This window comes from Pseudomonas sp. B1(2018), from assembly GCF_003097365.1.
Taxonomy (GTDB): domain Bacteria; phylum Pseudomonadota; class Gammaproteobacteria; order Pseudomonadales; family Pseudomonadaceae; genus Aquipseudomonas; species Aquipseudomonas laurylsulfatiphila.
The window spans coordinates 1-56,626 of record NZ_PYUK01000020.1; the positions used below are offsets into that span (position 1 = coordinate 1).

The 56,626-nt window shown below is 62.4% G+C and carries 52 protein-coding genes (1 of these 52 cut by a window edge); 27 read left to right on the forward strand and 25 right to left on the reverse strand.

Annotation, left to right across the window (positions count from 1 at the left end):
• Positions 1 to 738: 738 nt before the first annotated feature.
• Positions 739 to 1,461: a tellurite resistance TerB family protein gene (locus tag C9422_RS25440; RefSeq protein ID WP_116582564.1), complete on the reverse strand. Its 723-nt coding sequence runs from the start codon at positions 1,459 to 1,461 to the stop codon at positions 739 to 741.
• A gap of 258 nt (positions 1,462 to 1,719) precedes the next feature.
• Here C9422_RS25440 and pcsA point away from each other — a divergent pair, with 258 nt between their 5' ends.
• Both pcsA and C9422_RS25450 read left to right on the forward strand, forming a co-directional pair.
• The gene (pcsA, locus tag C9422_RS25445; RefSeq protein ID WP_116582565.1) at positions 1,720 to 2,442 is read left to right on the forward strand and encodes a phosphatidylcholine synthase; all 723 of its coding nucleotides are present in this window, start codon (positions 1,720 to 1,722) and stop codon (positions 2,440 to 2,442) included.
• Positions 2,443 to 2,444: 2 nt separating this feature from the next.
• Positions 2,445 to 2,831 (forward strand): DUF488 domain-containing protein, encoded by a 387-nt coding sequence (locus tag C9422_RS25450; RefSeq protein WP_116582566.1) that lies wholly within the window; start codon positions 2,445 to 2,447, stop codon positions 2,829 to 2,831.
• Positions 2,832 to 2,955: 124 nt separating this feature from the next.
• Here C9422_RS25450 and C9422_RS25455 read toward each other — a convergent pair whose 3' ends face one another.
• The gene (locus C9422_RS25455; RefSeq protein ID WP_116582567.1) at positions 2,956 to 3,768 is read right to left on the reverse strand and encodes a class I SAM-dependent methyltransferase; all 813 of its coding nucleotides are present in this window, start codon (positions 3,766 to 3,768) and stop codon (positions 2,956 to 2,958) included.
• 44 nt (positions 3,769 to 3,812) lie between these two features.
• On the reverse strand, positions 3,813 to 4,082 hold the full coding sequence (locus C9422_RS25460; RefSeq protein ID WP_007978346.1) for a DUF4242 domain-containing protein: 270 nt from the start codon (positions 4,080 to 4,082) through the stop codon (positions 3,813 to 3,815).
• Between the two features lie 177 nt (positions 4,083 to 4,259).
• On the opposite strand from C9422_RS25460, the gene C9422_RS25465 reads away from it, so the two are divergent.
• The gene (locus tag C9422_RS25465; protein WP_116582568.1) at positions 4,260 to 5,252 is read left to right on the forward strand and encodes an AraC family transcriptional regulator; all 993 of its coding nucleotides are present in this window, start codon (positions 4,260 to 4,262) and stop codon (positions 5,250 to 5,252) included.
• 9 nt (positions 5,253 to 5,261) lie between these two features.
• On the opposite strand, the gene C9422_RS25470 is transcribed toward C9422_RS25465, so the two are convergent.
• From C9422_RS25470 to C9422_RS25480, 3 genes are all read right to left on the reverse strand, one after another.
• On the reverse strand, positions 5,262 to 6,479 hold the full coding sequence (locus C9422_RS25470) for a cytochrome c biogenesis protein DipZ (RefSeq protein WP_116582569.1): 1,218 nt from the start codon (positions 6,477 to 6,479) through the stop codon (positions 5,262 to 5,264).
• A 160-nt stretch (positions 6,480 to 6,639) separates the two neighbouring features.
• Positions 6,640 to 6,894, reverse strand: a complete 255-nt coding sequence (locus tag C9422_RS25475; protein ID WP_116582570.1) for a hypothetical protein — start codon at positions 6,892 to 6,894, stop codon at positions 6,640 to 6,642.
• Positions 6,895 to 6,942: 48 nt separating this feature from the next.
• Positions 6,943 to 7,206 (reverse strand): DUF2790 domain-containing protein, encoded by a 264-nt coding sequence (locus tag C9422_RS25480; RefSeq protein ID WP_007978355.1) that lies wholly within the window; start codon positions 7,204 to 7,206, stop codon positions 6,943 to 6,945.
• A 298-nt stretch (positions 7,207 to 7,504) separates the two neighbouring features.
• Here C9422_RS25480 and C9422_RS25485 point away from each other — a divergent pair, with 298 nt between their 5' ends.
• Together C9422_RS25485 and C9422_RS25490 are read left to right on the forward strand one after the other, a co-directional pair.
• Positions 7,505 to 8,245 (forward strand): response regulator, encoded by a 741-nt coding sequence (locus C9422_RS25485; protein ID WP_007978356.1) that lies wholly within the window; start codon positions 7,505 to 7,507, stop codon positions 8,243 to 8,245.
• On the forward strand, positions 8,242 to 9,552 hold the full coding sequence (locus tag C9422_RS25490; RefSeq protein ID WP_116582571.1) for an ATP-binding protein: 1,311 nt from the start codon (positions 8,242 to 8,244) through the stop codon (positions 9,550 to 9,552). Before C9422_RS25485 ends, C9422_RS25490 begins: the two co-directional genes overlap by 4 nt.
• 351 nt (positions 9,553 to 9,903) lie before the next feature.
• Here the strand turns inward: C9422_RS25490 and C9422_RS25495 are convergent, their stop codons facing one another.
• Both C9422_RS25495 and C9422_RS25500 read right to left on the reverse strand, forming a co-directional pair.
• On the reverse strand, positions 9,904 to 10,662 hold the full coding sequence (locus C9422_RS25495) for a DUF2063 domain-containing protein (RefSeq protein WP_116582572.1): 759 nt from the start codon (positions 10,660 to 10,662) through the stop codon (positions 9,904 to 9,906).
• Positions 10,655 to 11,497, reverse strand: coding sequence for a DUF692 domain-containing protein (locus C9422_RS25500; protein WP_116582573.1), 843 nt, complete (start codon positions 11,495 to 11,497; stop codon positions 10,655 to 10,657). The genes C9422_RS25495 and C9422_RS25500 overlap by 8 nt, the downstream gene beginning before the upstream one ends.
• A 473-nt stretch (positions 11,498 to 11,970) precedes the next feature.
• Between C9422_RS25500 and C9422_RS25510 the strand changes: the two genes are divergently transcribed.
• Together C9422_RS25510 and C9422_RS25520 are read left to right on the forward strand one after the other, a co-directional pair.
• Entirely contained in the window at positions 11,971 to 13,017 is a 1,047-nt protein-coding gene (locus tag C9422_RS25510) for a class I SAM-dependent methyltransferase (RefSeq protein ID WP_116582574.1), read from the forward strand.
• 134 nt (positions 13,018 to 13,151) lie between these two features.
• Positions 13,152 to 14,006, forward strand: coding sequence for an NAD-dependent protein deacetylase (locus C9422_RS25520; RefSeq protein WP_116582575.1), 855 nt, complete (start codon positions 13,152 to 13,154; stop codon positions 14,004 to 14,006).
• 76 nt (positions 14,007 to 14,082) lie between these two features.
• Here the strand turns inward: C9422_RS25520 and C9422_RS25525 are convergent, their stop codons facing one another.
• On the reverse strand, positions 14,083 to 14,982 hold the full coding sequence (locus tag C9422_RS25525; RefSeq protein WP_116582651.1) for a LysR family transcriptional regulator: 900 nt from the start codon (positions 14,980 to 14,982) through the stop codon (positions 14,083 to 14,085).
• Positions 14,983 to 15,211: 229 nt separating this feature from the next.
• Between C9422_RS25525 and C9422_RS25530 the strand changes: the two genes are divergently transcribed.
• The 6 genes from C9422_RS25530 (at position 15,212) to C9422_RS25555 (ending at position 20,768) form a co-directional block, all read left to right on the forward strand.
• Complete coding sequence (locus tag C9422_RS25530; RefSeq protein WP_007975747.1) at positions 15,212 to 15,910, forward strand: CoA transferase subunit A; 699 nt, start codon at positions 15,212 to 15,214, stop codon at positions 15,908 to 15,910.
• Positions 15,911 to 15,946: 36 nt separating this feature from the next.
• Complete coding sequence (locus C9422_RS25535) at positions 15,947 to 16,612, forward strand: CoA transferase subunit B (protein ID WP_007975748.1); 666 nt, start codon at positions 15,947 to 15,949, stop codon at positions 16,610 to 16,612.
• 11 nt (positions 16,613 to 16,623) lie between these two features.
• Positions 16,624 to 17,805 carry an acetyl-CoA C-acetyltransferase gene (locus tag C9422_RS25540; protein WP_116582576.1) on the forward strand — a complete coding sequence of 394 codons (1,182 nt, stop codon included), beginning with the start codon at positions 16,624 to 16,626 and terminating at the stop codon, positions 17,803 to 17,805.
• Positions 17,806 to 18,223: 418 nt separating this feature from the next.
• Positions 18,224 to 19,018: a hypothetical protein gene (locus C9422_RS25545; RefSeq protein WP_102700553.1), complete on the forward strand. Its 795-nt coding sequence runs from the start codon at positions 18,224 to 18,226 to the stop codon at positions 19,016 to 19,018.
• A 58-nt stretch (positions 19,019 to 19,076) separates the two neighbouring features.
• Entirely contained in the window at positions 19,077 to 19,994 is a 918-nt protein-coding gene (locus C9422_RS25550) for a DMT family transporter (RefSeq protein WP_116582577.1), read from the forward strand.
• A 207-nt stretch (positions 19,995 to 20,201) separates the two neighbouring features.
• On the forward strand, positions 20,202 to 20,768 hold the full coding sequence (locus C9422_RS25555; RefSeq protein WP_116582578.1) for a hypothetical protein: 567 nt from the start codon (positions 20,202 to 20,204) through the stop codon (positions 20,766 to 20,768).
• Positions 20,769 to 20,771: 3 nt separating this feature from the next.
• On the opposite strand, the gene C9422_RS25560 is transcribed toward C9422_RS25555, so the two are convergent.
• The 3 genes from C9422_RS25560 to C9422_RS25570 all read right to left on the reverse strand — a co-directional run bounded on the left by C9422_RS25560 (position 20,772) and on the right by C9422_RS25570 (position 23,740).
• Entirely contained in the window at positions 20,772 to 21,488 is a 717-nt protein-coding gene (locus C9422_RS25560; RefSeq protein ID WP_116582579.1) for an alpha/beta hydrolase, read from the reverse strand.
• Between the two features lie 191 nt (positions 21,489 to 21,679).
• Complete coding sequence (locus tag C9422_RS25565; RefSeq protein ID WP_116582580.1) at positions 21,680 to 22,792, reverse strand: succinylglutamate desuccinylase/aspartoacylase family protein; 1,113 nt, start codon at positions 22,790 to 22,792, stop codon at positions 21,680 to 21,682.
• Between the two features lie 168 nt (positions 22,793 to 22,960).
• On the reverse strand, positions 22,961 to 23,740 hold the full coding sequence (locus C9422_RS25570) for an ABC transporter substrate-binding protein (RefSeq protein ID WP_007975754.1): 780 nt from the start codon (positions 23,738 to 23,740) through the stop codon (positions 22,961 to 22,963).
• Between the two features lie 330 nt (positions 23,741 to 24,070).
• Between C9422_RS25570 and C9422_RS25575 the strand changes: the two genes are divergently transcribed.
• Positions 24,071 to 24,799, forward strand: a complete 729-nt coding sequence (locus tag C9422_RS25575; protein ID WP_256590033.1) for a type 1 glutamine amidotransferase — start codon at positions 24,071 to 24,073, stop codon at positions 24,797 to 24,799.
• 1 nt (position 24,800) lies between these two features.
• Here C9422_RS25575 and C9422_RS25580 read toward each other — a convergent pair whose 3' ends face one another.
• Positions 24,801 to 25,235, reverse strand: coding sequence for a rhodanese-like domain-containing protein (locus C9422_RS25580; RefSeq protein WP_116582581.1), 435 nt, complete (start codon positions 25,233 to 25,235; stop codon positions 24,801 to 24,803).
• A 101-nt stretch (positions 25,236 to 25,336) separates the two neighbouring features.
• Between C9422_RS25580 and ftrA the strand changes: the two genes are divergently transcribed.
• Positions 25,337 to 26,311, forward strand: a complete 975-nt coding sequence (gene ftrA, locus C9422_RS25585; RefSeq protein ID WP_116582582.1) for a transcriptional regulator FtrA — start codon at positions 25,337 to 25,339, stop codon at positions 26,309 to 26,311.
• A 130-nt stretch (positions 26,312 to 26,441) separates the two neighbouring features.
• Here ftrA and cobF read toward each other — a convergent pair whose 3' ends face one another.
• Positions 26,442 to 27,197 carry a precorrin-6A synthase (deacetylating) gene (gene cobF / locus C9422_RS25590; protein WP_116582583.1) on the reverse strand — a complete coding sequence of 252 codons (756 nt, stop codon included), beginning with the start codon at positions 27,195 to 27,197 and terminating at the stop codon, positions 26,442 to 26,444.
• A complete protein-coding gene (locus C9422_RS25595) occupies positions 27,194 to 27,769 on the reverse strand; it encodes a histidine phosphatase family protein (RefSeq protein ID WP_116582584.1) in 576 nt (191 codons plus the stop codon). Before C9422_RS25595 ends, cobF begins: the two co-directional genes overlap by 4 nt.
• 738 nt (positions 27,770 to 28,507) lie before the next feature.
• Here C9422_RS25595 and C9422_RS25605 point away from each other — a divergent pair.
• The 3 genes from C9422_RS25605 to C9422_RS25615 all read left to right on the forward strand — a co-directional run bounded on the left by C9422_RS25605 (position 28,508) and on the right by C9422_RS25615 (position 31,626).
• Positions 28,508 to 29,524: an arginine N-succinyltransferase gene (locus C9422_RS25605; protein ID WP_116582585.1), complete on the forward strand. Its 1,017-nt coding sequence runs from the start codon at positions 28,508 to 28,510 to the stop codon at positions 29,522 to 29,524.
• A 55-nt stretch (positions 29,525 to 29,579) separates the two neighbouring features.
• Entirely contained in the window at positions 29,580 to 30,614 is a 1,035-nt protein-coding gene (gene astA / locus C9422_RS25610) for an arginine N-succinyltransferase (protein ID WP_116582586.1), read from the forward strand.
• A 142-nt stretch (positions 30,615 to 30,756) separates the two neighbouring features.
• Complete coding sequence (locus tag C9422_RS25615) at positions 30,757 to 31,626, forward strand: oxaloacetate decarboxylase (RefSeq protein WP_007975765.1); 870 nt, start codon at positions 30,757 to 30,759, stop codon at positions 31,624 to 31,626.
• Positions 31,627 to 31,835: 209 nt separating this feature from the next.
• Here the strand turns inward: C9422_RS25615 and C9422_RS25620 are convergent, their stop codons facing one another.
• Entirely contained in the window at positions 31,836 to 32,909 is a 1,074-nt protein-coding gene (locus C9422_RS25620) for a diguanylate cyclase (RefSeq protein ID WP_007975766.1), read from the reverse strand.
• 198 nt (positions 32,910 to 33,107) lie between these two features.
• Here C9422_RS25620 and C9422_RS25625 point away from each other — a divergent pair, with 198 nt between their 5' ends.
• The 3 genes from C9422_RS25625 (at position 33,108) to C9422_RS25635 (ending at position 37,070) form a co-directional block, all read left to right on the forward strand.
• On the forward strand, positions 33,108 to 34,562 hold the full coding sequence (locus tag C9422_RS25625; protein ID WP_116582587.1) for an NAD(P)/FAD-dependent oxidoreductase: 1,455 nt from the start codon (positions 33,108 to 33,110) through the stop codon (positions 34,560 to 34,562).
• A gap of 22 nt (positions 34,563 to 34,584) precedes the next feature.
• Positions 34,585 to 35,541 carry an alpha/beta fold hydrolase gene (locus tag C9422_RS25630; RefSeq protein ID WP_116582588.1) on the forward strand — a complete coding sequence of 319 codons (957 nt, stop codon included), beginning with the start codon at positions 34,585 to 34,587 and terminating at the stop codon, positions 35,539 to 35,541.
• 110 nt (positions 35,542 to 35,651) lie between these two features.
• A complete protein-coding gene (locus C9422_RS25635) occupies positions 35,652 to 37,070 on the forward strand; it encodes a VOC family protein (protein WP_116582589.1) in 1,419 nt (472 codons plus the stop codon).
• Between the two features lie 542 nt (positions 37,071 to 37,612).
• Here C9422_RS25635 and C9422_RS25640 read toward each other — a convergent pair.
• The 4 genes from C9422_RS25640 to C9422_RS25655 all read right to left on the reverse strand — a co-directional run bounded on the left by C9422_RS25640 (position 37,613) and on the right by C9422_RS25655 (position 42,522).
• Positions 37,613 to 38,191, reverse strand: coding sequence for a hypothetical protein (locus C9422_RS25640; RefSeq protein WP_116582590.1), 579 nt, complete (start codon positions 38,189 to 38,191; stop codon positions 37,613 to 37,615).
• 117 nt (positions 38,192 to 38,308) lie between these two features.
• The gene (locus C9422_RS25645; protein ID WP_116582591.1) at positions 38,309 to 39,391 is read right to left on the reverse strand and encodes a lipocalin-like domain-containing protein; all 1,083 of its coding nucleotides are present in this window, start codon (positions 39,389 to 39,391) and stop codon (positions 38,309 to 38,311) included.
• Positions 39,381 to 41,852 (reverse strand): FtsX-like permease family protein, encoded by a 2,472-nt coding sequence (locus C9422_RS25650; protein ID WP_116582652.1) that lies wholly within the window; start codon positions 41,850 to 41,852, stop codon positions 39,381 to 39,383. The genes C9422_RS25645 and C9422_RS25650 overlap by 11 nt, the downstream gene beginning before the upstream one ends.
• 1 nt (position 41,853) lies before the next feature.
• Positions 41,854 to 42,522: an ABC transporter ATP-binding protein gene (locus C9422_RS25655; RefSeq protein ID WP_116582592.1), complete on the reverse strand. Its 669-nt coding sequence runs from the start codon at positions 42,520 to 42,522 to the stop codon at positions 41,854 to 41,856.
• A 137-nt stretch (positions 42,523 to 42,659) separates the two neighbouring features.
• Between C9422_RS25655 and C9422_RS25660 the strand changes: the two genes are divergently transcribed.
• A complete protein-coding gene (locus tag C9422_RS25660) occupies positions 42,660 to 44,633 on the forward strand; it encodes an alkyl/aryl-sulfatase (RefSeq protein WP_116582593.1) in 1,974 nt (657 codons plus the stop codon).
• Between the two features lie 658 nt (positions 44,634 to 45,291).
• On the opposite strand, the gene C9422_RS25670 is transcribed toward C9422_RS25660, so the two are convergent.
• From C9422_RS25670 to C9422_RS25700, 5 genes are all read right to left on the reverse strand, one after another.
• Positions 45,292 to 46,677, reverse strand: coding sequence for a DUF1254 domain-containing protein (locus C9422_RS25670; RefSeq protein WP_116582594.1), 1,386 nt, complete (start codon positions 46,675 to 46,677; stop codon positions 45,292 to 45,294).
• A complete protein-coding gene (locus C9422_RS25675; protein WP_116582595.1) occupies positions 46,674 to 48,023 on the reverse strand; it encodes a DUF1254 domain-containing protein in 1,350 nt (449 codons plus the stop codon). Before C9422_RS25675 ends, C9422_RS25670 begins: the two co-directional genes overlap by 4 nt.
• Positions 48,024 to 48,183: 160 nt before the next feature.
• Entirely contained in the window at positions 48,184 to 49,521 is a 1,338-nt protein-coding gene (locus tag C9422_RS25685; protein ID WP_116582596.1) for a DUF1329 domain-containing protein, read from the reverse strand.
• Between the two features lie 11 nt (positions 49,522 to 49,532).
• Positions 49,533 to 51,359, reverse strand: coding sequence for a DUF1302 domain-containing protein (locus C9422_RS25690; protein ID WP_116582597.1), 1,827 nt, complete (start codon positions 51,357 to 51,359; stop codon positions 49,533 to 49,535).
• 468 nt (positions 51,360 to 51,827) lie between these two features.
• Entirely contained in the window at positions 51,828 to 52,121 is a 294-nt protein-coding gene (locus C9422_RS25700) for a DUF1330 domain-containing protein (RefSeq protein WP_116582599.1), read from the reverse strand.
• Positions 52,122 to 52,191: 70 nt separating this feature from the next.
• Here C9422_RS25700 and ribBA point away from each other — a divergent pair, with 70 nt between their 5' ends.
• From ribBA to C9422_RS25725, 5 genes are all read left to right on the forward strand, one after another.
• On the forward strand, positions 52,192 to 53,301 hold the full coding sequence (gene ribBA / locus C9422_RS25705) for a bifunctional 3,4-dihydroxy-2-butanone-4-phosphate synthase/GTP cyclohydrolase II (protein WP_116582600.1): 1,110 nt from the start codon (positions 52,192 to 52,194) through the stop codon (positions 53,299 to 53,301).
• A 321-nt stretch (positions 53,302 to 53,622) separates the two neighbouring features.
• A complete protein-coding gene (locus tag C9422_RS25710) occupies positions 53,623 to 54,648 on the forward strand; it encodes an ABC transporter substrate-binding protein (protein ID WP_116582601.1) in 1,026 nt (341 codons plus the stop codon).
• On the forward strand, positions 54,645 to 55,589 hold the full coding sequence (locus tag C9422_RS25715; protein WP_165824814.1) for an ABC transporter permease: 945 nt from the start codon (positions 54,645 to 54,647) through the stop codon (positions 55,587 to 55,589). Before C9422_RS25710 ends, C9422_RS25715 begins: the two co-directional genes overlap by 4 nt.
• 6 nt (positions 55,590 to 55,595) lie before the next feature.
• Complete coding sequence (locus C9422_RS25720; protein WP_007976227.1) at positions 55,596 to 56,405, forward strand: ABC transporter permease; 810 nt, start codon at positions 55,596 to 55,598, stop codon at positions 56,403 to 56,405.
• 16 nt (positions 56,406 to 56,421) lie between these two features.
• Positions 56,422 to 56,626: the beginning of an ABC transporter ATP-binding protein gene (locus C9422_RS25725; protein WP_104448743.1), read on the forward strand. The gene runs 950 nt beyond the window's last position; only the first 205 of its 1,155 coding nucleotides appear in the window; it begins with the start codon at positions 56,422 to 56,424; its stop codon lies off the right edge, out of view.

Genomic DNA, 56,626 nt, shown 5'->3' on the forward strand with positions numbered 1-56,626 from the left:
GCGCACACAGCCTCTGCGTTCGGCGCGGATCAACCTGTGGGAGCGAGCTTGCTCGCGATGGCGGTGGGTCAGGCGCCAAGGATGTTGACTGTGATGACCGCTTCGCGAGCAGGCTCGCTCCCACAGGGATTTTCAGCACTTGCAGAATCTGCGCTCGGCGCGGATCAACCTGTGGGAGCGAGCTTGCTCGCGATGGCGGTGGGTCAGGCGCCAAGGATGTTGGCTGTGCCGGCCTCATCGCGAGCAGGCTCGCTCCCACAGTGATTTTCAGCGCACGCAGAATCTGCGTTCGGCGCGGATCAACCTGTGGGAGCGAGCTTGCTCGCGATGGCGGTGGGTCAGGCGCCAAGGATGTTGACTGTGATGACCGCTTCGCGAGCAGGCTCGCTCCCGCAGTGATTTTCAGCGCACGCAGAATCTGCGTTCGGCGCGGATCAACCTGTGGGAGCGAGCTTGCTCGCGATGGCGGTGGGTCAGGCGCCAAGGATGTTGACTGTGATGACCGCTTCGCGAGCAGGCTCGCTCCCACAGTGATTTTCAGCGCACGCAGAATCTGCGTTCGGCGGGGATCAACCTGTGGGAGCGAGCTTGCTCGCGATGGCGGTGGGTCAGGCGCCAAGGATGTTGACTGTGACGACCGGCTTCGCGAGCAGGCTCGCTCCCACAGTGATTTTCAGCGCACGCAGAATCTGCGTTCGGCGCGGATCAACCTGTGGGAGCGAGCTTGCTCGCGAAGCTTTAGGCAGTCCCTTTGGCCTGCTGCTCCAGACGCAATTGCAACTCTGGCTCGATCTGCAATGCCGCGGCCAGTTCATCCAGATAGTTGCGCTCGGCGTCCTGCTGGTCGTCCACCAGCATCACGCTGGCCAGGTACATCTCCGAGGCCATGCCGGGGTCGGTAGCCGACTGCGCCACTTCATTGGGGTCCAGCGGCTTGGCGACCTCATCGTCCAGCCATTGCTGCAATTGCGGATCGTCGGTGTGACGGCCGATTTCAGTGCTGATCATCTGCTTTTCGGAATCATCGATCCGGCCATCGGCCTTGGCCGCGGCAATCAATGCCCGCAGGATCGCATGGCTGTGTTCCTCGGCTTCCGGGCCGGCCAGCAAGTCCACTGTGCGCGGCGCTTCCTGGGGGGCCGACGCCTGGCTGCGTTGCCAGGCCTGGTACGCCTGGAACGCCATCATGCCCAGGGACGCCAGCGCCGCATAATTAGTGCCGCCCCCGGAGCGGCTTTGCGGTGCGTCGCCCATCGGCGAACCACCGCCCAGCAAACCACCGAGCAAACCGCCCAACCCTGCCCCACCGCCACCCGCACCGGCGCCACCGCCCAGCAACCCGCCGAGCAATCCGCCCAGGTCGCCGAGCCCGCCCTGGGCCGAGGCGCCACCGCCCCCCTGTTGCGCCATCGAGCCCTGGCCGGCGCGCAGTAACTGTTCGAGCAGATCGCTGGTGTTCATGACGCTTGTCCTCTTGGGAAGGGTTCTGTCCAGACAGGCAACGATAGACCTCGCAGACGAATGTGCCAGCGCCGTTGGGCTGACGCGCCCGCGTCACGGCGGATTGTCCGGGGTATTTTTTTTCAGCGCGGCTAAGATTCATAGGTGGTGAACCTTATCCGCGGATACCCGGTCGATACCTGCAACCCGACCCGGTTTGCCAGCGCCCCCTTACGCGGGGCGTCAACTGGCTTGCTTCATTCACTGGAGAACGCCCCTGTGATTTCAACCCTGTACATCGCCAGACTCAAAGCATGGGGCGCCCATGGTTTTACGGCCACCGGCGTGGTCACCGCTTTCCTCGCCACCCTGTCCCTTCTGGATAACCAGCCGACCCATTGCCTGCTGTGGCTGGGTGTCGCCCTGATCGTCGACGGACTGGACGGCGCACTGGCGCGCAAGGTCAACGTGCAGTCGGTGTTGCCGAGCTTCGATGGCTCGATCCTCGACCTGGTGATCGATTACCTGACGTATGTGTTTATCCCGGCGCTGTTCATCTATCGCTACATCCCGCTGCCGGACTACACCCTGCTGCTGAGCGTGTCGCTGATTCTGGTGTCGTCGCTGTTCTGCTTCTGCAACGTCAACATGAAGAGCAAGGACAACTACTTCCAGGGCTTCCCCGCCGCCTGGAACGTGGTTGCCCTGTGCCTGTACATCATCGCCCCGTCGCCGTGGATCACCTTCATGACCATCATTGGCCTGGCCCTGCTGACCGTGACCCGGATGAAATTCCTGCACCCGTTCCGCGTGCGCCGGTTCATGCCGATCAACATTGCGGTGACGGCCATCTGGTTGCTGTGCAGCTTGTCGCTGGTGCTCAACCATCCGCTGATCAACCCGATGGTGATGGGGCTGTGGCTGCTGATGTCGGCGTATTTCCTCGGTATCTGCTTCTGGCGCACGGCGCTGGAGTGGTTCGACGAATCGCGGCTCAAGTAGCCATGCCGGTCCATATCGTTCAACTGGGTTCGCCGCGTCGCCCCGACGAAGGCTTGCGCCTGGGCACGGTACGCCGCCCTCCCCGTGGCGTACCGAAAGCCGAATTCGCCAGCCGGGACTTTTATGATGTCTGGCAGCCCTTGCTGGCACCCAGCGCGGAACTGGTGACCGAAGCCAAGGCTGCACAGGATGCCAAGGCCTGGGAGGTGTTCAGGCGCAAGTTCAAGGTCGAGATGAACCAGCCCGCTGCCAGCCAGATGCTGGACTTGCTGGCTGCGCTGTCCCACCGGACGTCCCTGGCCGTGGGGTGTTATTGCGAAGATGAGGCGCATTGTCATCGGTCGGTGTTGCGCGAGTTGCTGGAGACGCGGGGGGCTGTAGTGATTTAGTTGCCATGGCGGCTCCACCTCTCTGTGTGTTGGGGTTCAACATCAAAAGATCGCAGCCTTCGGCAGCTCCTACAGGGGGACGGCATTCACAATGTAGGAGCTGCCGAAGGCTGCGATCTTTTGATCACCGCCGCGTGATCACCACCTCCAGGTACTCACTCGGCACCACCAGCGACTTGTCGCCCGCCCTGTTCATCCGGTTGATCAGCTCGGTCAGGTCCGCTTCCAGGGCCTTGGCGCCGTCCGCAGGCAGCGCGGCGAAGGCTTTGTGCATCGGCCCGTACCACTGGCGGAAGGTGTCGATGAAATGCGCCGCCGAGCGATAGCGGAAATTGAACGTGCGGCGCGTCACCTGCAGCAGAAATTCCCGCTCCTCGAAATGCTCGTGCAGCCAGGCTTCGGTGCCCCAGCGCGAGGGCGGATTCGCTCCCGGCGCAGGTGGCAGGTGCTGGCCCAGGGTCTTGAACATCTGGCCGACGAAGCCTTCCGGTGTCCAGTTGGCCAGGCCGATCCGCCCACCCGGGCGGCAGACTCGCGCCAGCTCCGCGGCGGCCTTGGGCTGGTCCGGTGTGAACATCACCCCGAAAGTGGAAAGCACGGCGTCGAAGCTGCCGTCGGCAAAGGGCAAGGCTTCGGCATCGGCGACCTGGAAGGCGACATTCAGGCGTTCTGCCCGGGCCCGTTCTGCACCACGCTCCAGCAAGGCGGCGACATAGTCGGTGGACGTCACCTGGCAGCCACGGCGCGCAGCCGCGAGGGTCGCGTTGCCGTTGCCGGCGGCGACGTCGAGCACGCGCTCATCGCACAACAGGTCGCAGGCTTCGGCCAGTTGCTCGCCGACGATTTGCAGGGTGGTGCCGATCACGGCGTAGTCGCCGCTGGCCCAGGAGGCCATCTGGCGGTTTTTCAAGGCAGTCAGATCAATGGGTGTACTCATGGAGGCAGTCTCTGGGTTGAAACACGTATCGGGCCTGATCGCGGTTACTCCGCTGTCGTCGGATCGATGATGTTCATGACCCGGGAAATGCGGTTGGCGGGAAAACCACTGATCCTGGCGTGCTCCTGGATCTGCTCCTCGCTCGGCGAGATGTACACGCAATAGAGCTTGTCACCGGTGACATAGCTCTGCAGCCACTGCACCTCCGGCAACTCCCGCAAGGCCTGGCAGGACTTTAACGAAGCGGCTTTCAAATCCCTTTCCGACAGAGCTCCGGCGCCCTGGATCTCACGTTCAATGACGAACTTAGGCATGGCAACCTCTCTTTATTGTTCTGGATGGCAGGGCGCATTCACCCTGTGATCCAACTATCGTCCTGACGGGCGCTGGCGTCCTGCCCGATCGTCGCCCAAGCCTGCCCGATCGTCCGGAGATTCCACACGGCGCACCGACGCGTTCACAATCAGGAATCCTGTCATGGGGAAATCCCTATGGACGCTCTGTCACAGACCCTGCGGGTGGTGCACCTGGTCGGCGCGATCTTCATCAACGCCCGGTTCACCGCGCCCTGGTGCTACCAGTCGCCCAGCGCCGACACGGCCGCGCCGTTCCTGGAGCCCGATGCGGAACAGGTGGTGATCTTTCACCTGATCACCGAGGGCGAGTGCTACGTCGAACTGGGCGATGACCCACCGCTGCTGCTGAGCGCCGGCGACGTCGTGATCTTCCCCCAGGGCGACGCCCATCGCATGTGCTCCCGACCCGGATTGCCCCCGGCCACGGGTGCGCGACTGGATGCGGTACTGGCACGCCGGCCCCGCCAGCTGAGCTATGGCGGTGGTGGCGCGGTCACCCGCCTGGTGTGCGGCTACCTGGCGTGCGACACGCGCCTGGCGGGCATGTTGCTCAAGGGCTTGCCACCCGTGGTGCGGGTCAACGTGCGCGGTTCGGATGCCGGTATCTGGCTGGAATCCTCCGTGCGCTACGCCCTCGCCGAAGCCCGCTCGCCCCGCCCCGGCGGCGAAGGAGTCCTGGCCAAACTCGCCGAAGTGTTGTTCATCGAAGTGCTGCGCCTGTACATGAACGAACAGGGCGAAGGCCGCACCGGCTGGCTGGCCGGAGTACGCGACCGCATCGTCGGCGCCGCCCTCAACGCCTTGCACAAAAAGCCCTGCCACGCCTGGACGCTGGACGAACTGGCGCGCACCGCCAGCACTTCAAGATCGGTGTTGGCCGAGCGCTTCCAGCAACTGGTGGGGGTGTCGCCGATGCAGTACCTGACGCAATGGCGGATGTTGCTCGCCGCCAACCTGTTGCGCAGCAGCAATAACTCATTGACGCGCATCGCCGAGGAAGTGGGTTACCAGACCGATACCGCCTTCAGCCGCGCCTTTCGGCGCGAGTTCGGTGCACCGCCGGCGGCGTGGCGGCGTGGTCAGGAGAAAAAAAACATGGCCCACGAGGCTATGCCCGTGAGCCACTGATCAGGCCGTTCACGCCGCTGGCGTGCTCGCCTTGGCCTCCTCCAGCAACTGCTGGATCACTTTCTCCTGCGTTTCGTAGCTGCCTTCGCCGAAGTGGGTGTAACGCACCTGCCCCTTGGCATCGATGATGTAGTGCGCCGGCCAGTACTGGTTGTCGAAGTTGCGCCAGATCGCGTAGTTGTTGTCGATCGCCACCGGGTAGGTGATGCCGTATTCCTTCACCTTGTCCCTGACGTTGTCGATGATGCGTTCAAAGCCGTATTCAGGCGTGTGCACGCCGATCACCACCAGTCCGTCCTTTTCATATTTCTTCGCCCAGTCCTTCACGTACGGCAGGGTGTGCTTGCAGTTGATGCAGTCGAAGGTCCAGAAGTCCACCAGCACCACCTTGCCTTTGAGGGCTTCGTTGGTCAGTGCCGGTGAGTTGATCCAGTCGACCGCGCCGGACAACGACGGCATCGCGCCCTGGGCGTTGCCCATGGTGCTGTCGGCCTTGACCTTGCTGACCAGGTAATCGACGACTTTCGGCACAGACTCCAGCACGCCTTTCTCGACACGGCTGACACCTTGCGATGAGGTATTGGCCAGCAACAGGTCATTGGCCCCCGTTGCGATCACCGCCGCACCGGCCAGCACCGCAACCCCGGCGCCCCGGCGCAGCCAGCCGGTGACCGGAATCGACGGCTTCAAGCGATTGACCAGGCCGCGACCGGCAAAGATCAGGACGCCCAGGGACAGCGCACTGCCCGCGCCATAGGCCACCAACAACAGACTGGTACCGGCGTTCGCGCCCTGCAGCATGGCGCTGGTCAGAATCACTCCGAGGATCGGCCCGGCGCAGGGTGCCCAGAGCAGCCCGGTGGCGACACCGATCATGATCGACGCCAGCGGCCCGGACATCTTGCGCGAATCCGGGTCGATGCGATTGCCCAGCAGCACGAAGGGGCGTGCCAGCCAGTCACCGACCCGGGCGGAAATCAGCGACAGGGCGAACAGCACCATGACGAACAGGGCGACGTGGCGGCCGGTGTTGCTGGCCTGTATCACCCACTCGGTGCTGACCACGGCCAGGCTGGAGACGAGGGCGAAGGTCAGGACCATGCCGCCGAGGGTCAGCAGGATCGAGGCGCGTGTGCGATCGGCCCCGGCGAACAGGAAGGGCACGACCGGCAGGATGCACGGGCTGAGGACGGTCAATATGCCGCCCAGGAAAGCGATGAGTAACATGGGATCACCTAATACAAATCAGAGGGCGACACACGGTCATTGTGGGAGCGGACTTGCTCCGGGCGGCGTTCCGACGAAGAGGCCGGTACATTCAATAGAGATGTCACCTGCAAGGCCGCCTTCGCTGGCAAGCCAGCTCCCACAGTGGATTGAGGTGTTTTCAAGCTGTCTGTTCATCCAGCAACTGCCCCTGAGGCGTGCGGCTGGCACCGTTCTCGGCGAGCATCTGCCCTTGCGGCGTACGGCCGGAACCGTCTTGCGCAAGGAAGCCCTGGGTGCCCTTCTCTGCCACGGGCGTCAGCTGGAAGCAGGTGTTGCTGCCGCAGGCGCCTTGCTCGACAGAGGCGTTGGCATGGGCTGCCGCACCGGCGACGTAAAAAGCGATGGCGGTGAGAAAGCGGGTAACGTTGTTCATGATGTCCTTCCTGATTCAGTGGGATTAAGCGGTCGTCGATCGCAGCACTCAGTTTTCCGAGTTGCAGTGGTCGGCGAACTTGCTGTAATCCAGCACCTGGGTTTTCGACTGGGAGTCGAGGTACGTCAGCCGTGCATTGACCACGCCGCAGGAAGGCGTAGCGTCCTCGGTCAGCGAAACCACTTTCCTGATGTCAAGATGGCTGCCGTAGGTGTAGGTTTTTGGCGCAACATCGGCTTCGGCGCGGGCCGACAGGGTGCAGATGTTCAGGGCGGCAAACAGGCAGGCGGCGTAGACGGCTTTGGTGTTCATGGCGAGTTCCTCAAGGTTTCAACAGGTCGTTGGGCCGAGGCGCTCTGGTTTGCCTCGATGGAACCCATTAAAAGCCTGCGAGGTATCTCGTCTGTGTCGAGAATCGGCGTGAATCAATCGGTACGTATCAGAACCGCGTGCAGATACAGAGCAATACAACCCCCCCGGAAATCGGCTTTTTTGCCTTTGTGTGTATCCCCAGGCAGGCCGGATACACTGCAATACAAAGGGCGGCAGGCGACCCCGCCCGGGCTCGATAGACTGTGTGGCATTCCCCATTCATCAGAGGTTTGGCCCAATGGATCACGTTGATCACATCCTCATCGTTGACGATGACCGCGAAATCCGCGAGCTGGTAGGCAACTACCTGAAGAAGAACGGCCTGCGCACCACCGTCGTGGCGGATGGGCGGCAGATGCGCGCGTTTCTGGAAACCACCCCGGTGGACCTGATCGTGCTGGACATCATGATGCCGGGGGACGATGGCCTGCTGCTCTGCCGCGAATTGCGCGCCGGCAAACACAAGACCACGCCGGTGCTGATGCTCACTGCGCGCAACGATGAGACCGACCGCATCCTGGGCCTGGAAATGGGCGCCGACGACTACCTGGTCAAACCCTTCGCTGCCCGTGAACTGCTGGCGCGGATCAACGCGGTGCTGCGGCGCACCCGCATGCTGCCGCCAAACCTGGTGGTGACCGAAGCCAGTCGCCTGCTGGCCTTTGGGCGCTGGCGCCTGGACACCTCGGCCCGTCACCTGCTCGATGAAGACGGCACCATGGTCGCCCTGAGCGGCGCCGAATATCGATTGCTGCGGGTGTTTCTCGACCATCCGCAACGGGTGCTCAACCGCGATCAATTGCTCAACCTGACCCAGGGCCGCGACGCCGACCTGTTCGACCGTTCCATCGATCTTTTGGTCAGTCGCCTGCGCCAGCGCCTGCTCGACGACGCCCGCGAACCGGCCTACATCAAGACCGTGCGCAGCGAAGGCTATGTGTTTTCCCTGCCGGTGGAAATCCTGGGCGATCAATCATGACGGGGGCGTTGCATTGGCCGCGGACCCTGGCCTCGCGGCTGTCGCTGATATTCCTGATCGGACTGATCCTCGCCCAGGCATTGTCCTTCGGCGCGCAGTACTACGAACGCTACGAATCCTCGAAAAACACCATGCTCGGCAACCTGGAAACCGATGTGTCCACCTCCATTGCCATCCTCGACCGCTTGCCCGCCGATGAACGAGCCGCCTGGCTCAAACAACTGGAACGGCGCAACTACAGTTACCTGCTCAACGAGGGTTCGCCGGGCACGCCCATCCGCACCGACATGCCCGATGCACCCATTGCCATCGCCTCGATCAAGGACGCCATCGGCCACGATTACCCGATGACCTTTACCGACATCCCCGGGCCGAAAAAACACTTCCAAGTGCACCTGAACCTGTCGGATGGCAGCCCGCTGACCATCGACCTCCGCCCGGCGATGGTGCCGCTGTCGCCCTGGCTACCCATCGTGTTGCTCGGGCAACTGGCGCTGATGCTCGCCTGTTCCTGGCTGGCGGTCAGAATCGCCATCCGCCCCCTCACCCGTCTCGCCGACGCCGTCGAAACCCTGGACCCCAACGCCCACCCCGTGCTCCTGGACGAAAAAGGCCCGACCGAAGTCGCCCACGCCGCCAAGGCCTTCAACGCGATGCAGGCACGCATCGCGGCGTACCTGAAGGAACGCATGCAATTGCTCGCGGCGATCTCCCACGACCTGCAAACCCCGATCACCCGCATGAAACTGCGCGCCGAGTTCATGGACGACTCCAGCGAAAAAGACAAACTGTGGAACGACCTGGGCGAGATGGAACACCTGGTGCGCGAAGGCGTCGCCTATGCCCGCAGCATCCACGGCGCCACCGAAGAAAGCCGCCGCACCGACCTCGACTCGTTCCTCGACAGCCTGGTGTTCGACTACCAGGACATGGGCAAGGACGTTCAACTCACAGGCAAGAGCACCACCGTCATCGACACCCGCCCCCACGCCCTGCGCCGGGTGCTGGTCAACCTGACGGACAACGCATTGAAATTTGCCGGAGCTGCCGAGATGCACGTGGAAAAACAGGCCGACGGCAAGCTGTCGATCAAGATCCTCGACCGTGGTCCGGGGATCGCCGAAGAAGAACTCAAGCACGTGATGGAGCCGTTCTACCGCGTGGAAAACTCCCGCAACCGCAGCACCGGTGGTACCGGGTTGGGGTTGGCGATTGCCCAGCAACTGGCGATAGCGATTGGAGGGTCGTTGACCTTGAGCAATCGTGAAGGTGGGGGGTTGTGTGCGGAGCTGAAATTGCCGGGGTAGGACGGAGGCCGCTCCCACAAGTGCCTACCGGCCGACCAGGTACTGATGGGAGAGTGTTTCCCTGTAGGAGCTGCCGCAGGCTGCGATCTTTTGATTTTGACCATGTCAAAAGGACGGAAGATCAAGATCAAAGGATCGCAGCCTGCGGCAGCTCCTACATTGACCGGGTACACCGCCTATGTCGTGGACGGACAAGAATCCCCGTAGGAGCTGCCGAAGGCTGCGATCTTTTGATTTTGACCATGTCGAAAGGACGGAAGATCAAGATCAAAGGATCGCAGCCTTCGGCAGCTCCTACAGGGGAGTGCGTTTAGCCGAAGAGCAGGTTCGCCCTAAAAAATGGATATGTATTCAATCAACAACCCCCACAACCCCCTCCCCATGCATCTGTCGCAACAACACCAACCCACTCTCCAAAAACGCCGAAGACTCCACCGCCCCCGCCTCCACCGCCAACCCCTGCAACAGCTCACGCCCGGTCAACTCGGGAAACTCGCCAACAAGCAGCAACAACCGCCACGCCAACGGACTCAACTCGGAAAACCTCACACCCCAGTCCTCGGCCCGACGCACCAACAACAACGTCGGCTGAGCCGGCAAAACGTCCGGCTGATAATCCGGCCCCACCCGTTGCACCGGCCAGGCATACGCCAAGGGCCAGGCCAGCGGCGACACCTGCAATGGCCGATCCAGCAGCAACGCCGCATCACCGGCTGCCACAGGTTCGGCGTCGGACTGTTGCAGCGCCATTTCCACCCACTCGTAATGCGCCAGCTCCACCATGAACGGCGGCCACGGCCCATCGACCAACGCCTGAGGTTCACTGGCAAGAAACTCGACAAACTCCTGAGCGATCTCACCGAATTTCGGCGTGCGGGCGCGGTAGTCCCGCAGAAAAATCCGCACCAGCGAACGCCAATCCTCATCCCCGAGAATCTTCACCAACACCGGAAAGGTTCCGCTGAGCAATGAAGACAGGTTGGCGAATACCAGATCGCGGTAAACCTGTGCCCGGGCAGGGTCCATTTCGGTGGGTGGCGCGTTGTGCTCAGGGTCGCGCAGGTACAGGCCCATGGTGGTTTGTTGCTGCACAAGGCTCGACTTATCCACGGTTCACGCCCTCCTGTTGCAAGCGGCGAATGGTCTGCAATTCCGCCACCAGTTCGGCAAATGCCGGAAAATTGAAATCGCGCTCCAGTAAGGTCGGTTGAGCACCGAACCGGGCGTAGGCCTGGGCCAGCAACGACCACACCGCCGGCTTCACCGAGGCGCCATGGGTATCGATTTTCAAGGTGTCGGACTCATCGAAATGCCCGGCGATATGCATGGCCACCACCCGCCCCGTATCGATACCGGCGAGAAACGCCTGGGGATCGAAACCGTGGTTTATCGAGTTGACGTAGACGTTGTTGACGTCCAGCAACAGGTCGCAATCAGCCTCGCGCAACACCGCATTGGTGAACGTCACCTCGTCCATCTCCTGTTGGGGCGCGGCGTAGTAAGAAACGTTTTCCACCGCCAGGCGCCGACCGAGGATGTCCTGGGCCTGACGGATACGCGCGGCGACGTGGTGCACCGCTTCTTCGGTGAACGGCAGCGGCAGCAGGTCGTACAGGTGACCGTCATCGCTGCAATAGCTCAAATGCTCGCTGTACAGCGGCACGTGGTAGTGATCGAGAAAACCCCGAACTTCCTGCAAAAAACCGACGTCCAGCGGCGACGGCCCACCCAGGGACAGAGACAGCCCGTGACAGGACAACGGATAACGCTCGGCCAGTGTCCGCAGCGTTGCGCCATGGGCGCCGCCGATGCCGATCCAGTTTTCCGGTGCGACTTCCAGAAAGTCGAAACTGCCGACAGGGGCCGCTTGCAGGTCTTTGAGTAAACCGCGACGCAGGCCAAGCCCTGCGCTGGCCTTGGCTACGGGGGGAATGGATGTCTGCATGGTATCGATCTCGCCTGTGTCCAATGGCGCGGGCCGGTGCCCGCCTTGAGACACAGTTAATCGAAGGGGTGTATCGGGACTGTGTTTGGCTGGGGTCGGAATAAGAGGTCACTGTGTCAAGAAGGGGTCTGGATACAGTGGGATACACACGATCCTTGCAGGCACTACCGATACCTGTGGGAGCGGCGGTGCGGCGATCCGACTTGCCCGCGAAGAGGCCGGCACATTCAAAAGAGATGCTGGCTGACCCACCGCTTTCGCGGGCAAGCCCGCTCCCACAGGGTTTTGCGTCAAGCCAGGACCTGACGCCCGGGACTTTCGTCGCGAGAAAAAGCAACACACAGCCCCCGAACTAAACTTACTGCACGCAGGACCCGCTTGGTGCCCTGCACACCCCCACGACCACCGCCCAGCGGCGCATGCCTCGTCAGACAATGCCTCTGGACCGTGATCCTGCCAAAGGAGCACACGTGATGGACGAGGCCAGACTCAACGACTTCATGGGCAAACTGGTGAATGACATGGGCGGCGCGGCGATGCTCGCCAACGTCATCCTCGGCGAAGAGCTCGGCCTGTACCGGGCGATGGCCGACAGCCAGCCCATCACCCCCGAAACCCTTGCCGAGAAAACCGGCTGCAACACCCGCCTGCTGCGCGAATGGCTCAGCGCCCACGCTGCCTCCGGCTACATGGAACACCGCGACGGCCAGTTCCGCCTGCCCGAAGAGCAAGCCCTGGCCCTGGCCATCGAAGACTCTCCGGTCTATATCGCCGGGGGCATAGGCGTGGTCGCGTCGTTTTTCCACGACAAGGACAAGCTGGTCAACGCCATGCGCGGCAACGGCGCCCTGCCCTGGGGCGAGCATCACCCGTGCATGTTCAGCGGCACCGAGCGTTTCTTCCGTCCCGGCTACAAAGCCCATTTGATCACCGAATGGTTGCCGGCCCTCGACGGCGTGGTGGCCAAACTGGAAGCCGGGGCCAAAGTGGCGGACATCGGCTGCGGCCACGGCGCCTCGACGGTGATCATGGCCCAGGCATTTCCGGATTCGCGCTTCGTCGGCTTCGACTATCACGCGCCGTCCGTCACCGTCGCCACCCAAAGGGCCGAAGAAGGTGGTGTGTCCAGTCGGGCCCGGTTCTTCCAGGGCACGGCGAAAAGCTACCCCGGCAGCGACTATGACCTGGTCTGCTACTTCGACTGCCTGCACGACATGGGCGACCCGGTGGGCGCGGCCAGACATGCCTATGAATCGTTGAAAGACGACGGCACGGTGCTGCTGGTCGAGCCCTACGCCAACGACTTGCTCGACGACAACGTCAACCCGGTCGGACGCCTGTTCTACGCCGCCTCGACCTTCATTTGCACGCCGAACTCGCTGTCCCAGGAAGTCGGCCTCGGCCTCGGCGCCCAGGCCGGTGAAGCGCGGTTGCGCAAGGTGTTCAACGAGGCCGGGTTCAGCCGTTTTCGTCGGGCCACGGAAACACCGTTCAACCTGATTCTGGAGGCACGTAAATAACCCCCGAGGGTTGTAGGAGCTGCCGAAGGCTGCGATCTTTTGATCTTGTTTTTTTAAAGCAACGTCAAAAGATCGCAGCCTTCGGCAGCTCCTACGAAAGGCCATGCCAATCTGCGCCCCCCGGAGTGCCGAACATGCTCGACAGCCTGATCCACGACCAACTCGACCGCCTCCATCAACGCATGGCCGACGCGCCGTTTGCAGTGCTGACCGGTGCCGGCATCAGCACACCGTCGGGCATCCCCGATTATCGCGACAACCAGGGCGTGCGGCGGGGCCGGCAGCCGATGATGTACCAGGAGTTTCTCTCCGCCCCGGAGTCCCGGCGACGCTATTGGGCGCGGGCGATGCTCGGCTGGCCACGGGTGCGCCTGGCGCGGCCGAACGTGGCCCACGACAGCCTGGCCCGTTTGCAGGGCACGCGACAGATCAGCGGGTTGATCACCCAGAACGTCGATACCCTGCACGACCAGGCCGGCAGCCATGACGTGATCGAACTCCACGGCAGTTTGCACCGGGTGTTGTGCCTCGATTGCGGCAAGCTCTGCGAGCGCGATTCGATCCAGCGCTTGATGGAAACCCGCAACCCGTACCTGGCCGGCGTCGACGCGGTGCAGGCGCCGGACGGCGACACCCTGCTCGACCCGGCCTTCGAGGCTCGTTTCCAAGTCCCGCATTGCCCGCATTGCGCCGGGGAAAGGATGAAGCCGGATGTGGTGTTTTTCGGTGAAAACGTCGCGCAGGCCACGGCAGCCAAGGCGATGGCGGCCGTTGAACAGGCTGCCGGGTTATTGGTGATCGGGTCTTCGTTGATGGCCTATTCGGCGTTTCGCTTGTGCCGGGCGGTGGTGGACCAGGGCAAGCCGTTGATCGCGATCAACCTGGGCAAGACCCGGGCGGATGACATTCTGGATATGAAGATCGAAGGGTCATGCGAGCAGCTCTTGCCCCTATTGGCCCAACGCCTAAACAACTGCCCTCCCCTGTAGGAGCTGCCGCAGGCTGCGATCTTTTGATCTTGTTTTTTTAGAAGCAACGTCAAAAGATCGCAGCCTGCGGCAGCTCCTACAGGGATGGTGTGTGCCCCAGGTTTTCTTCTTTGAGCACATCAAACAACGCCTGCGCCGCCGCCGACAGCTCTCCCCCCGGCAACGTCAACACCCCAAGCGCCCGCTCCACCACCGGATCGCGCAAAGTAATGCAGCGCGCCCCCAGTTCACGCATCTGCCCGGCACACAAGGCCGGCACCGCGCTCACGCCCAGGCCGCTGGCGACCATGCGCCCGACCGTCGCCAGTTGATGGCTTTCAAACTCCACCGACAGCTTCATGCCGCGGGCCTGCAGGTGCTCTTCAAGCATGACCCGTACGGTGGAAGGTCGCTGCAAGGTAATGAACGGTTCCTTGAGCAGGGTCTGCCAATCGATGTCATCGAGTTCGGCCAGCGCCGAATCCAGGGGCACCACCGCCACGAATCGATCGATGTACAACGGCGTGAATTGCAGCGGCGAACTCTGGGTCGGCTCGAACGCCACCCCCAGTTCAACCTGGCGGTCACGGACCATTTCCAGCACCTGCTCGTTGATCACGTCATTGACCGTCACGTTGACGTTCGGGTAACGGGCGCGGAAGGTCTTGAGGATCGGCGGCAGCAGGTTGCCGGCGAACGATGGCATCGCCGCCAGGGTCACGCGACCGCGCTGCAGGGTGAAGCGTTGACGCAGCTCGTCCTCGACATTGTCCCAGTCGGCGATCAACCGGCGCGCCAGCGGCACCAGGGCTTCGCCTTCGGCGGTGAGCGCCACGTTGCGCGTGTTGCGGGTGAACAGGCGCCCGCCGAGGCCCTCTTCCAGCGCCTTGATGGTCAGGCTCAGGGCCGATTGCGACAGGTGCAGGCGTTCACAGGCCACGGCAAAGCTCAGGCTCTGGGCCACGGCCAGAAAGGCACGGATCTGCTTGACGGTCATACTCGGTCTCTCCAAGGTCTTGTAGGAGCTGCCGAAGGCTGCGATCTTTTGATTTTGATCTTGCGCCAAAAAACAGGATCAAAAGATCGCAGCCATCGGCAGCTCCTACACACTGTTGAGTTTTATCTATTAATCAACCTTAAAAATCAACTTAACAAATGAATACTTCGGCGAGACACTCCTTCCCATTCGGCTAGCCAGCCGCCCACAAAGAATAAAAGAGGTGCATATGGCAGGTTTCGACAAGCGCGTGAGTTCCTACGAGGAAGCTCTGGCAGGTCTTGAAGACGGCATGACCGTGATCGCTGGCGGCTTCGGCCTGTGCGGCATCCCGGAAAACCTGATCGCCGAGATCAAGCGCAAGGGCACTCGCGACCTCACCGTGGTCTCCAACAACTGCGGCGTCGACGGTTTCGGCCTTGGCGTACTGCTCACCGACCGCCAGATCAGCAAAGTGGTGGCGTCCTACGTCGGCGAAAACAAGCTGTTCGAAGAGCAACTGCTCAAGGGCGAAATCGAAGTCATCCTGACCCCGCAAGGCACCCTCGCCGAGAAAATGCGCGCGGGCGGCGCCGGCATCCCGGCCTTCTTCACCGCCACCGGCGTGGGCACTCCGGTTGCCGAAGGCAAGGAAGTGCGCGAATTCCATGGCCGCAAGTACCTGATGGAAGAGTCCATCACCGGCGACTTCGCTATCGTCAAAGGCTGGAAAGCCGACCATTTCGGTAACGTGATCTATCGCCACACCGCCCAGAACTTCAACCCGCTGGCCGCCACCGCCGGCAAGATCACCGTGGTCGAAGTCGAAGAAATCGTCGAACCCGGCGAGCTGGACCCGGCGCAGATCCACACCCCTGGCATCTACGTCGACCGGATCATCTGCGGCACGTTCGAGAAGCGCATCGAACAGCGCACCGTGCGTAAGTGATCCCCTGCCCCCGGACCGAATGAAGGAATAACGACAATGGCACTTTCCCGCGAACAAATGGCTCAACGCGTCGCCCGCGAAATGCAGGACGGCTTCTACGTGAACCTGGGCATCGGCATTCCGACCCTGGTCGCCAACTACATCCCCGAAGGCATGGAAGTCATGTTGCAGTCGGAAAACGGCCTGCTGGGCATGGGTCCGTTCCCGACTGAAGAAACCATCGATGCCGACATGATCAACGCCGGCAAACAAACGGTGACCGCGCGCATCGGCGCTTCGATCTTTTCCTCGGCCGAGTCCTTCGCGATGATCCGCGGTGGCCATGTCGACCTGACCGTGCTGGGCGCCTTCGAAGTGGACGTGCAAGGCAACATCGCCTCGTGGATGATCCCCGGCAAGCTGGTCAAGGGCATGGGCGGCGCGATGGACCTGGTGGCCGGCGCAGACAACATCATCGTCATCATGACCCACGCCTCCAAGGACGGTGAGTCCAAGCTGCTGTCCCAATGCAGCCTGCCGCTGACCGGTGCCGGGTGCATCAAGCGCGTGCTGACCGACCTGGCCTACCTGGAAATCGAAAATGGCGCATTTGTCCTCAAGGAACGCGCACCTGGCGTCAGCGTTGAGGAAATCGTCGCCAAGACCGCTGGTAAACTGATCGTCCCGGACCACGTTCCGGAAATGCAGTTCGCTGCCCAGTGAGGAATCATTCCATGCAAGAAGTCGTCATTGTTGCCGCCACGCGCACCGCGATCGGCAGTTTCCAGGGTTCCCTGGCCAATGTTTCTGCCGTTGACCTGGGCGCTGCGGTGATCCGCCAGTTGCTGGCACAGACCGGCCTGGACCCTGCGCAAGTCGATGAAGTGATCATGGGCCAGGTGCTGACCGCCGGCGCCGGGCAGAACCCTGCGCGCCAGGCCGCGATCAAGGCCGGCCTGCCCTTCGCCGTACCGGCCATGACCCTGAACAAGGTCTGCGGTTCGGGCCTCAAGGCCCTGCACCTGGGTGCCCAGGCGATTCGCTGCGGCGATGCCGAGGTGATCATCGCCGGTGGCCAGGAAAACATGAGCCTGGCCAACTACGTCATGCCCGGCGCGCGCACCGGCCTGCGCATGGGCCACGCGCAGATCGTCGACACCATGATCAGCGATGGCCTGTGGGACGCGTTCAACGACTACCACATGGGCATCACCGCCGAGAACCTGGCCGAGAAGTACAGCCTGACTCGCGAGCAGCAGGACGCGTTCGCCGCCGCCTCGCAGCAGAAAGCCGTAGCCGCCATCGAAGCCGGGCGCTTCGTCGATGAAATCACCCCGATCCTGATCCCGCAGCGCAAGGGCGATCCGCTGTCCTTCGCCACCGACGAGCAGCCACGGGCCGGCACCACCGCCGAATCCCTGGGCAAACTCAAGGCGGCCTTCAAGAAGGACGGTTCGGTGACCGCCGGCAACGCTTCGTCGCTGAACGACGGTGCCGCCGCCGTGATCCTGATGAGCGCCGAAAAGGCCAAGGCCCTGGGCCTGCCGGTACTGGCGAAAATCGCAGCGTACGCCAACGCAGGCGTCGACCCGGCGATCATGGGCATCGGCCCGGTGTCGGCCACCCGTCGTTGCCTGGACAAGGCCGGCTGGAACATCGACCAGTTGGACCTGATCGAAGCCAACGAAGCCTTCGCCGCGCAATCGCTGGCAGTGGCCAAGGACCTGGAATGGGACTTGAACAAGGTCAACGTCAACGGCGGCGCCATCGCCCTGGGCCACCCGATCGGTGCCTCGGGTTGCCGCGTGCTGGTGACCCTGCTGCATGAAATGCTCAAGCGTGATGCCAAGAAAGGCCTCGCCACCCTGTGCATCGGTGGCGGTCAGGGCGTGGCACTGGCGCTCGAAAGGGCTTAAAGCGTTCAACAGACGGCGCGGGGGCCCACGAAGATCTGTCGCCGTCTGGACAACTGTGGCGAGGGGGCTTGCCCCCGTTGGAGTGCGAAGCACTCCCAAAATACTCGACTATTGCCGGGATTCTGGGGCTGCTGCGCAACCCAACGGGGGCAAGCCCCCTCGCCACATCCTGGTTTTTTTATCCCCGCTTTTTCATCTAGACCGAGTCATCGTTCTTCGCGAGCAGTCACCCCAAGAACTGCAAAGTCAACCCACTGTCCGCCCCACTGATCACCGCAGATGCCCAGGAAACGCAGGCGCAAAAGATCCTTTCGTACAAATTCCGAAGGCTTCATGTATACAAAACCCGCATACAGATAAAGCAATCTGGCCGATGCAATGTTACCGTTGCCACCTCACACAGGTCGGAGACATGCGCGTGTTGATCCTCAAACTGCTGGTGATTCCAGGCTTCCTGCTGCTGATTTCCCTGGCCGGCAAACGCTGGGGACCGAGCGTGGCCGGTTGGCTATCGGGGTTGCCGGTGGTGGTCGGACCGATCCTGTTGTTCCTTGCCCTTGAGCAAGGTCAGGCGTTCGCTGCGCAATCGGCCACGGCGGCGCTGTCGGCCATGTTCGCGATGATTGCGTTTTGCGTGACCTACGCCCAGGTCGCACAACGGGCCGGATGGCCACTGGCGTTGCTGATCTCGCTGTCGGTCTGGGCGCTGGTGGCGGTTGTCCTGTCGCTGATCCCGGGATCCCTGGTGTTTTCCCTGTGCGCCGCCGCGACCGCGCTGCTCGCCGCGCCCTATCTGTTTCCCGCCGTGCAACCGGTGCTCAGTGGCCCGGGGCCGAAATCCGACAAGCTTGTGTTGCGCATGGTGGCCGGTGCATTGCTCACCCTGGTCGTGACGCTGCTGGCCAGCACCGTCGGCGACCGCTGGAGCGGCCTGCTGGCGGTGTTCCCGGTATTGGGCAGCGTGATGGCGGTGTTCTCCCAGCAAACCCGTGGCCCGGCCTTTACCGCCGCGTTGTTGCGCGCCACCGCCACCGGCATGTATTCGTTCGCCGCGTTTTGCCTGGTGTTGGCCCTGGCCCTGCCGTCGATGGGGATGAACGCTTTTGTCCTGGGTGTCGCGGTGTCGGTGGCCATGCTGGGGGTGACCAAACGCTTGCTGGCGCGGCCGGTCGGCCCGACGACGGACACTGGAGGAACGGCCATCAAACGCTAAGCTGCATGATGTCATCGGGCCAGGATGTTGCCCGCCTCTACACGCTGAAGGAACAGACATGACTGCATCTCGCTTGCGCACTGCCCGATCGGCGACCGCCGTGGGCGTGATTGCGATCTTCCTCTGGTCCTGCCTGGCGTTGTTGACCACCCTCACTGAAGGCATCCCGCCCTTTGAACTGCTGACCTTGAGTTTCGGCGTGGCGTTTGCCGCCAGCCTGATCACCCTCGGCCGCCATGGCATGAGCGGGTTCAGCAGCTGGCGCCAGCCCTGGGCTGTCTGGGCCACCGGTTTCGTCGGGATTTTCGTTTATCACGCGCTGTACTTCTTCGCGCTCAAGGTCGCGCCTGCCGCCGAAGCCAGCCTGATCAATTACCTGTGGCCGCTGATGCTGGTGCTGCTCTCGGCCTTTGCCGCCGGCGAAAAACTGCACAAGCGCCAGGTGCTCGGTGCGGTGCTGGGCCTGGCGGGCACGGCGTTCATCATGCAGCAACGCGCCACCCACACGGCGGCGACCATGCCCGTCGCCGGGTACCTGGCGGCGTTCGGCTGCGCGCTGATCTGGGCCGGTTACTCGGTGTTCAACCGTCGTTTCAGCGCAGTGCCCAGCAGCATCATCGGTGGCATCTGTGGCATGTCGGCCGCCGCCGGGCTGGTCTGCCACCTGGCCTTCGAAACCACCGTGCGGCCTGACTTCAATCAATGGGCGGCGATCGTCGTTCTCGGCCTGGGGCCGGCCGGACTGGCGTTCTTCGCCTGGGACCACGCCACCAAACACGGCAACCTGGCGACGCTGGGGGCGCTGTCCTATCTGGCACCCTTGATCTCGACCCTGCTGCTGATCGTCGTCGGCCATGGCCATGCCAGCCCGATCCTGATCGTGCCGGCGCTGCTGATCATCGCTGGCGCGGTGATTGCCACCGCACAGGCGCCCGAAAAAGCACCCGCAACCCGTTCGATGGTTTCACACGAGTAGAACAACGACCCCGTACGTCAATCGAACGGGTTTGCTTCAACATCAGCCTCAGTTCCACTCCCTGCCCGACTGAGGCAAGCCCCCTGACCACAGACAAGCCCCCTCGCCACAAGTGCTCACATGACCGCTCGTTACGGCAGGCTGGAATGCAGCACAACCTCCGTGGGATGATCGCGCCCCACCGCGCGCCCATCCCTGGAGATTCCGATGTCTTTGTTGAGTAAAAAAGCCCTTGTCCTGCTGTTGGCAGCCGCTACCGGCCTGGGGGCTTTGAATGCGCAGGCCGCCAAGGCCACTTCCAGCGATGCGCCAGCGCAGAAAGTTTCGATGCTCGGCAGCAAGTTCACCTTCAACCTGCCCAAGGGTTTCATCGCCAACCCGCTGCCGGCCAGCCCGGACGGTGCCAGCGGCACCCTGTACAGCAACGAATCCACCAAGACCGTGGTGATCGCCGCTGAAAACACCCTGCCCAACGGCATCAGCGTCAAGGACAACGATGGCGGGTTCCTCGACGGCACCGTGGCCGACTTCGATGCGGCGCAACACAAGTCCCTGCCCGACTACAACAAGCTCAGCGAGAAAACCCTCACCCAGAAATCCGGGCTGGGCCTGCGCCAGATCGACGGCACTGCCACGCAAGGCGGTGGCATGACCCTCACCACCACGCTGATGGCCGCCTCCGGCACCCGCATGGCGGTGATCCAGGTGATTTCCCGCCCTGGCGACATGGCAGCCCATGAAACCCTGATCAAACAGATCGTCAGCGGAAAATAAGGCTCAGGGGTTAAGACGCTGCAACCAGGCGCTCAAGTCCTGGATCTCTTCGGCGCTGATGTTGTGGCCAACACCGGGGTAGCCGTGAAACTCAGGGTCGAGTGACACGCTCTGCAACAGGCTGTTGGCCTCGGTACCGTCGCTGTAGGGAAGGCGTTTGTCCTGTTCGCCATGACCGATGAAAATCGCCAGCGACTGGCGCTTTTCATCCGGTTTGAGTTCGGCCTTGAGCACCGGCAGAATCCGCCCGCTCAACGCCGCGATCCCGCCGAGCGCTTCGGGGTGCCGCAAGCCCACTTCGTAAGACATGATCGCACCCTGGCTGAACCCCACCAGGAACACCTTCTCCGGTTCGGTGTGATATTTCTTCGCGGCCTGTGCGACGAAGTCCAGCAACACCTGGCCACTGGCCTTCAAATCATCGGTCTCACCGTTGTAGGCCCCTTCGCCCTTCTTGCGGAACCACTGATAGCTGCCCTCCTCCATTACCAAAGGTGCCCGCACCGACAGGTAGGTGTAGGACGCGGGCAAGTCATCCTTGATGCCGAACAGGTCCTGCTCGTTACTTCCGTAACCGTGAAGGAAAATCACCAGGGGTTGATGGTTCGAATCGGCGGAGGCCTGTGCCAGGTATTTGAGTGGCAGGTCGGTTTGCAGCGGGGTTTGGGCGTGGACGGCAGTGGATGCCAACAGCGTGAGCAGCGCGAGAATCTTCAACATGGGTCTTCCTTCACGGAATGCAGGATTCGCGCAAGAGCCTAACACTGGTCTGCTGGCAGGAACATCTCGGGCGTGGCGAATGCCGCCATCGCGGGCAAGCCCGCTCCCACACTGGATCTGTGGCGTTCACAAAACCTGTGGGAGCGGGCTTGCCCGCGAAGAGGCCAGTACAGATAAAGAAAATTCCGGACTCAGTCGTTGATCAGCTTCCCCACCCGAATCGGCTCACGCCCGGCGACTTTCGCCTGCCAGGTGCCGGGCTGGGTGTAGCGCCCACGGTCGATGGCGAACAGCACGCCACTGGTGCCGGCCTGCACGGTGGTGACCTTGTCGTTCAACGGGTCGACCACCTCGAACAGCGCATCGCCCTTTTCTACCCATTCCCCGGCCTCACGCAGGAAACTGACCACACCGTGATGCGGTGCGAACAGGTATTGGGTGCCTTCGAACGGCATGCCTTCACAGCAGTCGGCCGGCGCCGCCGGCCAGGTGCCGGAGATGAAACCCTGCTCGGCTAGGAAGCCGAGAATGGCCTCGCAATTGGCCCGGGCCTGGTCGACCCGGGTGTCCCCCATGCTGCCCAGCTCCAGCGTGGTCGCCAGGTTGGCCGGGGGAATCGAGGCCGCCGGGAACGCCCGGGCCAGACGTAACCAGGGCGAAGAACAGGACTCGTCGAACGAGCTGCCGCCGGAGTCTTCACACAACAGCGCCACGCCAGCCTGCAAGCGCGCCGCCAGGGATCGCCATTGTGGCCAGTGCTGCGGCAACGCATAAATGTGGATCGCTGCTTCGAAATCGCAATGCAGGTCGAGGGTGATGTCGGCGTCGCAGGCATGGCGCAGCAACAGGCGATGCATGGCTTCCAGCTGCGATGTCGCTGCCGGCAAGTCATCGAGCACCTGGCCCATGGTCTGGCGAATCAGCGCGATGTTGGCCTGGGCATCGCTGCCGAGGCGATCACCGACCCGATCGGCCACCGGTGCACTGAGTTCGACGAACGAGCGGTTGAAGTTCTTGCCGCTGCCCAGTTCGAAGCGTCCCATGTGGCTGCCTTGCAGGTGCTGGTCGAGGCCAATGGGATTGGCCACCGGCACCAGTTCGATCACACCGTTCAACTGTCCCTGTTGTTCAAGTTCGGTCAGGCGCTTCTTCAACTCCCAGGCCGTGCGCATGCCCGGCAATTCGTCGGCGTGCAGGCTGGCCTGGATGTACACCTTGCGCGGGCCCGCGCCATAACGAAACACGCTGAGGGTGCGCTCAGTGCCCAGGTGGCTCCAGGGCAGTTTGTGGTCGATGCGTTGCATGGAGGGACTCCGATGTTCCATGTGTAGGAGCTGCCGAAGGCTGCGATCTTTTGATCTTTTTAAACAGCTTAAAAGATCGCAGCCTTCGGCAGCTCCTACAGGGGAAATGTGTTGACATAAAAAAAGTGGCAGTCGCGTCAACGGCTGCCACTTTCTCGAACGGCTGGATTACTCGCCGTAAACGTCAAACTTGAAGTACTTGTCCTGCACTTGCTTGTACTTGCCGTTGGCGCGGATCTCGGTGATGGCTTTGTTGAACTGCTCGGCCAGGGCGGTATCGCCCTTGCGCACGGCAATGCCGGCGCCGCCACCAAAGTACTTCGGATCGTTGTACTCAGGGCCGACGAAGGCAAAACCTTTACCGGCGTCGGTTTTCAGGAAACCGTCGTCCAGGTTGACCGAGTCGGCCAGCAGCGCGTCGATGCGGCCGGAGACCATGTCCAGGTTGGCTTCCTGCTGGGAGCCGTAGCGCACCAGGACAATCCCTGCCGGTTGCAGCACTTCAGTGGCGAAGCGGTCGTGGGTACTGGCGCGCAGTACACCGACTTTCTTGCCCTTGAGTTCGGTCAGCGGGTCCTTGACGTCGGTGCCTTCCTTCATCACGAAGCGCGCCGGGGTGTGGTAGTACTTGATGGTGAAATCGACGTTCTTCTTGCGGTCGTCCGTGATGGTCATGGACGACAGGATGGCGTCGATTTTCTTGACCTTCAGCGCAGGGATCAGACCGTCGAACTCTTGCTCGACCCAGGTGCACTTGACCTTCATCTGCTCGCACAGGGCATCGCCGATGTCCACGTCGAAACCGGTGAGTTTGCCGTCAGGGGTTTTCATCGAAAATGGCGGGTAGCCGGCTTCGATGCCGATGCGAATCGGCTTGGCGTCGTCAGCCACGGCGGTCAGGGACAACATCGACAGTGCCAGGGCACCGAACATCACTAGCTTCTTCATTTATAACTCCTGTGTGCGGAGGCTTTTATTGGCAGCTTCGATTGGCAGCGTTCGGTCCTTGCTTTGTGAGCGGAAACCGAAGTGGCCGGCAGTCTAGAGCGGCTACAGGAGGGTAAATTACGCCAAGGCGACAAATATTTATAAAAAAGTGGCAGCAGGATCGAGTCATTGCGGTGGATTCACCATGACGGCGCAACGTCTGTCGGACAGATCGCGTTTTCAGACCAGGACTACAGCTCTTTCGGCGCCAACCGACGTACCGGGCCGACTGGCGATACCGAGTGTTTTACGGCACATTGGGCGCCCTTGCGTCCCATCGAGAGTAGCGCGATGCCCACGTTGAACCTGATCCAGCACCACCCCGCCGAAGGCCCGGGTGCCATCGCCTTTTGGGCCGAGTCCAGAGGGCTGACGCTGAAGGTGTTTCGCGCCGACCTGGGGCAGTTGCCGCCCGTCAGCGCCGATCCGGTGATCCTGTTGGGCGGGCCTTATGAATCCAATGCCGGCCCGGCCTGGCTTGCGGCCGAACGGCAATGGCTCAAAGGCAGTCTGGATCTGGGCGGCGCCGTGTTCGCCATCTGCCTGGGGGCTCAGTTGCTGGCGTTGAGTCTGGGCGGCCATGTACGGCGCATGGACCGGAGCGAAACCGGATGGACCACGGTGAGCTTTATCGATGGGCAAGCGCTGAAGGTACTCGAGTGGCACGAAGACGCCATCGACCTGCCGCCTGGCGCGCAGTTGTTGGCCAGCAGCGAGCACTGTGTGCAGCAGATGTACCGCGCCGGGCCGGCGCGACTGGGGTTGCAGTTTCATCCGGAGTGGAACGCCGAGTCGGTGGCCATGCTCAATGCGCATTTTGGCGATGAGTCGCCGTTGCCGCGGGGGCCGCAGGACGATGCAGCCTATGCCGAGGTGTTGGCGTGGTTGCAGGCGACACTGGATGAGTGGTGGGCGGCGGGGAGTGAACAACAAAGATCAAAAGATCGCAGCCTTCGGCAGCTCCTACAGGCAACGCAATCCAATGTAGGAGCTGGCGCAGCCTGCGATCTTTTCGGTTAGATCAACACTCGCAACCGACCACGCTAGCGGTTTGCCGCTTCACCCCGGCACTCAACTCAAACCCTTCATCCAGCCACCCGGTCACGCCGCCGATCATCTCCTTGACCGGATAGCCCAGGGCCGCCAGCTTCACCGCGGCCTTGTTGGCGCCGTTGCAGTGAGGCCCGGCGCAATAGACCACGAACAGGCTGTTTTTCGGATAACCGGCCAGACCCTCGGCGTTCAGCAAGCGCCCGGGAATGTTGATCGCTCCCGGTACATGCCCGCGCTCGAACGCCAGCGGGCCACGCACATCCACCAGAATGAAATCGATTTCGCCAGCCTGCTGGCTGCCGTAGACGTCGGAACAATCGGTCTCGAACGTCAGACGGTTGCTGAAATGCATCAGGGCGATGGCCGATGGGGCGGCGGGAATTTCGCGAACCAGACTGGTCATGGGCTGTACTCCAAAGAGGCGGTGGGTGTGGGGAGACTTTATCCGCCAGGCACTTGCGGCTACAGTGGCGCACAAGACACCGATCGGGAATTTTCCGCCAAATGCATCCCAACCCAGCCAAGGTCGCGATTCTGGCCTACGACGGCCTCTGCACATTCGAGTTCGGCATTGCCGTGGAGATCTTCGGCCTGCCACGCCCCGAGTTCGATTTCCCGTGGTACGAACATCGTATCGTCGCCGTCGATCAAGGCCCGATGCGTGCCATGGGCGGTATCCAGGTCCTGGCCGACGGCGGCATGGAATTGCTCGCCGATGCCCGCACCATCATCATTCCCGGCTGGCGCGACCGCAACGCCACGGTCCCCGCAGAGCTCATCGACGCCCTGCGCCAGGCCCATGCGCGGGGCGCACGGTTACTGTCGATCTGCTCCGGGGTGTTCGTCCTCGCCGCCACCGGGTTGCTCGACGGGCACGGTGCGACCACGCACTGGCGCTACACCTCGGAACTGGCCGAGCGGTTTCCCGGCATCCTGGTGGACCCGGACGTGCTGTATGTCGATTCGGGCCAGTTGATCACCTCAGCCGGCAGCGCGGCCGGCATCGATGCCTGCCTGCATCTGGTGGCCCGGGATTTCGGCACGCAAGTGGCCAATTCCGTGGCCCGCCGCCTGGTCATGTCGCCGCAACGCAGCGGCGGCCAGGCGCAATTCATTCCGACGCCGGTCAGCCCCACACCGCGTAGCGATCTTTCCCGCGTCATGCAGTGGGCACGTGAGCGCTTGCACGAACCGCTGGAAGTGCGCGACCTGGCCAGCGAAGCCGCCATGAGCGAACGCACCTTCCTGCGTCGCTTCACCGAAGCCAGCGGCCAGTCACCGAAAACCTGGTTGCAGCAGCAACGTCTGGGCCGCGCCCGCGAGCTGCTGGAAAGCAGCGACCAGAACACCGAACAGATCGCCGAACGTTGCGGTTATCGCTCGGTGGAAAGTTTTCGGGTGGCCTTTCGCACTGTGGTTGGCGTGCCGCCTTCGGTGTATCGGGAGCGGTTTGGGCGTGGGGGCAGTGTTGGTTTTTGAGGTGTTCTCGAGGGCCTCTTCGCGGGCAAGCCCGCTCCCACAGGGATGGTGTGAACAACACAATACCTGTGGGAGCGGCGGTGCGGCGATCCGACTTGCCCGCGAAGGCGTCAGCCCGGTCACAGCCTGATCAAGGCTTGCGCAACAGATAGGTATCCATGATCCAGCCATTGGCCAGCCGTGCCGCCTTGCGCACCCGTTCGATTTCATCCGCCACATCCTTGAGTTTGCCGCTGATCAGGATTTCATCCGGCGTCCCCAGATAGGCCCCCCAGTAAATCTCGGTGTCCCGGTCCGCCACCTGATGGTAGGCATCCTGGGCATCAAGCATCACCACCAGGCTGTCGGCATCGCCCACCTGCCCTGCCGCCAACCGCCGGCCCGTGGTGATTTCAACAGAGCGGCCAATCTGGTTCAGCGTCACCTTGTGCTGTGCCGCCAGGGCCTGGACGCTGGTAATGCCGGGGATCACCTCGAACTCGAACGCGCAGGCGCCCGAGGCCTGGATCGCCTGAAGGATACGGATTGTGCTGTCGTACAGCGCAGGGTCGCCCCACACCAGGAAACCGCCACACTGGCCGTCGGACAGTTCGTCATTGATCAACCGTTCGAAGGTCTGCTGTTTGGCCAGGTTCAAGTCGTCGACACTGCTCCTGTAGTCCACCTCACCGCGCTCGCGCTCGGGGCTGTGGGCCTGGACAAAACGGTAATCGTGGTCGGTGATGTAGCGTTCGCAGATTTCGCGCCGCAAGTCGATGAGCTTGTCTTTGCTCTCGCCCTTGTCCATGAGGAAAAAAACGTCGACCTGATTCAGCGCCTTCACCGCTTGCATCGTGATGTAGTCGGGGTTGCCGGCGCCAATGCCGATGACGAGGAGTGTTTTCATTGCAACAGGTCCTCGGGGTCGGTGCCCGGCAAGCGCAACCGCCAGCGGCCCTGAAACCTCAGCTCCACCGCCGACAGGGGTTCGACGTCGATCATGTCGGATGCCGCTCCCTGCAACACGTGCGTCAGAGCGGCGCGGATGACAAAGGGATGGGTAATGGCAACGATGTGCCCGGGCGTCGATTGCAACGCGGTCAACCACGCCCCCACCCGCTCGCCCAATTGCACCAGCGACTCGCCACCGTGGGGAGCCGAAGCCGGATCCCCCAGCCAATGCTCGAGGGCCCCGGGATCGTTTTTTTGCAAGTCGCCGATGCGCTCACCGCCCCAACGCCCGAAGTCGCAATCCTTCAGTGAGTCGACAATCTGCGCCGCGCTACCGAACAGCTCAGCGGTTTGCCGGGTGCGCAGTTCCGGACCGCAGACAAGGCGTGGAACGCCCTTGAACTGATTGCAACGGGAAAGCCTGAGCGCTTGCCAATCCATCTCCAGAGGTTCGTCCAATGGAAAGCGCGCCAGTTTCTGTGCGACGGTTCGAGCGTGACAAATCAGGGTTAAACGGGTCGCCTGCACCGGCAATCACTCCAGGGATGGAAAGGAACAACGGCGTCAGGGGACTGCCATCGGGCAATTGTGCCGCAAGAAAGCAGGCCTTTGGGTAATGCCGATCAGTTAAGAGTGACACTGACCTGTGGCGAGGGAGCTTGCTCCCGCTGGACTGCACAGCAGGCCCATTTGTTGGGGCCGCTTCGCTGCCCAGCGGGAGCAAGCTCCCTCGCCACAGGTTGATCAGCGCTGGCCGCCCCTTGACTGATCGGCATCAAGCCTTGGGGGCGTTTAATTTTCCTGTTTGAAGCGGGCTCCGTCAGGCATTTCCTGGCAGGTTTTCTGTTATCGCTGACTGCAACCAAGGCAATTGCCTACAAGACTTTGCGACATCGGCGTAGCCCCTGGCTGAAGGCACTTTGCCCCTTTTTCGGGCACGGCCGGACCACGCGAAAATTAACTAGACAGGCAGCACGCGATAATTAAATACTCTTTTCAACGGACTGTTAAAACATGTGCCACGCTCATCCAGCAGGAGCCCGGATGCCCTTTCTCCAATACCCGATCAATGTGCCAGGCCCGGCAACGCCTGCGGCCGAGCCGTCCGTCCCTCGTTTAATGCAGGCAACCCCAGCTAGCATCTGACAAGAAAAAGAGTGGCGCCTGACAACGATCAGATGTCCACCGAATAAATGTGTGGAAAAACCGACAGTGATAGTCAGGTTCGGCTCAAACCGCCGGATCGTTTGATACAGGAGTGTCTCCATGCTGGTCTTGCGTCCAGTCGAGTTGGCTGACCTGCCAAGGTTGCAGAAGCTGGCTCGTGAAAGCCTGGTGGGCGTCACATCCCTGCCCGACGACAGCGAACGGTTGCGCGAAAAAATTCTCGATTCCTGTGCCTCGTTCGAGAAAGACGTCGAGGGTCACGGCCCGGAAAACTATTTATTTGTCCTCGAAGACCCGGCGACGCAGCACCTGGTCGGCTGCTCGGAAATCCTCGCCACGGCGGGGTACGACGAGCCGTTCTACAGCCTGCGCAACCGGCACTTCACCAGTGCCTCGCGGGAACTGAACATCGAGCACGGTGTACCGGCCTTGTCGTTGTGTCACGACCTCAGCGGCCACACCTTGCTGCGCGGCTTCCATATCGATGCCGCACGGGTACGCACCGCCCATTCCGAACTGCTGTCCCGGGCGCGCCTGTTGTTCATCGCGGCCCACCCCGGGCGGTTTTCCGCAACGGTGATCACCGAAATCGTTGGTTACAGCAGTGATGAAGGGCACTCGCCATTCTGGGATGCCGTGGGCAAGCATTTCTTCGACCTGCCCTACGTCGAGGCCGAACGGCTTTGCGGCCTGCAAAGCCGCACCTTTCTCGCCGAACTGATGCCGCAGTATCCGATTTACGTGCCCATGCTGCCCAAAGCGGCACAGGACTGCATCGGCAGCATCCACCCCGATGGCCAGGAAGCCTTCGATATCCTCGAGCGTGAAGGCTTCGAAACCAACAGCTACATCGACCTGTTCGATGGCGGCCCGACGCTCTATGCGCGCACCTCGGGCATTCGGTCCATCGCCCACAGCCAGTGTGGCCTCACACAGCGCGGCCCGGTGAACGATGCCCGGGGCAGCTATCTGGTGAGCAACGAGTCCTTGACGGACTATCGGGCCATCGTCGCCGATCTTGACTACATCGCCGGGCAACCCGTCACGCTGGACGCGGCCATGTGCACGGCGCTGAAGGTCACCGAGGGCAGCCCGGTCAGGCTGATCGCCCTGTGAGTGCCCACCTGGGTCAACGCCAACGCCCGAACACCCATGAACAAGGAACAGCCGCATGATTGTCCGTCCGGTCCAGATCACCGACCTGCCCGCCTTGTTTACGCTGGTGCGTCAGGCCAGCCCCGGACTCACCAGCCTGCCGGCCGACGAAGAACGCCTGGCCTACCGGATCCGCTGGGCCCAACGCACTTTCGCCGGGCAGGTCGATCGGGCCGATGCCGATTACCTGTTCGTGCTCGAGGACGACGAGCAGCAAGTGGTGGGCGTCAGCGCCCTGACGGGGGGAATCGGCCTGCGCGAGCCCTGGTACAACTACCGGGTCGGGCTCACGGTCAATGCTTGCGCGGACTTGGGTATCCAGCGCCAGATCCCGACCCTGTTCCTGAGCAACGAATTGACCGGGCAATCGGAAGTCTGCTCGTTGTACCTGCGCCCCGACCAGCGCCAGGGAAGCAACGGCCGTTTGCTTTCGCTCGGGCGTTTGTTGTTCGTGGCCGAGTTTACGCAGCTGTTCGGCAACCGGCTGATCGCCGAATTACGCGGCAGTACCGACGAACGAGGCGGCTCACCGTTCTGGGACAGCCTCGGCCGGCATTTTTTCAAGATGGATTTCAGCCATGCCGACCACTTGTCCGGGCTGGGCAACAAATCGTTCATCGCCGAACTCATGCCACGCCAGCCGCTGTACACCTGCCTGCTCACCGAACAGGCCCAGGCGGTGATCGGCAAGCCCCACCCGAACACCGAGCCGGCCCTGAAAATCCTCAGCGCCGAAGGTTTTGCCCACAACGGCCATATCGATATCTTCGACGGCGGACCGGTCATCGAGGCCCCGGTTTCCGGTATCCGCACCGTGTGCGACAGCCGACCGCTGCAACTGGCCATCGGCTCGCCGGACGCTAACGATCCGCTCTGGCTGATTCACAATCGGCGCCTGGAAAACTGCCGCATTACCTGCGTCCCGGCCCGACTGTCGGGCAACAGCCTGGTGGTCGATCGCCTGACCGCCAAGCGCTTGCAACTGCAGCCCGGCGACTCGGTACGCGCCGTGCCGCTGCTCAACCAGCGGCACCAGGCCGCAGCGGCGTGACCTATCAGCTTGCTGCCTCAGGCGTCAATCCGGCTTACCCAGCAAATTCGTCATCATTCTCCCCCTGCGCGCGTGATAGCCTTTTATTTCTTCGGCGTTGACACTTTTGCTCAAGCCCTTCCATTCCATTGGTGGAACTCATATGTCCAGGCTTTCCCATCAAGATTTGCGCCGCAATTTTCGCCAACTGTTCGCCTCCAACACCTGCTACCACACGGCCTCGGTGTTCGACCCGATGTCGGCGCGCATCGCCGCCGACCTGGGCTTCGAAGTCGGGATCCTGGGTGGCTCGGTCGCTTCGCTGCAGGTGCTGGGCGCCCCCGACTTTGCCCTGATCACCCTCAGCGAGTTCGCTGAACAGGCCACCCGCATCGGCCGTGTTGCCCAGTTGCCGGTGATTGCCGATGCCGACCACGGCTATGGCAACGCGCTCAACGTCATGCGCACCATCGTCGAGCTCGAACGCGCCGGCGTCGCCGCGCTGACCATCGAAGACACCCTGCTGCCCGCGCAGTTCGGCCGCAAATCCACCGACCTGATCACGGTCGCCGAAGGCGTCGGCAAGATCCGCGCGGCACTGGAAGCCCGCTGCGATAAGGAAATGGCGATCATCGCCCGCACCCACGCCGGGATTCTGCCGGTGCAGGAAATCATCAGCCGCACCCGGCAATACCAGCAAGCCGGGGCCGACGGGATCTGCATGGTGGGTGTAAAGGACTTCGACCATCTGGAGCAGATCGCCGAGCACTTGAGCGTGCCGCTGATGCTGGTCACCTACGGCAACCCGCTGCTGCGCGACGACAAGCGCCTGGCGGAACTGGGCGTGCGCGTGACCATCGACGGCCATGGTGCCTACTTCGCCGCGATCAAGGCGACCTACGACAGCCTGCGCGAACAACGCCAGATCCTCACCCAGACCTCGGACCTGAGCGCGACCGAGCTGACTCACACCTACACGCAACCTGAGGAATACATCCGCTACGCGGAAGAGTTCATGAGCGTGAAGGAGTGATGGTTTCATGCCGCTGACAGCGTGAACCGACACGCCGCCATCGCGGGCCCGCTCCCACAGTTGGTTTTTGTTGAACACAAATCTTGTATTCACCCAGATCCTTGTGGGAGCGGGCTTGCTCGCGAAGGGGCCATCACTGCCAACATCCCTGCGGCCTGACACTGCGCCATCGCGAGCAAGCCCGCTCCCACAGGTTATGCGGTGGGCGGTCACGCCGAGTCGAGCAGTTCGCGATGGGGTTTGCCATTGCCGCAACAGATCACGCGGTTACGCCCGGTGGTCTTGGCTTCGTACAGCGCATGATCGGCGTCGTTGAGCCAAAGCGTCGCATCGGTGTGCGCCGGGTCGAATGACGCCAGGCCAATGCTCAGGCTGACTTTCAGCGCCGGACTCTGCTCGTAGCCCAGGGTGGCGAAGCGATCACGCAGGGCATCCATGAGCACCGCAGCGCGGTTCAGGGGCAGGTCCGGAAGGATCACGCAGAACTCGTCACCGCCGTAGCGCCCGGCCACATCGGTCGCTCGCAGGTTCTGCTTGAGCATCTTGCTCAACTGACGCAGGACGATATCACCGGCAACATGGCCGTAGGTGTCGTTGATGGCCTTGAAATGATCGATGTCGATCAGGGCAATCGCCCCGCCCTTTTGCTGGCGTTTGCAGCGCTGGAACTCGACTTCCAGCTGGTCCTTCCAGGCGCCATGGTTGAACAGGCCCGTCAGGCTGTCGGTGCGGCTCAGTGCCAGCAGTTCACGCTTCTGGCGGCCGAGGGTATGGGCCTGGCGAAAGCAGATCCAGCCCAGCGCCAACGGATACAGGCACAGCAAGGGCAAACAGGCATAGAGCTGCAGCGGGCTGGTCGCCGGAATGAACGCCGGGGCGAAAATCTGCAAACCGACGCCGATGCCCAGCACTTGCGCGGCCGTCCCGGCCAGCAGGAAGCGCATGCCGCCGATGGCCACGTTGTTCATGGCCATCATGGAAATGGTGGTCGCGCTGGGCAGTGGATTGAAATGCATCGCGGCAATCCAGAAACCGCCCAGAAAGGCATCGATCAGCAGATTGCGGTGTTCGGCGTGATAAGGCTTTCTGGCCCGGCGCGCCCATTGATAAGCCACATGCGGCCAGACCAGGCCATTGAACCACATGAAACCCCAGACCCAGGGCGCCGGATCGAGTGGATACATCGCCGCGCTCACGCACACCAATCCCAGGGCCACCCCCAGGATTCGCGATGTATAGAGCCTCCTGGCCAATGAGAACGCCTTTCCTCCCGCTTTTTCCATAAGGCCTCTGTGCCACTCGACGGAATGCGATAACAGCCTGTGCCTGTGCGCTGGAGTCTATCAGGGCGAGATTAAATAGCCATCACCGGCTGGCGGGCTGAATATCGCGGCATCACCCTCGCATAAAAGCAAAAGCCTCACCCCGGAAACGGCTATACATGAAAGAAGGGGTTGATCAATGACCATAAGAGGAGGCCCATGCAGACCTTTCAAGTATTGATCATCGGCAGCGGGTTTGGCGGCCAATGTGCCGCAATCAATTTGCTCAAGGCCGGCATCGACGATTTTCGCCTGCTGGAGCGGCGGGATTTCTTCGGCGGCACCTGGTGCCAGAACACCTACCCCGGCGCGGCCGTCGACGTCCCTTCGCCGCTGTATTCATTGTCTTTCGCACCCTATCGCTGGACGCAGATGTTCGCCGAACAGGCCGAGCTGCATCGCTACACCCGCCATGTAGTGGAGCACTTCGGCCTGCGCGACAAGGTGGAACTGGATGCGAATGTCGAGCGCATCGAATGGGACGACATCAGCAAGCGCTGGACCGTCTACACAGCCGGCAAGGGCACGTATTGCGCGCAGTTCCTGATCAACGCGACCGGGCCGCTGAGCCAACCGGTGGTGCCGCACTTCGAGGGACAGGAGCGTTTTCAAGGTAAAACGTTTCACACCAACAACTGGGATCACGGCTACGACTATCGGGACAAACGCGTGGCCATCGTCGGCAGCGGCGCCAGTGCGGCCCAGGTGATACCGGCCATCGCCCCGGACGTCGGACACTTGCATGTGTTCCAGCGCACGCCCCACTGGGTATTGCCCCGGGCTGACCGCAGCTTTGGCCGTTTCCAGCGCTGGCTGCTGGGACTCAAGCCGGCCTACAAACTGCTGCGCTGGGGGATCTACTGGCAGTTCGAAACCCGGGTGATTGCCTTCAAGTATTCGAAGCCGGCGATACACATGGTCCAGCGCCAGGCCCTGCGTTTTCTCAAACGCCAGGTGCCGGACGCCGAATTGCGGCGTCAACTGACGCCGGACTACACCATCGGCTGCAAACGGGTGATCCTGTCCAGCACGCTGTACCCGGCACTGGCGCGGCGCAACGTGACGCTGCACAGCCGCGAGCAAGGCATCGCCGCCATCGACGAAACCGGCATCGTTACCCTGGACGGCCAGCACATCGACGTGGACCTGATCGTCTGGTCCACCGGCTACGACGCCACCGACGGGGTGATTTCCTACCCGGTCACAGGAAAAAACGGCACCCGTCTCAAGGAGGTCTGGGCGCAATACCCTCGGGCCTACCTAGGCACCGCCCTGCCCGACTTTCCCAACCTGTTTATCGTCACCGGGCCGAACACCGGGATCGGCCACACCTCGGCGCTGTTCATCATCGAATCGCAGATGAACTACATCCTCGACTGCATTCGCACCTTGAAGGCTCAAGGTTTACGCAGCATCGAAGTTCGCCATGAGGCGGAACGTACCTACACTGAAATGATCCACCGGGAAATGGAACGCACCGTGTGGAAGTCCGGTGGTTGCCACAGTTGGTATCAAAGCAAGAGCGGTCATGTGATTGCGATGTTTCCGGGGTTCAGTTTCAGCTTTCATCGCTTGACCCGAGCGCTGAAACCCGCCGATCACATTTTGTCCTGAGCAGATAGAAGGGAGACGCGTGATGCTTTTGTTGTTCGTGGTTCTCGCAGTGTTCGTCGCCTGGAGCTGGCTGACCTACCCGGCCATCGGCTACTGGCTCTATGACTTGAGCATGGCGGCCGAGGCCAAGCTTTACCGGCTGCATAAAATCGTCGTGCCCATCCCCGAGATGACCGTCTCTACCTGGCAAGGCGGGCCGTACGAGGCCACCAGCAGCGTGCTGATGCTCCATGGCTTCAGCGCCGACAAGAACCTCTGGCTGCGTTTCGCCCGGCACTTTGTCGGCAGCCATCGGGTGATCATCCCGGACATCGCCGGCCATGGCGAGACCGGCTTCAAGGCGGGCGGCGGCTACGACATACCGTTGCAGGCCAAGCGCATGATCCAGCTGCTGGACGTGTGCGGCGTCGAGAAAGTCCATGTCATCGGCAACTCCATGGGTGGCTATATGGCGGCGTGGCTCGCGGCCAATTACCCGGAGCGCATTGTGTCCCTGGCCCTGATCGACCCGGCGGGGGTCACCTCGCCCGAGCCCAGTGACCTGGAGCGGCATTTGGCCAAGGGCCACAACCCGTTTCTGATTCATTCGCGGGAGGAGTTCCAGCGTTTCTACGCCATGACCATGGCGTCCCCGCCCTGGGTGCCGAAGCTCGTGCTCGATGCCGTGGCCCAGCGCTATGAACAGTCCCGCGAGGAGCTGGAGGAAATCTTCCGCGACTTCCGTGCCAGCCCGCCGATGGAACCCCACCTGCCCGACATCAGCGTCCCGTCGCTGTTGCTGTGGGGGCGCAAGGACCGGCTGATCGACGTCAGCAGCGTGGCGGTCTGGAGCAAAGGCATCGCCGACCTGCGCGTGTATATCTGGGACGCCATCGGGCACATGCCCATGGTGGAAGCGCCCTCCGGTTCGGCGCGGCTGTATCGGGAGTTTTTGGCATCACTGCGTTCGGAGAGTCCACAGGATCAACGACTCCACTAGGTTTGCAGTCCTTTGCAGAATGAAGTTCGTCAGAAACTTCGTTTGTCGGCGTCGCTGAAGGCTGCGATCTTTTGCCCATCCTTTACGTCACCGCGCCAGGAATCCTGTTCATGAACCACCCGAGCTTCGTCAGCCCTGACCTGATCCGCCAACGCTTTTCCAAAGCGATGTCCGACATGTACCGCGAGGAAGTGCCGTTGTATGGCGCGTTGATGGAACTGGTGGAGCAGACCAACCGACACGTGCTGCAAAGCGATCCGCAGATCCTGCAACAGCTCACCAGCACCGGCGAAATCGAGCGCCTGGACCTGGAGCGCCATGGAGCGATCCGCGTCGGTACGGCCGATGAACTGGCGACCCTCGCCCGCCTGTTCGCGGTGATGGGGATGCAACCGGTGGGTTACTACGACCTGACACCGGCCGGCGTGCCGGTACATTCCACGGCGTTTCGCGCCGTGCATGAAGCGTCGTTGCAGGTCAGTCCATTCCGGGTGTTCACCTCGCTGTTGCGCCTGGAGTTGATCGAAGACCTGGAGCTGCGAGCGTTCGCCCAGTCGATGCTCGACCGGCGCTCGATCTTCACCGCCAAAGCCCTCACGCTGATCGAGTGTGCAGAATCCGAGGGTGGCCTGACCGAACCGCAAGCCCGCGAATTCGTCGAACAGGCCCTGGAAACCTTTCGCTGGCACCACAGCGCCACCGTCACCGCCGAGCAGTACCAGAAGCTCAGCGCCCAGCATCGGCTGATCGCCGACGTGGTGGCGTTCAAGGGCCCGCACATCAACCACCTGACGCCACGGACCCTGGACATCGACATCGTCCAGGCGCAAATGCCCGCCCATGGCATCACCCCCAAAGCGGTGATCGAAGGTCCGCCCCGCCGCCAGTGCCCGATCCTGCTGCGCCAGACCAGTTTCAAGGCCCTCGACGAGCCGATTGCCTTCACCGATCAGAACGAAGCTCGCGGCAGCCACAGTGCCCGCTTCGGCGAGATCGAACAGCGCGGTGCCGCCCTCACGCCAAAAGGCCGCGCACTGTACGACCGCTTGCTCAACGCCGCGCGGGACGAACTCAAGGACTTCCCCAACGAAGCCAACGCCGTGCGCTATAACGCCCTGATGGCGCAGCATTTCAGCGAGTTCCCCGACACCTGGGAAGGCATGCGCCAACAGGAGCTGGCTTACTTCCGCTACTTCGTGACGGAAAAAGGCCTGGCGGCGGGCGACCTGAAAAACGTCGCACTGGACGACCTGCTCGGCAGCGGTTACCTGCGGGTTGAGCCGTTGGTGTATGAAGACTTCCTGCCGGTCAGCGCGGCGGGGATTTTTCAGTCGAACCTGGGGGACGCGGCGCAAACCCGGTACGGCGTGCACTCCAATCAGCAGGCGTTCGAAAAGGCCTTGGGGCGTTCGACGATCGATGAATTGGCGTTGTATGCCGAGAGCCAGCGGCGCTCGATCGAGCAGTGTTTCGCGGCGTTGGCCGATGTTGAAAAAGGCTCTTCAAGCAATCCCGGGCAACACCGATAACGCAACACCTGTAGGAGCCAGCTTGCTGGCGATGGACTCAAGCGCGCCGCGTTCATCCAGTTCGCCCGCGTTATCGTTGACGACCATCGCAGGCAAGCCAGCTCCTACAGGGGACCGCGTTTATCCAGCTCACCCGCGTTATCGTTAACGACCATCGCTGCGATGCGGCGACCCGACAAGCCAGCTCCTACAGGGGACCGTGCCCACGCTGAAATCCCCCCAAAAAAAACGGGCGACCCGCAGGTCGCCCGTTTTTTATATCCGAAACTTTCAATACAACCAATAAAGTGTTCGCCCAGTGCGATGGCCTCGGCAATCCATGCACTGGTAAAGAGCCGTACACTGGGCGAACGGAAAGCATTTTAGTAGATGAGAATCAATATGTCCGCACTGCAAAGATGAAATTTATCGACACAATGTTTAAGGAAACATCGACTTGATAACAACGCCGCACAACGCTTTAAACGCGACCGTTAAACGCTATGAGCTGATTATTCCTGTACAAGACTTCTACGAAAACAATCAGCCCATATCACTCAATCTCAGTGCTTGCTGGTCACTGTCAATATGTCGGTGTAAACCACGTTAACGCTTTGTCCAACTTTCAAGTCCTTGAGTTTGGCTTGGACTTCAGGTCGCTTGACGTCAACCGTCTTGGATTTTCCTTCCGGGTTTTCAAAAGTCACCTGGTGTTTTTTCAGGTCGATGTGGGTGATTTTCAGCTGCACTTTCACCTGACGGTAAGCTTCGCCGCCGGGGTTGTCGCTACCGGGTGCCGCGCGCACTTCGCCAGTGGCTTCGGCAGTGCCCGGCAGGCCTTTGTCGACATCGGTGTCGAGGAAGGCGGCAACGGCGCTGGTGACCCTGATGTCGACTTTGTCGCCAGCCTTGAGGTTGTCGAGGTTTTTTGCCTTTTCGGTCAGCTGCACAGGGAACTCATTACCCTGCGGGCCTTTGAGGACCACGATACGGTTTGCGGTATCTACCGAAACGACTTGGGTGGCAACCTGATCGACCACCACGACTTCGGACAACGGGAGTTCGGCGGCAACCGCACCGAAACTGGCGGCAGACAGCAAGGTGGCGAGGGTGATGGCTTTGGTCAGTGCGTGGCGTTTCATAGGCAGAACTTTCCCTGTGATGAATGACAACAGACGGCGTTGACGCAAAGCGCAATGCCATGTGTGCGATGAGCATAGACGCTGTTCAGCAAGTGGTCGCAGCAGGCCGCTGATTTTCTAATACCCGGTCATTTCCAGATAGCCGTTCCCTGCATGACTGCCACTGAGGCGCACCGGGCCTTCCCAGTACGGTATGCGCAAGTCCATCCACGCCTGGGGATTGAGCGCGGTGATGGTGATATCGAGGTGTCTGGAGGGGATCCTGATCGACCAGCGCACGGGCATCTCGCGCCCGGCCACGCTCGCCCTGTCTTGCGGTGTGAGGCTGATATCGCCGGCGTGCAGCAACTGTGTCTGCCCCCGGGCGTCGATCCAGGTGCCGGTGAGGTAAGGCTCGCCGTCTTTTTGCCGCATGCGATACAGCATCACCTGCTCGCCGCTGTCCAGGTGCAGGGAGAACCAGTCCCAACCGCTCTGGTTGGCCGTCAGGGGCTGGCTGCTCCATTCACGGTCGAGCCAGGCCGGACCACTGACCTGAAAGGTCTGGCCGTCGATTTCCAGGGTACCGCTGGCCTGGAAAAACGGCTGGCTGTAGTAGTAAGAGGCCTGACCCTGTTCGGATTTCTGGCTGAAGCCCTTGTCGCCTTGCAGCACCAGCGGACCTGTCGAGGTCAACCGCAGCCGGTAGCTGAAGCGCTTGTCGCGGGCGCTGAGCAGCAGGTCGGCCAACGGATCCTCGGCTGTCGCCTGGCTGCTCAGTTGCCAGTCGTCGATCCATGCATTGAACGGCGCAACGCTGACACCAGCCTGACCGACGCCGCCACGGGCGTAGCGCTCAGCCGCGTGATGCACCGTCGCCGACGTCACCGCCGCGTGCCCGAGCCAGATCGTCTGGTTCTGCCAGCCTGCCCCCTCGGGGCTGGCTTTCAAGGCGCTGCGAAACAGCGTCCATTGCGCGCCGAACTCATGCCCCTGAGCGTCCTTCAGGTTGGCGGTGATGTACCACCATTCGATGCGAAAGCCATCGTGCGGGCCGTGATCCGCCGGGAAACTGAACACCCGGCCGGGCACCACCTTGGTAAACGCAGCGGCCTGGTTGCCCAGCCCGGCAAACCCCTTTTCTAACGGCGCCGGTTGATCGCAGCCATTCAACAGCAGCACCAGCAGCGCCAGGAGCAAGACACCGAGGTTAATCTTCATGGGCAAACGTCCGCAGCAAGTCCGCCGGTTGCGTGCGGTACAAACGGAACAACGGCCAGGCCGAAGCCAGCAATGTCGCCACCAGCGCCAGCCCCATCAACTGCAACAGTTGCAACGGGAACACCCGCAACGGCAGGCGCCAGCCAAAGGCCTGCACATTGATCACCGTGTCCAGGCACCACGCCAGGGCGATGCCCAACGGCAACGCCAGCACCAGGGTCAGCAGCGCCAGCAACCAGGTCTGCCCGAGGTTGAGCAACATCAGATGCCGGCGCGTCACGCCCAGTGCCCATAGCGGCGCCAGTTGCCCGAGACGGCTCTGGCTTTGGGTCAGCAGGCTGATGAACAGCGCCACGCCGGCTACGCACAACGTCAGGCTATTGAGCGCAGCAGTGGCGGCGAAGGTGCGTTCGAAGACTTGCGTGGACCAGCCCTTGAGCCGCGCCTGATCGACGATGCGGCTGTCGTCCAGGGTAAAACGCGCCTGCAGCGCCGTGACGAACGCCGGGATCGACGCCGGTTCGATGCGCAGGTTGAAGCGGTTCGGTGCCAGTTGCGGCCAGCCGCGCAGCAGGTGGTTGATATTGACCAGAATGTGGCCCTTGGGATTGCCGTAGTCGGCGTAGATCCCGACGATCCGTGGCGACCAGGGGCCAGTGGGCGTCGGCAGCGTCAGGTGGTCGCCCAGTTGCACGCGCAGGCGCCGGGCCAGTTGCTCGCTGAGCATCACCGCATCGTCCTTGGCCAGCCGTTCCCAGGGGGTGTCGCCCAGGGCCTCGAGCAACGGCCAGTGCTGCCGGTAGGTCGGGTGGTCGATGATCCCGGACAGGTCCGTCGGCCAGCCCTGCAACTGGATCGACACCTGCCAGTTGGGCAGCACCGCCGCCAGTTGTGGCTGCTGGTCGAGCCAGCCGTGCAGTTCCCTGGCCTGGGCCGGGTTCTGGGGGTTGAGGTAAAGCTCGGCCGTCAGTCGTTGCTCGAGCCAGTCGCTGAAGGTCTGGCGAAACCCTGCGGTCATGCTGCCGGCACCGATGTTTGCCGCCATGGCCAACAGCAGCGCCATCAACGCCAGGCTCAACGCCGGAAGTTGCTGGCGGCAATCGGCGACAAACCATTGGCCCAGTACCGAGCGACTGCGCTGCGAAGCGAGACTGAGCAGCGAACTGAGTACCACCGGCAACGCCAGTGCGGCTGCGATCAACAGCGCCGCCATCAGCACGAAGCCACTGACCAGGCTGTCACCGAAGGTGAGCGCCAGCAGCGCGATCACCCCGGCCATGGCCGCCACCCAAGCCTGGCGGCGCAACCAGCGTGCATGGGCCTGATGCCAGGCCTGCGGGTCGGCCAGCGCCAGCAATGGCAAACGCGCCGCCCGCAGCAGACTGTTGACACCGGCCAGCAACGCGCCGATCAGACTCAGGCCGATACCACTGAACCACCATGACAGGCCAAGGTTCAACTGCCCCGCCACTTCGGCACCATACAAGCCACGCAGGCTGGCGGCGACATCCGGCAACAGCACGGCGGCCAGCAGGTAGCCGCTGACCACCCCGGCCACACCGCCGATCAGGGCCAACCCACCCAATTCGACGGCGAGACAGGCGATCAGCATGCGCGCACTCACCCCACAGGCACGCAGGGTCCGCAGCAAACCCCGGCGTTGCTCCAGCGCCAGCCCGATGGCGGCGTGCACGATAAACAGACCGACCACGAATGACAGCACCCCCAGGGCCGCAAGGTTCAGGTGAAAGCTTTCGGTCAGGCGTGTGAGGTTGTTTTCTTCGCCGGCACTCTTGAGTTGCAGTTGGCCCTGGAAGGCCTGCGGCAGCGGCGCAGTGAAATCCTTCGGTAGCAGCAGGCGCGACAGTTGATCCGGCAACCCCAGGATCTGCTGGGCAAAACCGATGTCCACCAGCAGCACACCGGGCGTCATGTCGGCCTGCACCTGCAGCGGCGGCAGTGCCACGCCCGCCAGGTTCAGTGGCCGGTCACCTTCGCGCAAGCCCAGTGCCTGCAAGGTTTGCGACGATATCCAGGTACTGCCTGGCGGGCTGAAAAAGCCGACCACCTGCTCGATCGCCAAGGCCTGCCCCGCCACCGCCGCGCCCGCCGGCAGCGACACCGGCTCGATGCCCATCAACTGCAGGCGCTGTTCTTCATGCCCCTTGAGCGTGACCCGGCCCTGCAGTACCGGTGACACAGGCCACCCCGCGCGGCGCAGATCGACAAACCATTGCTGTGGGAAGGTGCCGCCACCGGGCGCACTGAGACTGGCCTGGGGCTCACCGCCGATCAATTGACTGGCGCGGGCATAGCTGTCGCGGGCCTGGCTGTTGAGTGCCTGGACGCCGGTCAACAGGCCGGTGGCCAGCCACAACCCGGTCAGCACGCTGAAAAACTGCACCGGATGCTGCCGCCAGTGGCTGAGCAGCGCGCGCAGGGTCTGGCCAAAGATGCTCATGTCAGCGCTCGCCCACACCGGCCAGGCGACCACCGCACAGCAAAGCCTTTTCCGCCAGCCGCGCCGCCACGCCGGGACTGTGGGTGACCATCAGCAGGCTGGTGGGACTGTCGTCGAGCAGTTCCAGCAGCAACTGCAATACCTCGGCGCCGGTGGTTTCATCGAGACTGCCGGTGGGCTCGTCGGCCAGCAACAATGGCGGGCGCGACGCCAGCGCCCGGCCCAGCGCGACCCGTTGTTGCTGGCCGCCGGACAGTTGCTCCGGGTAGCGCCGCAACAGCTCGCCCAGGCCCAGGCGCCGCACCAGATGGGCTTGCCAGCGTGGGTCATGACGCCCGGCCAGACGCGCCTGAATCGCCAGGTTGTCTTCGACCCGCAGGCTGCCGATCAGGTTGAATTGCTGGAACACCAGGCCGATTTCCGTACGACGCCAGTTTGCCAGCTGCCCTTCGTTCATCTGTTCCAGGCGATGCCCGCCACTGCGGATGCTGCCGCGATCGACCTTGTCCAGCCCGGCGATCAGGTGCAGCAAAGTGCTTTTGCCACTGCCCGACTCGCCCATCAACGCCAGACTGCTGCCGGGCCTGAGCGTCAGGTCGACGCCTTGCAGCACCGGCAGCGGCCCCTGCGGTGTGGCGTAGCTTTTGAAAACGCCATGGACTTCAAGCATGGGTCAACCTGCTGGGTATGCGTGGCTCAAGGATAGCGGCCCTGAATGTTTTTTGTCCGTTGCCGATGATCGCCCTGCCCGTGCCCCGCCCTACCCTCGAAGCTGGTCTAGCCATAACGATAAAAAACGGAGACGCCATGCCTCGTTTCACCTTGAGCCCTCGTGGGCTGCTCGCTTGCCTCATCACCGCCTGCCTGTCGCAAGCGGTGGTCGCCGCCGATGCACCGGTCGCGGCCAGCCCGCAAACCACGGCCAGTAACGCCGCCGTGCTGAAGCAACTGCCCTTCACCGACCGCACCGACTACGAGTCGGTCACCAAGGGCTTGATCGCGCCCTTCAAGGGCCAGGTCAAGGACGCCTCGGGCAAGGTCATCTGGGATATCCAGGCCTATGACTTCCTCGCCAAGGACCAGGCCCCGGAGTCGGTCAACCCGAGCCTCTGGCGCCTGGCCCAGCTCAGCGCCCATGCCGGATTGTTCGAAGTCAGCCCGCGTTTGTATCAGGTGCGCGGCCTTGATCTCGCTAACATGACCATCATCGAAGGCGACGACGGGCTGATCATCATCGACCCCTTGACCATGGCCGAAACCGCCAAGGCAGCGCTGGACCTGTACTACCAGAACCGCCCGCACAAACCGGTGGTGGCGGTGATCTACAGCCACACCCACGTCGACCACTTCGGTGGCGTGCGCGGGGTGATCGACGAAGCCGACGTCAAGGCCGGCAAGGTCAAGGTGTTCGCCCCCGCCGGGTTCATGGAACACGTGATGAGCGAGAACGTCTACGCCGGCAACGCCATGAGCCGCCGCGCGCAGTTCCAGTTCGGCAGCCTGCTGCCACGGGGCGAAAAAGGCCAGGTCGACGCCGGCCTGGGCAAGAGCACGCCGAGCGGCGGCACCGTCACCCTGATCCCACCCACCGACCTGATCGACAAGGCACTGGAGACCCGCACCATCGCCGGCCTCGAAGTGGAATTCCAATTGACCCCGGGCACCGAGGCGCCCGCGGAAATGAACCTGTACCTGCCGCAGTTGCGTGCCTTGTGCATGGCGGAAAACGCCACGCAAATGATGCACAACATCCTCACCCCGCGCGGCGCGCAAGTGCGGGATGCCAAGGCCTGGGCCGAGTACCTGGACGGCAGCCTGGCGCGATACGGTGACAAGAGCGACGTGCTGTTCGCCCAGCACAACTGGCCGACCTGGGGCGGCGAACGCATCCGCACCTTCCTCGCCGACCAACGCGACATGTACGCCTTCCTCAATGACCGCACCCTGCACCTGCTGAACCAGGGCCTGACACCGCTGGAAATCGCCGACTCGATCAAGAAACTCCCCGGCAGCCTGGACCAGAAGTGGTACACCCGTGGCTACTACGGCTCGCTGAGCTTCAACACCCGTGCGGTGTATCAGCGCTACATGGGGTTCTATGACGGCAACCCGGCCAACCTCAATCCGCTGCCTCCTGTGGAGACGGCGAAGTACACGGTCGAAGCCATGGGTGGCGAAGCCGCGGTACTGGAGAAAATGCGCGCGGCGATGACCAAGGGTGAGTACCGCTGGGCCGCGCAACTGGGCAATCAATTGCTGTTCGCCAACCCGGACAACGGCGACGCGCGCAAAGCCCAGGCCGAGGCGCTGGAGCAGATGGGCTATCAAAGCGAAAACGCCACCTGGCGCAACATGTACCTGACCGGCGCCATGGAGCTGCGCAACGGCGTACCGCCCCATGCAGGCACTTCGGTGTCGGTGGACATGGTGCGGGCGATGAGCCCGCAGATGTTCTTCGACTTCCTGGCCGTGCGTCTGGACAGCGAAAAGGCCGCAGGCCATGACCTGACCCTGAACTGGACCTTCGAGGACCTGAACCAGGACTTCAACCTGACCCTGCGCAACGGCGTGCTGACCCACCGCGCCGGCCTCAACGCCCAGGCGGATGCTGGCGTGACCATGAGCAAGGCCACCCTGGAACAGATCAGCCTCAAGCAACTGGACATCCCAACGGCGATCCAGAAAGGCCTGATCAAATTGCAAGGCAATGGCAAGAAGCTTGGAGAGTTGATGACCAGCCTCGATACGTTTGCGCCGCAGTTCAATATCGTTACCCCGTGACAGATCACCTGTAGGAGCGAGCTTGCTCGCGATGGAGGTCAACGATGATGCGCAGAGCCTGACACCCCGCGGTGCCCTCAGGTTTTTCGTCGGAACGCCGCCCGGAGCAAGCTCGCTCCTACAGAGCCCGCCGCCATCCATGCCGGGTTGCCCACTGGGCAGAACCGGAGGGCAAGAAGATCAAAAGATCGCAGCCTTCGGCAGCTCCTACAGGCCGAGCGTTAGCTCGCCTGCCGCTCTTGATCTTGATCCACCCGCCCCCTCGGCAGGCTGAGCGGAGGTGTTCATCCGGGGATGGGTGCGCAGCGCCGTTCGACGCAGTCGAACTCATTGCATGCAGGTCGAAGCGAAGCCGACCGGAGGGCAATGCCCCCGGATGAATACCGGAGCGAAGGAACCCCGAGCCTCAGCGAGGGGCCGTACGTAAGGGGCGAGACTTTTTGGTCCCTTTTGGCTGGGCCGGCACTCCGGGCGTTTGACAAAAGTGCCCCGCTGTAAGAGCGGAACCGCCAGCCGCCGTTACCGAAGAAACGGATATGTACACCCGTAAAAATCCACGCCACCTGACACTCCGCCTTCGCGGGCAAGCCCGCTCCCACAGGGATCCAGGCTGTCCACAACAGGTGTGAACGACACAGATCCAATGCAGGGGCGCGACTCAGGCAGACACCACCTCAACCACCGGCATTTGCCAACGCTGATTGACCACCTGCTGCCCGGGCCCATACAGGCGCAAGACCAGGGTGAACGCCCCGCTCGCCGGCGTCGGCAACCAGTTGCTCTGCTCCGGCGGCGTGGCGTTCTGCAGGATCAACGTCAACCCGCCGTCCGCGTCCATCTGCATATGATCCCGGCTGCTCAGGCAGTAACGATTGATCGGGTTGGCCACCAGTTGCCGGTCCGGCAAGTCATACAAGGTCAGCGACCAGAACTCGCTGGCGGGCGGCAATTGACCCGGTGCGAAACGCAGGCGATAGCTTCGCCCGCCCTGCAAGGGTTGCCCCTGATTATCCACACGGGTGCCGGTGTAGAAGGCCTCCTCCACACTGTTGCCGTAGATGCCGACATTCGCCGCAACAGCGCGGTTGAGGTAATTGCCGTCCATCGCTTGGCGAGTGCCGAACAGGCCGAGGGTGGTACGCACCTGGCTCACCGCCGTTTGCAGTTGCGCCTGGGCGTCCTGAATCCCGGCGAGCAGTGCCTTGCGTGTGGCTGGCGGCAACGTCGCCGGGTCGAAGCCCTGGCCGGGCACGATGCCGATCCGCGCAAAGCGTGCACGCAAGGCTTGCTCGGACGGTTGCGTCGGACACAGGCTGAGGATCTGGTTCAACACCGGGATAAACTCAAGCCCCAACCCGGTCTTGCTGTCCCAGGGGTGCCAGTCAATGGCTGGCGCAGCCACGGGCGGTGCACTGCCAATGTATTCATGCAACGAACGCAACTCGTATTGCTGCTGCAAGGCACGCACCGCCGGCAGGTCCCCGGCGTTTTTCAGGCCCGTTCTGCCAAGCACCATGACGATTTCGGTTTCGCTGCGCAGCACGGCCGTGACACCGTCCGGTATCTGTCCTTGCCAGCCGGGTCCGGCGATCAGGTAGTTTCCCGCCTCGCGCCCGGTGCTGAGCACGCCGACATAGGCAAAGTTATGGGTGTATTGGTCGACCAGTTGAAGCACGTAATAGCGGTCGTCAGGCACGGCCGGCACACTCAACACTTGCGGCTCGCTGCGCAGGTCGAGCCAGGCCCAGGAGTACGGCGTGTCGTTGTTCGGCGTGACGATTTCGCGGTTGTTCGGGGTGTACAACTCGCTGTAATGGCGAAAGCGATTGAAGCCGCCGACGTACTCCGGCGCAGACGCGTTGAGCGCCTGTTTTTCCATGGTCTGGTAATGCATGAGCATGGGGTACGCGTAAATCCACGCCTCTTTGGCAATCTGCCGAAGGTCATCGGAATCAGCGGCCAGCAACCAGCGCGGAAACATCAGGCTGCCTCCCAATACCCCCATGCAGCCCAACACCCGGCGGCGACTGAAAATCAGGTTCATGATTCGATCCTCGCAATCGTCGGCAACTGATAACTCCCGTCCAGTGCCCCGCCCTTGGGCAGGTACAGGCGCAACAGCAGGTTGAACGGACCTTGCGGCGTCGGCAGCCAGTTGCCCTGCGGTGCATCCTTGGGCGCATCGGCTTGCAGGATCAGGGTCAAGCCGCCGTCGGCATCGTATTGTAGACCAGGGCTGCGGTCGCCCAAGGCATAACGCTGGATCGGGTTGGCGGCAAGCAGTTGGGTTTTGCCGTCATACAAGGTCAGCGACCAGAACGCATTCACCGGCGGCAATTGCCCGGCGGGGAAATGCAAGCGATAGGCGTGCTGGCCGCTGAGCATCTGCCCCTGGGCATCGTGCAGCGCCATCGGGTACAGCGCTTCCAGCGCATCGTTGGCGTAGATGTAGCGCCAGGCGACCGCGGCACGGGTCAGGTCGTCGTCGCCGAACTTGCCGACGTTGGACGGCGACGGCAACCAGCCCTGCTGTTCCACCGACAGCTGGCTGGACGCTGCGCGCACTTGCTCGCGACCGGCTTCGGCGCCCTGGGCGACGGCTTCGTGCAAATCCGCCGGCGCCTGGAATGTGGCGCCCGGCTTCACACCGATGGCGGCGAAACGGGCCAGCTTTTCCTGCTCGCTGGCGCTCCATTGGTGCAGCGGCGCCAGGGCGTTGAAGGTGCTGAACAGCGCCTGCGCCGGCCCCTGTTTGGTGTCCATATACGCTGGAAGCTGCAGTGCAGCCAAGGGTTCAGGCGCCGCGCCGCCGCTCACGGTGGACAGTGCTTGCAAGGCGTAGCCCTTGAGCACTTGAGCGGCGTCTTTCTGATCCGCTTCGCCCTTGACCTCGGTGCGCCCCAGCAGGAACACCAGGCGGCTCGGCGAGCGAATCACGCCGCTGAAACCCGATGGCACTTCACCCTTCCAGTCCGGCCCGGCGATCAGGTAGCGCCCCGCTTTATCACCCGTGGCACGGGTGCCGATGTAGTCGAGGTTGCCGGTGCGCATGTCGACCAGTTGAAAGCTGTAGTAGCGCCCCTGCACGGCCGGCACGTCCAGCACCATCGGTTCGCTGCGCAAATCAAGCAGGGCTCGGGAATAGAAGGTGTCGTTGTTCGGTGACACCACTTTGTTGTCCTGCGGGCCGAGCAAGCGCGGTTCGCTGTAGAGCCGGTTGAACGGCAGCTTCGCGGCGATGGCGCTGAGCACTTTGTCGTGCTCGACGGTGGCGTAGGCGAACACGTAGGCCTCCTGGGCCAGTGCCTTCGCCTGGGGTTGATCGAGGGTTGCAGCGTGAACGGTACCCAGGCTTGCGCCCAGGGCAAGAGCGGATATCCAGTAGCGCACGGTAGATCTCCTTGGCAGATAAACATCGGCACACCGGCCCACTGTGGGAGCGGGCTTGCCCGCGAATAGGTCGGTACATCCAACATTGGTGTTGTCTGACACACCGCCATCGCGGGCAAGCCCGCTCCCACAGGGACTTGTGGTGGAAATGCAATACGGGTTACTTGGCCCAGCGCCGCAGGTCCGACGGGGTGTAGTCGTCGGTCTTGGCGGCGAAGCCCACGCGCATCGGTTCGGTCTCTTCGTTGGCCAGGCCGCCGGCGTAGTAGCGCCCGGAGATCAGGTCGTAGGAGGTTTCCAGCACGTTGTAGGTGAAGCCGTGGTCGTATTGCTGAATCGCATGCAGTTCACCGCTGCGCCACAGTTCACCGCGGCTGTCGTACTGGTCCGACTGGGCGATCTGCCAGCTGTCCTCGTCCACATAGAAGCGGCGCTTGGCGTAGATGTGCCGGGCACCCGGCTTGAGGGTCGCCTCCACCACCCACACCCGATGCTTCTCGTAGCGGGCCAGGTCCTGGTTGACGTGGTTGGGCTTGATCACGGCGTCGTACTTGAGGTCGCGGCTGCCGATCCTGTAGCTGTTGTAAGGGATGAACAGCTCTTGCTTGCCCACCAGTTTCCAGTCGAAACGGTCCGGTGCGCCGTTGTAGCCGTCGATGTTGTCGGCGGTGATCAGGCCATTGCTGTAACGGGCGCTGTTGTCGTAGGCGATCATCGGCGCACGACGCACGCGACGTTGCCCCGGCAGGTATTGCCAGGCCGAACGCGGCTCGGCGACCTGGTCGATCGGCTCATGCACCAGTACCGCTTCGCCGGACAGACGCGCCGGTTCCAGGACCCGACTCTTGAACATGAACAGGATGTTGGAACCTGGCTCCAGTCCGCCCACGGTGTCGGCGAAGTTGATCAGCGACTGGTTTCGCACGTAGCTGGTGGCACCGTTTTCGCGCACCAGCGCGGCGCTGCTGATGCGCTCGTAGCTGCCGCCGCGATAACGGGTCATGTGGTTCCACATCACTTCCAGGCCTTCGGTGGGCAGCGGAAACGGAATGCCCCTGGCGTAGTCATGCAGACCGTTGCCACCATCGGCCATGCTGGTCTTGGCCACGTTGTCGCGGCTTGCCGCCAGCACATCCTTGGGCAGGTTGGCACTGCGATGGGTCGGGTAGATGTTCATCTTGTAGGTGTCGGGAAAACGCTTGAACAGCGCGATTTGCCCGGGGCTGAGAAACTTCTCGTACTGCGCCACATTTTTTGCCGTGACGGTGAACAAGGGCTTCTCGGCCGCATAAGGGTCGCTATAGCCGCCCTTGCTGTCGACGGTGCCGGCGTTGCTCGCCAGGCCACCGGTCCAGGCCGGAATGCTGCCGTCGGCATTGGCTGCCATTTCCGAGCCCATGGGGGTCAGGGTCTTGCCCAGGGCCGCCGAATCGGTGCCTTTGGCCTGAGCCAGGCCGACGGTGCAGGCCAGGGCCAGCACGCACAATTGCATACGCATAACGGTTCTCCTTAGAAGTCTGCCTTGAAGCTGACGGATGCGAAATCGCGGTCGTCGAGGGTGCTGTAGTCGTTGGTACCGAAGAAGGCGTTGTAGGCCAGCTCCACGCTGTAATCGTTCATGTAGACGCCGGTCAGGCTCACGCCCAGCGCTTGCTGGCCTTCCTGGAACGGCCCTTGCGGATCGTAGGAATAACCCTCGACGTCATGCCGCCAGTTGACGGCCGGAATCAGGTTGATGCCCGGCAACACATCGCTGTATTCGAGGCTGGCGCGCAGGCGATAACCCCACGACCACTCGGTGGCAAAGCCCTTGTCGGTGCAGTACTGGTTGGTGACCCCGGAGGCCACGGTGTTGCACGGCGTGCCGTTGCGCGGAGCACTGCGGCCGAACGCGGCGTTACGGCCAAGGCGCTCGTCCCCCAGATCTTCGATGTGCACGACACCGGCTTCACCGAACAGGCTCAGGCGCGTGGCGCCCAGCACGTTGTCGATGGCCTGGGTGGCCGAACCGGTCATCTGCCAGACGCCCTTGCGTTCCCAGGCATCGAACTGGCTGCCATTGATGGTGCTGAAACCGGGCGGCAATTGCACCCAGGAACTGCCCCCCGGCCCGGAAATCACGGCGACGTTGACGTCGGGCGCGTTGATCGCGATCGGCATGTTCGGCCGATAGCTCAGCTCACCCGCCAGGGAAATCCCGGTGACCGGTTCGACGCCGTTGAGGCTGATGCCGTACAGGTGAATGTTTTCCGGGAAGGCCGCCGCATAGCTCGGCCCCTGGATGCCACCGGGGAAGCTGCCGGGCAAGGAAGTGTTCCTGGCGTTGAGGGTGAAATACGGCAACCGCGAGTGATAGTTGATGTAGTAAAACGCCGCTTCGGCATCGTTCAGCGCCGGGATCATCTGGCGCAGGGCGAAGCCGAACTGGCCGTAGTCGGACGGCGACTCGTTGCCCCGGGACGTCGCGAACAAACCCGCGGCCTGCATCTGATCATCGGTCTGCACCTGGCTCAGGTACAACGGCCCGCACCCCGGCTGAATCACGTCGCTGCTGGCGAAGAAAGTGCCGCAACCGTCGAGGACACTGGGCCGCCAGTTGTACTGATAGAAACCTTCGAGGTTGGTGGTGTCGGTCAGGCCGAAGCTGAAGGACACCATCTCCACCGGCAACTGGCCTTCCTTGATTTCCACGCCGGGACGGTTGAACGCCGAGATGTCCAGCGGGTTGATCACGTTGATGCCGTTCTGGATCAACAGCGCCTCGCCCCAGGACAACACCTGGTTGCCGACCTTCACGTTCAGCGGATGCTCGGCCACCTGGAAGTCTTTCCAGACGTAGGCGTCGAGGACCTGGAAGCCCTTGAACTTCGACAGGTCGTCCCAGCCCGAATCGTCGAAATCCTTGAAGCGGCCATTGCCGGTTTCATAGGCGTGGTCGTACCAGTATTTGAAGCGCAGGAACGCGCCCTGGCCCTGGCCATCGAGGCTGAAATCGGTGAGGCCCTTGAACAGCTGCGAGATGGGATCGCCCTTCTCGAAGTTCAGCCGGTTGTCGTCGGCGCTGACGCTGGTGCCATTGGCATTCACGCCTTGGGCCTGCAGGGCGTTGGCGCGGGTCATCAGGCTTTTGTCGGGGTTTTGCGTCGACCAACTGCTGCCCAGGCTCAGACTGGTCTTGGTCGACAGGCTCCAGTCTTCGTTGAGGTCAAAAGTGGTGGCGCAGGCCGGCCCCGTGAGTACGGCAAGAATCGCCAACGCAAGCGGTTGCGGGCGGGTATGGCCAAGCCGGGGAAGTCGTTGGCGGACTCCGGCTGTGGCCGAGCTTTTTTTTATCATTATTGGGCTCCGGTCAGGTTTGCTCAGCCCGGACACGGTGCCCAACTATCGACCGCGACACGCAAGCGATGGCCGACAAAAAATAATCATCGGGGGGATCTGCGGGGCGGGTGGTATTTTTTTGAAGGTGTACATATCCATTGCTGCGGTAACGGTCAACGATGATGCGGGGAGCCTGACACCCCGCGGTGCTCTCAGGTTTTTCGTCGGAACGCCGCCCGGAGCAAGCTCGCTCCTACAGGGCCCGCCGCCATCCATGCCGGGTTGCCCAATGCGCAGAACCGGAGAGCAGGAAGATCAAAAGATCGCAACCTTCGGCAGCTCCTACATTGACCGAGTACACCCTGAATATCGTGGGCGGACAAAAATCCCTGTAGGAGCTGCCGCAGGCTGCGATCTTTTGATTTTGATTTTTAAGAGCGGAAGATCAAGATCAAAAGATCGCAGCCTTCGGCAGCTCCTACAGAGTCAATTCGCCACGCCTTCGACAATGATGACCTCAGCCAAAGCCACCCCCTCACGATACCCCCTGGCCTCCTGATACAACGCAGAGTGATAACAAGCCACCGCCTGCTCATAGGAATCAAACTCGATCACCACGCTGCGCTGCGGCGTCGCCCGACCTTCCATCGCCTCGCTACGCCCGCCCCGCGCCAGAATCCGACCGCCATACAGGGCAAACGCCTGTGGCGCCCGCCGGGTGTATTGGCTGTACTGATCAGGGTCAGTGACATCCACGTGAGCAATCCAGTACGCCTTCATAGTGACCTCTCGGTTTGTTTTGTATTATGGTATACCACATTACTCATCCCACAAACACCGAGACTCCAGCATGGCCTTCAACAGCATCGAAGAAATCATCGAAGATTACCGCCTCGGCAAAATGGTCCTGCTGGTCGACGATGAAGACCGGGAAAACGAAGGCGACCTGTTGCTGGCCGCCGACTGCTGCACACCCGAGGCGATCAGCTTCATGGCCCGTGAAGCCCGTGGCCTGATCTGCCTGACCCTGACCGACGAACACTGCAAACGCCTGGGCCTGGAGCAAATGGTGCCGAGCAACGGCAGCGTGTTCAGCACCGCGTTCACCGTGTCCATCGAGGCCGCCGTCGGTGTGACCACCGGTATCTCCGCTGCCGATCGTGCCTGCACCGTGGCCGCCGCCGTCGCCGCCAACGCAGGTCCTGCCGACATCGTGCAACCCGGGCACATCTTCCCGTTGCGCGCCCGGGAAGGCGGTGTGCTGACCCGCGCCGGCCACACCGAAGCCGGTTGCGACCTGGCCCGCCTGGCCGGCCATACGCCTGCCTCGGTGATCGTCGAAGTGATGAACGACGACGGCACCATGGCCCGCCGCCCCGACCTGGAAGTGTTCGCGCGCAGGCACGGGATCAAGATCGGCACCATCGCCGACCTGATCCACTACCGCCTGAGCACCGAACACACCATCGTGCGCATCGGTGAACGTGACTTGCCGACGGTGCACGGCACCTTCCGTCTGATCACCTTTGAGGATCGCATCGAAGGCGGTGTCCACATGGCCATGGTCATGGGCGATCTGCGCCGCGAAGAACCGACGCTGGTGCGCGTGCATGTGATCGATCCGTTGCGCGACCTGGTCGGCGCCGAATACAGCGGACCGACCAACTGGACCTTGTGGGCCGCCTTGCAGCGTGTCGCCGCCGAAGGCCACGGTGTGGTGGTGGTGCTGGCCAATCACGAATCCTCCCAGGCGCTGCTGGAACGCGTGCCGCAATTGACCCAACCGCCCCGGCAGTTCAACCGTTCGCAGTCGCGGATTTATTCGGAGGTGGGCACCGGCGCGCAGATCCTGCAGAACCTGGGTGTCGGCAAGCTGCGCCATCTCGGTCCGCCGTTGAAGTATGCGGGCTTGACCGGGTATGACCTGGAGGTGGTGGAGAGTATTGCGTTCACCGAGTGATACGCAGTCATTCCTGCATGGAAAAAACCCTGTGGGAGCGGGCTTGCCCGCGATGACGGCGGTACATCCAAAATCAATGTCACAGATGTACCGCTATCGCGGGCAAGCCCGCTCCCACAGGAATGTGGCTAGGGATAAATCAACGTCATAAAGAGCAATTTGGCTGATAGCCGGTACGGCAAAGTGCTTGCACAAAGTTTGGAATACCATAATATGATATTCCATAGACCGGACAGTCAGCACTGACTCGACGGACCTACTGCTCCCGATAGGCGGGCACTCGAAGGCCCCGCTCATAAACACAACAATGAGGGCGTGAAAATGGTGTTGAACAAACGTGCGACCGCGGTTCTTTTTGCGGGACTGCTGAGCGTCACCAGCCAGGCATTGCTGGCGGCTGAAAGCGTCAACTTCGTCAGTTGGGGCGGCAGCACCCAGGATGCGCAAAAGCAGGCCTGGGCCGATCCGTTCAGCAAGGCCAGCGGCATCACCGTTGTGCAGGATGGCCCGACCGACTACGGCAAGCTCAAGGCCATGGTCGAAAGCGGCAACGTGCAATGGGACGTGGTCGATGTCGAAGCCGACTTCGCCCTGCGCGCCGCCGCCGAAGGCTTGCTCGAACCCCTCGATTTCAAAGTCATCGAGCGCGACAAGATCGACCCGCGCTTCGTCAGCGATCACGGCGTCGGCTCGTTCTTCTTCTCCTTTGTCCTCGGCTACAACGAAGGCAAGCTCGGCGCCAGCAAGCCTCAGGACTGGTCCGCGCTGTTCGACACCAAGACCTACCCCGGCAAACGCGCCCTCTACAAATGGCCAAGCCCTGGCGTGCTCGAACTGGCGCTGCTGGCCGACGGTGTAGCGGCGGACAAGCTCTATCCGCTGGACCTGGACCGCGCGTTCAAGAAACTCGACACCATCAAGCAAGACATCGTCTGGTGGGGCGGCGGCGCGCAGTCGCAGCAACTGCTGGCCTCCGGCGAAGCGAGCATGGGCCAGTTCTGGAACGGCCGGATTCATGCCCTGCAGGAAGACGGCGCCCCGGTCGGCGTAAGCTGGAAGCAGAACCTGGTCATGGCCGACATCCTGGTCATTCCCAAGGGTTCGAAAAACAAGGACGCGGCGATGAAGTTCCTGGCCAACGCCAGCAGCGCCAAAGGACAGGCCGACTTCTCCAACCTGACCGCCTACGCCCCGGTCAACGTCGACAGCGTGGCGCGCCTGGACTCGGTGCTGGCCCCGAACCTGCCGACGGCCTACGCAAAGGATCAGATCACTCTTGATTTCGCATACTGGGCCAAGAACGGTCCGGCCATTGCGACACGGTGGAACGAATGGCTGGTCAAATGAAAATGACGGCAACTGCGCCTCGTCCTTCCACGGCCTCCGGGAGCGCCATTGGCGCTGCCGGTTCGGCAGTCGGCCAGCCCCTTGCAAAACAACCCTCGCCGTCGCTGAAACAGCGTTGGCGTGGCGCCAGTAACCTGGTCCCCGCCCTGCTGTTTCTCGGCCTGTTCTTTCTCGCGCCGCTGATTGGCCTGCTGTTGCGCGGCGTGCTGGAACCGGTGCCGGGCCTGGGCAACTACGAGCAACTGTTCGCCAACTCGGCCTATGCCCGGGTGTTGCTCAACACCTTCTCGGTGGCGGGCCTGGTCACGCTGTTCAGCCTGCTGCTGGGCTTCCCGCTGGCCTGGGCGATCACCCTGGTGCCGCGTGGCTGGGGGCGCTGGATCCTCAACATCGTGCTGTTGTCGATGTGGACCAGCCTGCTCGCCCGCACCTACTCCTGGCTGGTGTTGCTGCAAGCCTCCGGGGTGATCAACAAGGCGCTGATGGCGATGGGCATCATCGATCAACCGCTGGAGATGGTGCACAACCTCACCGGCGTGGTGATCGGCATGAGCTACATCATGATCCCGTTCATCGTGCTGCCGTTGCAGGCGACCATGCAGGCCATCGACCCGATGATCCTGCAGGCCGGTTCGATCTGCGGCGCCAGCCCCTGGACCAACTTCTTCCGGGTGTTCCTGCCGCTGTGCCGGCCGGGGCTGTTCTCCGGTGGCCTGATGGTGTTCGTGATGTCCCTCGGTTACTACGTGACCCCGGCGCTGCTGGGCGGTGCGCAGAACATGATGCTGCCCGAGTTCATCATTCAGCAGGTGCAGTCGTTCCTCAACTGGGGCCTGGCCAGCGCCGGCGCCGCGTTGTTGATCGTGATCACGCTGGTGCTGTTCTACTTCTACCTGAAGCTCCAGCCGGAATCCCCGGTTGGCGCCAGCAACGCGAGGTAAGCCGTCATGCTCCTGACCCCCAATGCCATGAGCCGCCGGATGCGCTTCGGCCTCTATGCCACCACCGGGCTGATCGGTCTGTTCCTGCTGCTGCCGATCGTGTTCATCGTGCTGCTGTCGTTCGGTTCGTCGCAATGGCTGGTGTTCCCGCCGCCGGGCTGGACGCTGAAATGGTACGGCCAGTTCTTCTCCAACGCCGACTGGATGAACGCGGCGATGGCCAGCCTCAAGGTCGCGGTGCTGACCACGTTCTTCGCCGTCGCGCTGGGCCTGCCCACCGCGTTCGCCCTGGTGCGCGGCCGCTTCCCCGGCCGGGAAATGCTCTACGGCCTGTTCACCCTGCCGATGATCGTGCCCCTGGTGATCATCGCCGTGGCGGTGTACGCGCTGTTCCTGAAACTGGGCTACACCGGGACCATGTTCGCCTTCGTGGTCAGCCATGTGATCGTGGCGTTGCCGTTCACCATCATCTCGATCATCAACTCGCTGAAGCTGTTCGATCAGTCGATCGAGGATGCGGCGGTGATCTGCGGCGCCTCGCGCCTGCAAGCGGTGTTCAAGGTGACCTTCCCGGCGATCCGCCCGGGCATGGTCGCCGGCGCCCTCTTCGCCTTCCTCGTCTCGTGGGATGAAGTGGTGCTGAGCGTGATGATGGCCAGCCCGACCCTGCAAACCCTTCCCGTGAAAATGTGGACCACCCTGCGCCAGGACCTGACGCCCGTGATCGCCGTCGCCTCGACGCTGCTGATCGGCCTCTCGGTCTTGGTCATGGTGATCGCCGCCGCTCTGCGCCGGCGCAACGAAATCAGCGCTTGAGCGCCAGGAGTACGACATGAGTGCAGTGATCAAAGATTCCGCGCAGCAAAATGACAAACCCCTGGTCAGCCTGCGTAACCTGAACAAGCACTACGGCGACTTCGCCGCCGTGGACAACATCTCGCTGGACATCAAGGACGGTGAATTCCTCACCTTCCTCGGCTCCAGCGGCTCGGGCAAAAGCACCACGCTGTCGATGCTCGCCGGCTTCGAAACGCCGA

Bases quoted from the DNA above. Each gene is read 5' to 3' on its own strand.
- C9422_RS25440 (WP_116582564.1), bottom strand. From the start codon at position 1,461: ATGAACACCAGCGATCTGCTCGAACAGTTACTGCGCGCCGGCCAGGGC.
- C9422_RS25450 (WP_116582566.1), top strand. From the start codon at position 2,445: ATGCCGGTCCATATCGTTCAACTGGGTTCGCCGCGTCGCCCCGACGAA.
- C9422_RS25455 (WP_116582567.1), bottom strand. From the start codon at position 3,768: ATGAGTACACCCATTGATCTGACTGCCTTGAAAAACCGCCAGATGGCC.
- C9422_RS25460 (WP_007978346.1), bottom strand. From the start codon at position 4,082: ATGCCTAAGTTCGTCATTGAACGTGAGATCCAGGGCGCCGGAGCTCTG.
- C9422_RS25465 (WP_116582568.1), top strand. From the start codon at position 4,260: ATGGACGCTCTGTCACAGACCCTGCGGGTGGTGCACCTGGTCGGCGCG.
- C9422_RS25470 (WP_116582569.1), bottom strand. From the start codon at position 6,479: ATGTTACTCATCGCTTTCCTGGGCGGCATATTGACCGTCCTCAGCCCG.
- C9422_RS25475 (WP_116582570.1), bottom strand. From the start codon at position 6,894: ATGAACAACGTTACCCGCTTTCTCACCGCCATCGCTTTTTACGTCGCC.
- C9422_RS25480 (WP_007978355.1), bottom strand. From the start codon at position 7,206: ATGAACACCAAAGCCGTCTACGCCGCCTGCCTGTTTGCCGCCCTGAAC.
- C9422_RS25485 (WP_007978356.1), top strand. From the start codon at position 7,505: ATGGATCACGTTGATCACATCCTCATCGTTGACGATGACCGCGAAATC.
- C9422_RS25490 (WP_116582571.1), top strand. From the start codon at position 8,242: ATGACGGGGGCGTTGCATTGGCCGCGGACCCTGGCCTCGCGGCTGTCG.
- C9422_RS25500 (WP_116582573.1), bottom strand. From the start codon at position 11,497: ATGCAGACATCCATTCCCCCCGTAGCCAAGGCCAGCGCAGGGCTTGGC.
- C9422_RS25510 (WP_116582574.1), top strand. From the start codon at position 11,971: ATGGACGAGGCCAGACTCAACGACTTCATGGGCAAACTGGTGAATGAC.
- C9422_RS25520 (WP_116582575.1), top strand. From the start codon at position 13,152: ATGCTCGACAGCCTGATCCACGACCAACTCGACCGCCTCCATCAACGC.
- C9422_RS25525 (WP_116582651.1), bottom strand. From the start codon at position 14,982: ATGACCGTCAAGCAGATCCGTGCCTTTCTGGCCGTGGCCCAGAGCCTG.
- C9422_RS25530 (WP_007975747.1), top strand. From the start codon at position 15,212: ATGGCAGGTTTCGACAAGCGCGTGAGTTCCTACGAGGAAGCTCTGGCA.
- C9422_RS25535 (WP_007975748.1), top strand. From the start codon at position 15,947: ATGGCACTTTCCCGCGAACAAATGGCTCAACGCGTCGCCCGCGAAATG.
- C9422_RS25540 (WP_116582576.1), top strand. From the start codon at position 16,624: ATGCAAGAAGTCGTCATTGTTGCCGCCACGCGCACCGCGATCGGCAGT.
- C9422_RS25550 (WP_116582577.1), top strand. From the start codon at position 19,077: ATGACTGCATCTCGCTTGCGCACTGCCCGATCGGCGACCGCCGTGGGC.
- C9422_RS25555 (WP_116582578.1), top strand. From the start codon at position 20,202: ATGTCTTTGTTGAGTAAAAAAGCCCTTGTCCTGCTGTTGGCAGCCGCT.
- C9422_RS25560 (WP_116582579.1), bottom strand. From the start codon at position 21,488: ATGTTGAAGATTCTCGCGCTGCTCACGCTGTTGGCATCCACTGCCGTC.
- C9422_RS25565 (WP_116582580.1), bottom strand. From the start codon at position 22,792: ATGCAACGCATCGACCACAAACTGCCCTGGAGCCACCTGGGCACTGAG.
- C9422_RS25570 (WP_007975754.1), bottom strand. From the start codon at position 23,740: ATGAAGAAGCTAGTGATGTTCGGTGCCCTGGCACTGTCGATGTTGTCC.
- C9422_RS25575 (WP_256590033.1), top strand. From the start codon at position 24,071: ATGCCCACGTTGAACCTGATCCAGCACCACCCCGCCGAAGGCCCGGGT.
- C9422_RS25580 (WP_116582581.1), bottom strand. From the start codon at position 25,235: ATGACCAGTCTGGTTCGCGAAATTCCCGCCGCCCCATCGGCCATCGCC.
- ftrA (WP_116582582.1), top strand. From the start codon at position 25,337: ATGCATCCCAACCCAGCCAAGGTCGCGATTCTGGCCTACGACGGCCTC.
- cobF (WP_116582583.1), bottom strand. From the start codon at position 27,197: ATGAAAACACTCCTCGTCATCGGCATTGGCGCCGGCAACCCCGACTAC.
- C9422_RS25605 (WP_116582585.1), top strand. From the start codon at position 28,508: ATGCTGGTCTTGCGTCCAGTCGAGTTGGCTGACCTGCCAAGGTTGCAG.
- astA (WP_116582586.1), top strand. From the start codon at position 29,580: ATGATTGTCCGTCCGGTCCAGATCACCGACCTGCCCGCCTTGTTTACG.
- C9422_RS25615 (WP_007975765.1), top strand. From the start codon at position 30,757: ATGTCCAGGCTTTCCCATCAAGATTTGCGCCGCAATTTTCGCCAACTG.
- C9422_RS25620 (WP_007975766.1), bottom strand. From the start codon at position 32,909: ATGGAAAAAGCGGGAGGAAAGGCGTTCTCATTGGCCAGGAGGCTCTAT.
- C9422_RS25625 (WP_116582587.1), top strand. From the start codon at position 33,108: ATGCAGACCTTTCAAGTATTGATCATCGGCAGCGGGTTTGGCGGCCAA.
- C9422_RS25630 (WP_116582588.1), top strand. From the start codon at position 34,585: ATGCTTTTGTTGTTCGTGGTTCTCGCAGTGTTCGTCGCCTGGAGCTGG.
- C9422_RS25635 (WP_116582589.1), top strand. From the start codon at position 35,652: ATGAACCACCCGAGCTTCGTCAGCCCTGACCTGATCCGCCAACGCTTT.
- C9422_RS25640 (WP_116582590.1), bottom strand. From the start codon at position 38,191: ATGAAACGCCACGCACTGACCAAAGCCATCACCCTCGCCACCTTGCTG.
- C9422_RS25645 (WP_116582591.1), bottom strand. From the start codon at position 39,391: ATGAAGATTAACCTCGGTGTCTTGCTCCTGGCGCTGCTGGTGCTGCTG.
- C9422_RS25650 (WP_116582652.1), bottom strand. From the start codon at position 41,852: ATGAGCATCTTTGGCCAGACCCTGCGCGCGCTGCTCAGCCACTGGCGG.
- C9422_RS25655 (WP_116582592.1), bottom strand. From the start codon at position 42,522: ATGCTTGAAGTCCATGGCGTTTTCAAAAGCTACGCCACACCGCAGGGG.
- C9422_RS25660 (WP_116582593.1), top strand. From the start codon at position 42,660: ATGCCTCGTTTCACCTTGAGCCCTCGTGGGCTGCTCGCTTGCCTCATC.
- C9422_RS25670 (WP_116582594.1), bottom strand. From the start codon at position 46,677: ATGAACCTGATTTTCAGTCGCCGCCGGGTGTTGGGCTGCATGGGGGTA.
- C9422_RS25685 (WP_116582596.1), bottom strand. From the start codon at position 49,521: ATGCGTATGCAATTGTGCGTGCTGGCCCTGGCCTGCACCGTCGGCCTG.
- C9422_RS25690 (WP_116582597.1), bottom strand. From the start codon at position 51,359: ATGATAAAAAAAAGCTCGGCCACAGCCGGAGTCCGCCAACGACTTCCC.
- C9422_RS25700 (WP_116582599.1), bottom strand. From the start codon at position 52,121: ATGAAGGCGTACTGGATTGCTCACGTGGATGTCACTGACCCTGATCAG.
- ribBA (WP_116582600.1), top strand. From the start codon at position 52,192: ATGGCCTTCAACAGCATCGAAGAAATCATCGAAGATTACCGCCTCGGC.
- C9422_RS25710 (WP_116582601.1), top strand. From the start codon at position 53,623: ATGGTGTTGAACAAACGTGCGACCGCGGTTCTTTTTGCGGGACTGCTG.
- C9422_RS25715 (WP_165824814.1), top strand. From the start codon at position 54,645: ATGAAAATGACGGCAACTGCGCCTCGTCCTTCCACGGCCTCCGGGAGC.
- C9422_RS25720 (WP_007976227.1), top strand. From the start codon at position 55,596: ATGCTCCTGACCCCCAATGCCATGAGCCGCCGGATGCGCTTCGGCCTC.